53 protein-coding genes (1 of these 53 running past the window's edge) are annotated in these 56,702 nt (G+C 63.8%); 32 read left to right on the plus strand and 21 right to left on the minus strand.

Annotation, left to right across the window (positions count from 1 at the left end):
* A partial coding sequence (locus G3N95_RS19800; protein ID WP_205971758.1) for a dihydroxy-acid dehydratase occupies window positions 1-1,031 on the plus strand: 1,031 nt, incomplete at its 5' end.
* 74 nt (window positions 1,032-1,105) lie between these two features.
* Here the strand turns inward: G3N95_RS19800 and G3N95_RS19805 are convergent.
* Together G3N95_RS19805 and G3N95_RS19810 are read right to left on the minus strand one after the other, a co-directional pair.
* A complete protein-coding gene (locus tag G3N95_RS19805; protein ID WP_205971759.1) occupies window positions 1,106-1,711 on the minus strand; it encodes a short chain dehydrogenase in 606 nt (201 codons plus the stop codon).
* Window positions 1,712-1,890: 179 nt separating this feature from the next.
* On the minus strand, window positions 1,891-2,340 hold the full coding sequence (locus G3N95_RS19810; RefSeq protein ID WP_205971760.1) for a DUF3005 domain-containing protein: 450 nt from the start codon (window positions 2,338-2,340) through the stop codon (window positions 1,891-1,893).
* A gap of 288 nt (window positions 2,341-2,628) precedes the next feature.
* Here G3N95_RS19810 and G3N95_RS19815 point away from each other — a divergent pair, with 288 nt between their 5' ends.
* The 4 genes from G3N95_RS19815 to G3N95_RS19830 all read left to right on the plus strand — a co-directional run bounded on the left by G3N95_RS19815 (window position 2,629) and on the right by G3N95_RS19830 (window position 5,796).
* Window positions 2,629-2,862 (plus strand): hypothetical protein, encoded by a 234-nt coding sequence (locus G3N95_RS19815; protein WP_205971761.1) that lies wholly within the window; start codon window positions 2,629-2,631, stop codon window positions 2,860-2,862.
* 160 nt (window positions 2,863-3,022) lie between these two features.
* Window positions 3,023-3,955, plus strand: a complete 933-nt coding sequence (gene epsC, locus G3N95_RS19820) for a serine O-acetyltransferase EpsC (protein ID WP_205971762.1) — start codon at window positions 3,023-3,025, stop codon at window positions 3,953-3,955.
* A 37-nt stretch (window positions 3,956-3,992) separates the two neighbouring features.
* Window positions 3,993-4,820, plus strand: a complete 828-nt coding sequence (locus G3N95_RS19825; RefSeq protein WP_205971763.1) for an AraC family transcriptional regulator — start codon at window positions 3,993-3,995, stop codon at window positions 4,818-4,820.
* A gap of 94 nt (window positions 4,821-4,914) precedes the next feature.
* Window positions 4,915-5,796, plus strand: coding sequence for a DMT family transporter (locus tag G3N95_RS19830; RefSeq protein WP_205971764.1), 882 nt, complete (start codon window positions 4,915-4,917; stop codon window positions 5,794-5,796).
* Window positions 5,797-6,540: 744 nt separating this feature from the next.
* On the opposite strand, the gene folE is transcribed toward G3N95_RS19830, so the two are convergent.
* Window positions 6,541-7,170 (minus strand): GTP cyclohydrolase I FolE, encoded by a 630-nt coding sequence (gene folE / locus G3N95_RS19835; protein WP_205971765.1) that lies wholly within the window; start codon window positions 7,168-7,170, stop codon window positions 6,541-6,543.
* Window positions 7,171-7,275: 105 nt separating this feature from the next.
* Complete coding sequence (locus tag G3N95_RS19840) at window positions 7,276-8,199, minus strand: LysR family transcriptional regulator (protein WP_205971766.1); 924 nt, start codon at window positions 8,197-8,199, stop codon at window positions 7,276-7,278.
* Window positions 8,200-8,350: 151 nt separating this feature from the next.
* Between G3N95_RS19840 and G3N95_RS19845 the strand changes: the two genes are divergently transcribed.
* From G3N95_RS19845 to G3N95_RS19890, 10 genes are all read left to right on the plus strand, one after another.
* Window positions 8,351-9,550 carry a 4-hydroxybenzoate 3-monooxygenase gene (locus G3N95_RS19845; RefSeq protein ID WP_205971767.1) on the plus strand — a complete coding sequence of 400 codons (1,200 nt, stop codon included), beginning with the start codon at window positions 8,351-8,353 and terminating at the stop codon, window positions 9,548-9,550.
* Between the two features lie 281 nt (window positions 9,551-9,831).
* Window positions 9,832-10,533: a 3-oxoacid CoA-transferase subunit A gene (locus G3N95_RS19850; RefSeq protein WP_205971768.1), complete on the plus strand. Its 702-nt coding sequence runs from the start codon at window positions 9,832-9,834 to the stop codon at window positions 10,531-10,533.
* An 11-nt stretch (window positions 10,534-10,544) separates the two neighbouring features.
* Window positions 10,545-11,204: a 3-oxoacid CoA-transferase subunit B gene (locus tag G3N95_RS19855; protein WP_205971769.1), complete on the plus strand. Its 660-nt coding sequence runs from the start codon at window positions 10,545-10,547 to the stop codon at window positions 11,202-11,204.
* Window positions 11,205-11,341: 137 nt separating this feature from the next.
* Complete coding sequence (locus tag G3N95_RS19860; RefSeq protein ID WP_205971770.1) at window positions 11,342-12,706, plus strand: 3-carboxy-cis,cis-muconate cycloisomerase; 1,365 nt, start codon at window positions 11,342-11,344, stop codon at window positions 12,704-12,706.
* Window positions 12,707-12,727: 21 nt separating this feature from the next.
* Window positions 12,728-13,519: a 3-oxoadipate enol-lactonase gene (gene pcaD, locus G3N95_RS19865; RefSeq protein ID WP_205971771.1), complete on the plus strand. Its 792-nt coding sequence runs from the start codon at window positions 12,728-12,730 to the stop codon at window positions 13,517-13,519.
* Window positions 13,516-13,908 carry a 4-carboxymuconolactone decarboxylase gene (pcaC, locus tag G3N95_RS19870; protein WP_205971772.1) on the plus strand — a complete coding sequence of 131 codons (393 nt, stop codon included), beginning with the start codon at window positions 13,516-13,518 and terminating at the stop codon, window positions 13,906-13,908. The genes pcaD and pcaC overlap by 4 nt, the downstream gene beginning before the upstream one ends.
* A gap of 772 nt (window positions 13,909-14,680) precedes the next feature.
* Window positions 14,681-16,582: an ABC transporter permease gene (locus G3N95_RS19875; RefSeq protein ID WP_205971773.1), complete on the plus strand. Its 1,902-nt coding sequence runs from the start codon at window positions 14,681-14,683 to the stop codon at window positions 16,580-16,582.
* Window positions 16,579-17,376 (plus strand): ABC transporter ATP-binding protein, encoded by a 798-nt coding sequence (locus G3N95_RS19880; RefSeq protein ID WP_205971774.1) that lies wholly within the window; start codon window positions 16,579-16,581, stop codon window positions 17,374-17,376. The genes G3N95_RS19875 and G3N95_RS19880 overlap by 4 nt, the downstream gene beginning before the upstream one ends.
* Entirely contained in the window at window positions 17,373-18,086 is a 714-nt protein-coding gene (locus G3N95_RS19885; RefSeq protein WP_205971775.1) for an ABC transporter ATP-binding protein, read from the plus strand. Before G3N95_RS19880 ends, G3N95_RS19885 begins: the two co-directional genes overlap by 4 nt.
* 124 nt (window positions 18,087-18,210) lie before the next feature.
* Complete coding sequence (locus G3N95_RS19890; RefSeq protein WP_205971776.1) at window positions 18,211-19,431, plus strand: ABC transporter substrate-binding protein; 1,221 nt, start codon at window positions 18,211-18,213, stop codon at window positions 19,429-19,431.
* Window positions 19,432-19,500: 69 nt separating this feature from the next.
* Here the strand turns inward: G3N95_RS19890 and G3N95_RS19895 are convergent, their stop codons facing one another.
* On the minus strand, window positions 19,501-19,752 hold the full coding sequence (locus G3N95_RS19895; RefSeq protein ID WP_205971777.1) for a hypothetical protein: 252 nt from the start codon (window positions 19,750-19,752) through the stop codon (window positions 19,501-19,503).
* Window positions 19,753-19,922: 170 nt separating this feature from the next.
* Between G3N95_RS19895 and G3N95_RS19900 the strand changes: the two genes are divergently transcribed.
* A complete protein-coding gene (locus tag G3N95_RS19900) occupies window positions 19,923-20,504 on the plus strand; it encodes a DUF6496 domain-containing protein (RefSeq protein WP_205971778.1) in 582 nt (193 codons plus the stop codon).
* A gap of 87 nt (window positions 20,505-20,591) precedes the next feature.
* Here G3N95_RS19900 and G3N95_RS19905 read toward each other — a convergent pair whose 3' ends face one another.
* Window positions 20,592-21,920: an aspartate aminotransferase family protein gene (locus G3N95_RS19905; RefSeq protein WP_205971779.1), complete on the minus strand. Its 1,329-nt coding sequence runs from the start codon at window positions 21,918-21,920 to the stop codon at window positions 20,592-20,594.
* A 155-nt stretch (window positions 21,921-22,075) separates the two neighbouring features.
* On the opposite strand from G3N95_RS19905, the gene G3N95_RS19910 reads away from it, so the two are divergent.
* Entirely contained in the window at window positions 22,076-23,485 is a 1,410-nt protein-coding gene (locus G3N95_RS19910) for a PLP-dependent aminotransferase family protein (RefSeq protein WP_205971780.1), read from the plus strand.
* Between the two features lie 21 nt (window positions 23,486-23,506).
* Here G3N95_RS19910 and G3N95_RS19915 read toward each other — a convergent pair whose 3' ends face one another.
* The 5 genes from G3N95_RS19915 to G3N95_RS19935 form a co-directional block, all read right to left on the minus strand.
* Entirely contained in the window at window positions 23,507-23,698 is a 192-nt protein-coding gene (locus tag G3N95_RS19915; RefSeq protein ID WP_205971781.1) for a hypothetical protein, read from the minus strand.
* A gap of 127 nt (window positions 23,699-23,825) precedes the next feature.
* Window positions 23,826-25,283: a diguanylate cyclase gene (locus G3N95_RS19920; RefSeq protein ID WP_241018737.1), complete on the minus strand. Its 1,458-nt coding sequence runs from the start codon at window positions 25,281-25,283 to the stop codon at window positions 23,826-23,828.
* A gap of 278 nt (window positions 25,284-25,561) precedes the next feature.
* Window positions 25,562-26,692, minus strand: coding sequence for a GGDEF domain-containing protein (locus G3N95_RS19925; protein WP_205971783.1), 1,131 nt, complete (start codon window positions 26,690-26,692; stop codon window positions 25,562-25,564).
* A gap of 10 nt (window positions 26,693-26,702) precedes the next feature.
* Window positions 26,703-27,335 (minus strand): hypothetical protein, encoded by a 633-nt coding sequence (locus tag G3N95_RS19930; protein WP_205971784.1) that lies wholly within the window; start codon window positions 27,333-27,335, stop codon window positions 26,703-26,705.
* 316 nt (window positions 27,336-27,651) lie between these two features.
* Complete coding sequence (locus G3N95_RS19935; RefSeq protein ID WP_205971785.1) at window positions 27,652-28,272, minus strand: LysE family translocator; 621 nt, start codon at window positions 28,270-28,272, stop codon at window positions 27,652-27,654.
* Window positions 28,273-28,444: 172 nt separating this feature from the next.
* Between G3N95_RS19935 and G3N95_RS19940 the strand changes: the two genes are divergently transcribed.
* The 5 genes from G3N95_RS19940 (at window position 28,445) to G3N95_RS19960 (ending at window position 33,489) form a co-directional block, all read left to right on the plus strand.
* Window positions 28,445-30,160, plus strand: a complete 1,716-nt coding sequence (locus G3N95_RS19940; RefSeq protein ID WP_205971786.1) for a SulP family inorganic anion transporter — start codon at window positions 28,445-28,447, stop codon at window positions 30,158-30,160.
* Window positions 30,161-30,410: 250 nt separating this feature from the next.
* Complete coding sequence (locus tag G3N95_RS19945) at window positions 30,411-30,809, plus strand: VOC family protein (RefSeq protein ID WP_205971787.1); 399 nt, start codon at window positions 30,411-30,413, stop codon at window positions 30,807-30,809.
* Between the two features lie 55 nt (window positions 30,810-30,864).
* The gene (locus G3N95_RS19950; protein ID WP_205971788.1) at window positions 30,865-31,485 is read left to right on the plus strand and encodes a tat (twin-arginine translocation) pathway signal sequence; all 621 of its coding nucleotides are present in this window, start codon (window positions 30,865-30,867) and stop codon (window positions 31,483-31,485) included.
* Between the two features lie 16 nt (window positions 31,486-31,501).
* Window positions 31,502-33,085, plus strand: coding sequence for a GMC family oxidoreductase (locus tag G3N95_RS19955; RefSeq protein WP_205971789.1), 1,584 nt, complete (start codon window positions 31,502-31,504; stop codon window positions 33,083-33,085).
* Window positions 33,086-33,153: 68 nt separating this feature from the next.
* The gene (locus G3N95_RS19960; protein WP_205971790.1) at window positions 33,154-33,489 is read left to right on the plus strand and encodes a ribbon-helix-helix domain-containing protein; all 336 of its coding nucleotides are present in this window, start codon (window positions 33,154-33,156) and stop codon (window positions 33,487-33,489) included.
* Window positions 33,490-33,497: 8 nt separating this feature from the next.
* Here G3N95_RS19960 and G3N95_RS19965 read toward each other — a convergent pair whose 3' ends face one another.
* The gene (locus tag G3N95_RS19965; protein WP_205971791.1) at window positions 33,498-34,550 is read right to left on the minus strand and encodes a sensor domain-containing diguanylate cyclase; all 1,053 of its coding nucleotides are present in this window, start codon (window positions 34,548-34,550) and stop codon (window positions 33,498-33,500) included.
* A gap of 124 nt (window positions 34,551-34,674) precedes the next feature.
* Window positions 34,675-35,583 carry a LysR family transcriptional regulator gene (locus tag G3N95_RS19970; RefSeq protein WP_205971792.1) on the minus strand — a complete coding sequence of 303 codons (909 nt, stop codon included), beginning with the start codon at window positions 35,581-35,583 and terminating at the stop codon, window positions 34,675-34,677.
* Window positions 35,584-35,703: 120 nt separating this feature from the next.
* Here G3N95_RS19970 and G3N95_RS19975 point away from each other — a divergent pair, with 120 nt between their 5' ends.
* Window positions 35,704-36,345, plus strand: a complete 642-nt coding sequence (locus G3N95_RS19975; RefSeq protein ID WP_205971793.1) for a glutathione S-transferase — start codon at window positions 35,704-35,706, stop codon at window positions 36,343-36,345.
* A 57-nt stretch (window positions 36,346-36,402) separates the two neighbouring features.
* Window positions 36,403-38,451, plus strand: coding sequence for a pyridoxamine 5'-phosphate oxidase family protein (locus tag G3N95_RS19980; protein WP_205971794.1), 2,049 nt, complete (start codon window positions 36,403-36,405; stop codon window positions 38,449-38,451).
* A gap of 20 nt (window positions 38,452-38,471) precedes the next feature.
* On the opposite strand, the gene G3N95_RS19985 is transcribed toward G3N95_RS19980, so the two are convergent.
* The 7 genes from G3N95_RS19985 to G3N95_RS20015 form a co-directional block, all read right to left on the minus strand.
* On the minus strand, window positions 38,472-38,834 hold the full coding sequence (locus G3N95_RS19985) for a hypothetical protein (protein WP_205971795.1): 363 nt from the start codon (window positions 38,832-38,834) through the stop codon (window positions 38,472-38,474).
* Window positions 38,835-38,847: 13 nt separating this feature from the next.
* Window positions 38,848-39,552, minus strand: coding sequence for an RNA polymerase sigma factor (locus tag G3N95_RS19990; RefSeq protein ID WP_241018740.1), 705 nt, complete (start codon window positions 39,550-39,552; stop codon window positions 38,848-38,850).
* Window positions 39,553-39,587: 35 nt separating this feature from the next.
* Window positions 39,588-39,899: a cupredoxin family copper-binding protein gene (locus tag G3N95_RS19995; RefSeq protein ID WP_205971797.1), complete on the minus strand. Its 312-nt coding sequence runs from the start codon at window positions 39,897-39,899 to the stop codon at window positions 39,588-39,590.
* A complete protein-coding gene (locus G3N95_RS20000; RefSeq protein WP_205971798.1) occupies window positions 39,896-40,426 on the minus strand; it encodes a DUF4142 domain-containing protein in 531 nt (176 codons plus the stop codon). Before G3N95_RS20000 ends, G3N95_RS19995 begins: the two co-directional genes overlap by 4 nt.
* 140 nt (window positions 40,427-40,566) lie before the next feature.
* Complete coding sequence (locus G3N95_RS20005) at window positions 40,567-42,384, minus strand: chloride channel protein (RefSeq protein ID WP_205971799.1); 1,818 nt, start codon at window positions 42,382-42,384, stop codon at window positions 40,567-40,569.
* A gap of 38 nt (window positions 42,385-42,422) precedes the next feature.
* Window positions 42,423-42,836 (minus strand): helix-turn-helix domain-containing protein, encoded by a 414-nt coding sequence (locus G3N95_RS20010; protein ID WP_041764548.1) that lies wholly within the window; start codon window positions 42,834-42,836, stop codon window positions 42,423-42,425.
* A gap of 129 nt (window positions 42,837-42,965) precedes the next feature.
* Window positions 42,966-44,087 (minus strand): HPP family protein, encoded by a 1,122-nt coding sequence (locus G3N95_RS20015; RefSeq protein ID WP_205971885.1) that lies wholly within the window; start codon window positions 44,085-44,087, stop codon window positions 42,966-42,968.
* A gap of 395 nt (window positions 44,088-44,482) precedes the next feature.
* Between G3N95_RS20015 and G3N95_RS20020 the strand changes: the two genes are divergently transcribed.
* On the plus strand, window positions 44,483-44,902 hold the full coding sequence (locus G3N95_RS20020; RefSeq protein WP_205971800.1) for a phasin family protein: 420 nt from the start codon (window positions 44,483-44,485) through the stop codon (window positions 44,900-44,902).
* Between the two features lie 51 nt (window positions 44,903-44,953).
* Here the strand turns inward: G3N95_RS20020 and G3N95_RS20025 are convergent, their stop codons facing one another.
* Window positions 44,954-46,018 (minus strand): putative zinc-binding metallopeptidase, encoded by a 1,065-nt coding sequence (locus G3N95_RS20025; protein ID WP_205971801.1) that lies wholly within the window; start codon window positions 46,016-46,018, stop codon window positions 44,954-44,956.
* Window positions 46,019-46,364: 346 nt separating this feature from the next.
* Here G3N95_RS20025 and G3N95_RS20030 point away from each other — a divergent pair, with 346 nt between their 5' ends.
* The 7 genes from G3N95_RS20030 to G3N95_RS20060 form a co-directional block, all read left to right on the plus strand.
* Window positions 46,365-49,793 (plus strand): transglutaminase family protein, encoded by a 3,429-nt coding sequence (locus G3N95_RS20030; protein ID WP_205971802.1) that lies wholly within the window; start codon window positions 46,365-46,367, stop codon window positions 49,791-49,793.
* 49 nt (window positions 49,794-49,842) lie between these two features.
* Window positions 49,843-52,455, plus strand: a complete 2,613-nt coding sequence (locus G3N95_RS20035) for a circularly permuted type 2 ATP-grasp protein (RefSeq protein WP_205971803.1) — start codon at window positions 49,843-49,845, stop codon at window positions 52,453-52,455.
* Window positions 52,452-53,342, plus strand: a complete 891-nt coding sequence (locus G3N95_RS20040; protein WP_205971804.1) for a transglutaminase family protein — start codon at window positions 52,452-52,454, stop codon at window positions 53,340-53,342. Before G3N95_RS20035 ends, G3N95_RS20040 begins: the two co-directional genes overlap by 4 nt.
* A 73-nt stretch (window positions 53,343-53,415) precedes the next feature.
* Window positions 53,416-53,841, plus strand: a complete 426-nt coding sequence (locus tag G3N95_RS20045; protein ID WP_205971805.1) for a MarR family transcriptional regulator — start codon at window positions 53,416-53,418, stop codon at window positions 53,839-53,841.
* Between the two features lie 60 nt (window positions 53,842-53,901).
* Complete coding sequence (locus G3N95_RS20050; protein ID WP_205971806.1) at window positions 53,902-54,345, plus strand: MarR family winged helix-turn-helix transcriptional regulator; 444 nt, start codon at window positions 53,902-53,904, stop codon at window positions 54,343-54,345.
* A gap of 85 nt (window positions 54,346-54,430) precedes the next feature.
* A complete protein-coding gene (locus G3N95_RS20055) occupies window positions 54,431-55,558 on the plus strand; it encodes an HlyD family secretion protein (RefSeq protein WP_205971808.1) in 1,128 nt (375 codons plus the stop codon).
* Window positions 55,559-55,579: 21 nt separating this feature from the next.
* Window positions 55,580-56,702: the 5' portion of a DHA2 family efflux MFS transporter permease subunit gene (locus G3N95_RS20060; RefSeq protein ID WP_205971810.1), read on the plus strand. Its footprint extends 458 nt past the window's final position; 1,123 of the gene's 1,581 nt are visible here — the first part of the coding sequence; the start codon lies at window positions 55,580-55,582; its stop codon lies off the right edge, out of view.

The raw sequence follows: 56,702 nt of genomic DNA on the forward strand, positions 1-56,702 counted from the left end.
CGGGCATGCGCATCGTCGAGATGGTGTGGGAAGACTTGAAGCCGTCGGACATCCTCACGGAGAAATCGATCGATAACGCCGTGACGACCTGCCTCGCGCTGTCGGGATCGACGAATGCGATCGTGCATATGATCGCGTTGGCGCGTCGCGCGGGCATCCAGTTGACGCTCGATCGCTACGATTCGATTTCGCGCCGCACGCCGGTCCTCGCGAATATCCGGCCGACGGGCACGTTTCTGATGGAAGACTTCTATTACGCGGGCGGCCTGCCGGCGATGCTCGCGGAACTGGGCGATCTGATCGACCGCTCGCAGAAGACCGTGAATGGCAAGACCCTCGGCGAGAACCTCGAAGGCGCGCAGATTTTCAACGACGACGTGATTCGCCGCCGCAGCAATCCGCTGATGCCGGACAACGGTCTTGCCGTGCTACGCGGCAACATCGCGCCCGATGGCGCAGTGATCAAGCCGGGCGCCGCCGAACCGCATCTGCTGGTGCACACCGGCCGCGCGGTGGTGTTCAGCGACTACAACGACATGGCCGCGCGCATCGACAGCGACGACCTCGACATCGACGAAACCTGCGTGATCGTGCTGCAGCATGCGGGGCCCGTCGGCGCGCCGGGCATGCCCGAATGGGGCCAGTTGCCGATCCCGCAAAAGCTGCTGAAAAAGGGCGTGCGCGACATGCTGCGTATTTCCGATGCGCGCATGAGCGGCACGAGCTACGGCGCATGCGTGTTGCACGTGGCGCCGGAATCGTTCATCGGCGGGCCGTTTGCGCTGGTGCGCGACGGCGACATGATCGAGCTCGATGTGCCGCAGCGCAGGCTGAACGTGCTGGTATCGGATGAAGAACTCGCGCGGCGCAAAGCCGAGTGGGTCGCGCCCGCGCCGCGATTCACGCGCGGCTACGGCGCGATGCATCAGGTGCATGTGCTGCAGGCCGACAAGGGCTGTGACTTCGATTTCCTGCAACGCGACGGCGCGAGCGGTGCGAGCGCTTCGACAGGCGAGCCGGAAATCCACTGATAGAGATGAAAGCTAGCAGCGAGCGCATCCGCAATGTGCGCTCGCCAACCGACATCAAGCATAGCGTCGACTAGTCAGCTTCCGACGCGATACACACGCCCCGTCTGCGCGCCCTCGACGCTGCGCAAATAGGCCTGCGCTGCCTTCTTCGCATCGACGGGCTCGAAGCCGCGGAAGAACGGCGCATAGCTTTCCATCGATTCCGTCAGCACAGTCGGACTGATGACGTTGATGCGGATGCCGCGCGGCAGTTCGATCGCCGCGCCGCGCACGAAACCTTCGAGCGCCAGATTCACGGTGGTCGCGCTGACGCCCAGGCGGATCGGCTCGTCGGCGAGAATGCCGCTCGTCAGCGTGAACGAGCCGCCGTCGTTCACGTACTTCTGCGCGGCGAGTACGACATTGATCTGTCCCATCAGCTTGTCGCGCAGGCCGACCCAGAACTGCTCGACGGTCATCTCGGGCAACGGTCCGAAGTGAACCTTGCCTGTGGTGGTGACGACGCCGTCCACCTTGCCGATCGCTTCAAACAGCCGTTCGACACTCGCGGGATCCTTGCTGTCGACTTGATGCGCACCGCGCGTCGCGCCGACTTCGATCACTTCATGCCGCGCCTTCAGTTCGGCGGCGACTGCCTTACCGAGCGTGCCTGTTGCACCGATCACGACGATTCTGCTCATCTTCCGCTCCGTGGATGAAATTGCGCCGATTGTGCCGATCGTTTCAATCGGGAAAAAGATGTGCGCGCGACGAACTCATCAAACCGGCAGTTTCGAATCGCATGCACGTTCGCGCGATCGGGGGCAGGCTGACACGGCATGTGACGCGCCCTGAAAATGACGCGTCACATGACAAACACTCACTTCACACGTTCGAGTTCGATGATGCGCGTCGGGCGCTGATGGTTGAGCGCGTAATGCATACGGCCGCGCATCCGGTCGCCCGCTTCCGTACGCGGCTCGTGAAAGCGATCGTCGAAGTGCTCGACGACTTCGGGCGGAATCATGCCCTTATCGATCACGCGATAGCCGGGTTCCAGCGCAAGCAGCAGATGGTTTCCGCCGATGCGGCTGTCGAATCCCGCCAGTTCCGCATACGGATCGTCGGGAACGCTGTTGACCAGCGACGCGTTGCTCGTGGTGATTTCATCGGGGCCGATCGGCGCATGGCCCGCGATGCGCGCTGCTTCGTGGTTCTTGCTGTCGGTATCGACCGTGCTGTCGTGAGTGCGGTCGTTGTGCATTTCGGCACTGCGCGCGACGTCGGTTCCCGATTGCGTCGCCGGTACCTTGCGGGTGTTGAGGCTCATTTTGACGCCCTCCTTTGGCTCGTGCGTTAAAGCATAAGATAGGAGCAAAAGTTGTTCCGCGTGAGCGCCCGATCACCTTGCGAAGCGTGCGTGACGGCGCTTCGCGCTACCGGAAAATTTTTACGATTTTTTTTGGTGGACGCTCTTTTCCTACAGAGTATGATTCTGGTTCGAGTGCAGCAAGACCACATAACAGCATGACCACGGCGGTCTCGTCGGTTGCTTCGATACACGGCATCCCACTCGCAAAAAAGGACCATCTATGAGGCAGTCAGGGGCGGGTGACTCATGCACGTTGATGCTGCATTCACACATCGTGGCTACTTGCTGAACTGCGCGCCGGCGCGTTCAGGCGATGGAACTTGGCAACCGTATGTCGTCGTCTCGCGCTCCAGCGACGGCGAACTGGTCGCCAACCGCTTCTTCCCCACTGATCTCCGCTTCACCGACGAAGCCGCTGCTATCGCGCATGCTCGCGACTGGGCAGTCCGCTGGATCGACGCAAGCAGTATGACCGTGTAGCACGTCGTTTGCTACGCACTGCCGCGCATGCGGCGGCCTCGTCTGCATGAGCCATTCCTTATGCAAATCGCACAGAGGCGCGGCGGCGCGCGGCGAAACGCGGTAATCTCTGGGGACAATTCACTATCGTTGCGCTTCAGGCGCGATCGCCGTCCTCGCCATGTCAAACGTTTCTTCCCACAACTGGGGCCTCGAACAGATCGTCGCCGAATTGCGCGCATCGCGTGAAGAGCTCCATCGCACGCGTCATCCGCGCGGCATTCGCGAACTGCCTTCGCGCGACGGCGTGATCAACATCGTCGCCGGACTGCGCGCCGCGCTTTTCCCGACGCACTACGGCGCGCCCGATCTGACCGACGAGAGCGTCGACTACTACGTGGGCCACACGCTCGAAAGCACGCTGCGTCTGCTCGCTGAACAGATTCGCCGCGCGCTGCGCTTCTTGCCCGAGCATGCGGAGACGTCGGAAGCGGAATTGAGCACGCGCGCATTCGACGTCGCGCGCGAGTTCGGCAAGCAGTTGCCGGGCATACGCGCCATGCTGGTCAGCGACATTCAGGCCGCGTATGTCGGCGATCCGGCTGCGCAGCACATTACGGAGATCCTGCTCTGCTATCCGGGTGTGTGGGCGATGACGCATCATCGGCTCGCGCATGCGCTGCATCGGCTCGGCGTACCGCTGCTCGCGCGCTTCATCAACGAGATCGCGCATTCGGCGACGGGCATCGACATTCACCCTGGCGCGCAGATCGGCCCGAGCTTCTTCATCGATCACGGTACGGGCGTGGTGATCGGCGAGACGGCCATCATCGGCGAACGCGTGCGCGTCTATCAGGCGGTGACGCTCGGCGCGAAGAGCTTTGCCGCGGACGACGACGGCACCCTCGTGAAGGGCAACGCGCGTCACCCGATCGTCGAGGACGACGTGGTGATCTACGCGGGTGCCACGATTCTGGGCCGCGTGACGATCGGGCGCGGCTCGGTGATCGGCGGCAACGTGTGGCTCACGCATAGCGTGCCGCCCGGCAGCAGCGTGTCGCAGGGCAAGATCCGCGAAGGCGAGCGCGGCCGTAACGACGACGGGCGGCGCTGATATGCGCGCGTCGCTTCTTCTGCGCTGACTGCGGGCGATGAAGCCGCGCGGACGCGTCCAGATGCTGCGCTGTGCGCTCGACGGCGTCGAAGCGACGCTCGCGCACACGACTCACACGTTCGCGCGTCATTCTCACGATCGTTTCGGCATCGGTGTGGTCATTGCAGGCGGGCAGCGCTCGGCGAGTGGGCGCGGTCCCGTCGAAGCGCGCGCGACCGACGTCATCACCGTCAATCCCGGCGAAGTGCACGACGGCAGTCCGCTCGACGAACGAGGACGCGCGTGGCGGATGCTGTATTTCGAGCCGTCGCTGGTTACGGCGACGCTCGCCGAATGCGCGCGTGCGCCGCTGCGGCAAGTGGAATTAACGCGTCCGGTGCTGAACGATCCGCAATTGTCGATGTGTTTGACGCGGCTCTTCTCGATGGCTGTGCACGAGATCGACGAGCACGTGTCTCCTGACAATCTCGCTTGCGAAGAAGCGCTGCTTGCGCTGTTTGCGCACGTTGGACGGCATTACGCGACGTTGGCGCAGCCCGGACGCGAGCGCAATGGTTCTGTTGCGCGCGCAAGGAGGCGCATCGACGACGATCCCGCGTCGGCATCGACGCTGGCCGATCTCGCTGCCGAAGCCGGCATGAGTCGCTTCCAGTTGTTGCGCAGCTTTGCGCATGAAGTCGGTTTGCCGCCGCATGCGTACCGGATGCAGCGCCGGGTCGCGCTGGCGCGCCAGTTGATCGCGCGCGGCACGCCGCTGGTGGACGCTGCGGTGTCGGCGGGTTTCTCCGATCAAAGCCATATGACGCGCGCGTTCGTGCGGCTTTTGGGCGTGACGCCTGCGGGGTATGCGGTGGCTGTCCGCTGATCCATTCAGTTCGTCTCTCTGCAATAACGTTCAAGACCACGCATCGGCGCGAACCGTACGCTTGCCGCATCGTTCGAGATGAGGAGGCGGCGGAATGAACGCGCGTTACACCGGTTATGTTTTCTGCGCGCTGGCGATGATCGGCGTGGGCAGTACTGTGGTGGTCAGCAAGGGGATCGCAGGTGGCTTGCCGCCGTTCTCGGCGACCGCGTTGCGCTTTGCGATTGCGTTTCCGATATTTCTCGCGATGATGCGGGTGCTGAAGGTTCGGTGGCCGAAGCTCGACGCGCGCGATACGTTGTTGTTGATCGCGCAGGCGGGCGCGGGAAGCGTTGGCTATACGGTTTTTCTGATCGGCGGGATGCGGCTCGCGTCGGCGGCCGATGCGGGCGTGATTGCGGGAACGTTGCCGGCGGTGTCGGCTGTCTTTGCGATGCTCGCGCTTGGGGAGCGGCCGTCGGTGGCCGTCGTTGGTGCGATTGCGCTCGCGACGCTGGGTGTGGTTGTTTGTACCGTGCGGGTAGATGCACCTTTCGGTGCGCATTCTTTTGTCGGAAACGCGCTCGTGTTTGCGGCGATTGTCTGCGAGGCGCTGTTTATTCTGCTGAATCGCAAGCTGCGTACGCCCGTTGCGGCGTTGCCGTTGTCGGCGCTGATGAGCGGGATCGGGTTGCTTGTTGCTGTTTTGCCTGCCTGTTTTTTCGAGCAGCCCTGGCGGTTGGCTGTGGATTCTGGGCTTGCTGGCGCAGTCGCCGGAGTCGTGTATTACGCGCTCGTGCCGACTGTGCTTGGATTCGTGCTGTGGTATGCGGGTTCGTCTCGCCTGAGCGGCGCGGAGGCCGGTGTTGTCACTGCTCTCGTGCCTGTGTCCGCTCTTGTGCTTGCTGTTGGCGTGTTGCGGGAGAATGTTAGCGGTGCGCAGATTTTCGGGGTCGCTTGTGTGTTGGGTGGGGTTTTTTTGTCTGCGACGCGGTGATGCTTTTTTTTGCTGGCAAGCGCCTGTTTTTCGCTGGCATCCGCGATTTGCCTTCGTGCTTCATGCGTTGCCCCTGTGCGGGGCGGCACTTACTTTCTTTGCCGCCGCAAAGAAAGTAAGCAAAGAAAGCGGGCTAACCCCGCCAGTGCTAGTGATTGCCTGCGGGCCCCCAACAGTTCCTACGCTTCAAACGGCAACGCGTTTGTTTGTGCCCGTTGCCAGCGTGCTAACTGCACGCATCACCCGCTTCACACTCCCGCGCCACGGACCGCGTTACCTGAAGTCCACTGCCGCCCAGGTGGCAAACGGTGTGTAGGCCATCGCGACGGAAGTGCACCACTCCGGACTGAAAAGCGGGATCGGTGTCGTAAGAACGCTAACGCGTATGGTGCGACAACCTACACACAGTTTGCCACCTGGGCGGCGCAGACGATTCGCTGCGGCTGGCTGCGCTACGGGAGGTTGGAGTGGGTGATGCGTGCAGTTAGCACGCTGGCAACGGGCGGGAAATATGGCGTTGCCGTTCGAAGTGCGGGACCCGTTGGGGGCCCGCAGGCAGTCACAAGAATTGGCGGTGTTAGCCCGCTTTCTTTGCTTACTTTCTTTGCGGCGGCAAAGAAAGTAAGTGCCGCCCCGCACAGGGGCAACGCCTGAACACCGACATGAAATCGCGGATGCCAGCGAAAAAAAAACCGCCAGCAAAAAAACCAGAATGGCGACTAGCGTCGCAGACAAAAAAAACGACTAAGTATTAGCCACACTAACCGCCGTAGGACTATTCACGATGGACAAAAACTCCCTGCGAGTAGAAGGATCCGACCTGAAAGTCCCGAGCATCCGGGAAGTCACCATCTCAACGCCCGCCTTATGCACGCCCCGCGTGGACATACACTGATGCGAAGCTTCGAGAATCACGCCAACGCCCTTGGGCTGCAATACTTCGTTGAGCGTATCGGCGATCTGCACGGTCATCTTCTCCTGAATCTGCAGCCGCTTGGCAAACGCATCAACAAGGCGAGCCAGCTTGGATATCCCCACCACCCGATGCTCGGGCAAATAAGCAACATGAGCCCGCCCAATGATCGGCACCATGTGATGCTCGCAGTAACTTTCGAAGCGAATATCCTTCAGCACGATCATTTCATCGTAACCATCCACCTCCGAAAACGTGCGCGCAAGAATGTCGCGCGGCTCCACGTTGTAGCCCGCGAAAAATTCTTCATACGCTCGCACAACACGCGCCGGCGTGTCGAGCAGCCCCTCGCGCTGAGGATTGTCGCCCGCCCAGCGCAGTAACGTGCGCACGGCTTCTTCGGCTTCCTCGCGGGATGGCCTGCCGGGTGCGTCGGTGGGTGTTGTTTTCTTCGTCGTCATCCTTCGCTCCAGTTCCAGTAACACGCGCTTCGCATGTTGGGGCATTGTTCCATGTTTCCCGGCCCTACGCCCAACATGGATTTGCATCACATCCTGATGCAAGCGCTACTTCGGCCACTCATCCTTCGCGTCGTTGAACAGCTCGGCAACCACGCTACGAAGCCAGCCGGCACGCGGATCGTTATGAAACTTGCGATGCCAATGCTGCCTCAAGTCGAAGCGCGGCAACGGCAAAGGCGGTTCGACCAGCGTGATCGATGCATGTTCCGACACGTACGCAAAGCCGATCGCATGCGGCACGGTCGCGATCAGATCGGTGCGCGCAAGGATGAACGGCAGGCTCATGAAGTGCGGCGTCTCGAGCACCGCGCGGCGCCGGATGCGTTTTTTCTCCAGATACTGTTCGAGCACTTCCTGGCTGCGTCCTTCGGCACGCACCACGGCATGCCCGAGTGCGATGAACTGTTCGAGCGTCAGCGGCGCGCCCGCAAGCGGATGGTCGCTGCGCATCAGGCAGATGAAGCGGTGCGTGAACAGACGCTGCTGAAAGAAGTTGTTGCCGGAAAGATCGGGAAAGTAACCGACGGCGAGATCGATATCGCCCGATTCCAGTCCACGCTCGACATGCGCAGGCGGCAACGACACCGAACGCAGGTTCGCATGCGGCGCGCGCTCGGCAAACAGCTGCAACAGACGCGGCAGAAAGACGATTTCGCCGACATCGGATAGCGCAAGTGAAAAGGTCTGCGTCGTGGTCGCGGGATCGAAGTCCTGCGATTCGAGCATGCCTTTCTCGATACGCGCGAGTGCTTCTCGCGCCGCGGGAATCAGCGCCAGCGCGCGCGGCGTCGGCTCCATGCCGCGCGACGTGCGCACGAACAGCGGGTCGTTGAAGTATTCGCGCAGACGGCCAAGCGCCGTGCTCACGCGCGGCTGGCTCACGCCGAGACGTTCGGCGGCGCGGCTCACGTTGCGCATGTCTTCGAGCGCGACAAGGTAGGGAATCAGGTTGAGATCGAGTTCGGCCATGCTGGGGCGCGGCATTCAAGATGAACCGCACATTATCGACAAATCGTATATAACCTAACTTAAAAATGGCGATTTCGCATAGTCGGGAAAGCGCCGAGGGTCGCGTTTATAGAGGCGAACACTCGAACAAAAACGTTGGAGGCGACAAGCGATGCGCACCCAAGTGTTGATCATCGGCGCCGGCCCCGCCGGCCTGCTGTTGTCGCATCTGCTGCGGCTCGCGGGCGTCGAATCGGTGGTGCTGGAGAGCCGCTCGCGCGAACACTGCGAGCACCGGATACGCGCAGGCGTGCTAGAGCAGGGCACCGTCGATACACTCAACGAAGCCGGCCTCGGCGCGCGAATGCAACGCGAAGGACTCGTGCATCACGGTATCGAACTGCTGTTCGACGGCAAGCGTCATCGAATCGATCTGACGACGTTGACGGGCGGGCGCGCCATCACCGTGTACGGCCAGCATGAAGTGGTGCGCGACATGATCGCGTCCGCCGTCGAGCACCAACAGGCGCTGCATTTCGATGTAGCCAATGTCGCACTGCACGATCTCGCGACGCACAGTCCGTGGGTCCAGTTCACGCACGATGGCGCAGTGCGGCGGATCCAATGCGACTACGTGGCGGGCTGCGACGGCTTCCACGGCATCGCACGCGAGTCGATCCCGCCCGACGCGCTGCAAACCTTCGAGCGCGTCTATCCCTACGCATGGCTCGGCATTCTGACGGACGCCGCGCCGAACTGCGACGAACTCGTCTACGCGCATCACACGCGCGGCTTCGCGCTCTTCAGCATGCGCTCCGCCGACGTGACGCGTCTCTATCTGCAATGCCGTCCCGACGAAGATCTCTCGCAATGGCCCGACGAGCGCATCTGGACCGAGCTTCACGCGCGTTTCGAGAACGACGACGGCTGGCTGCCCGCAATCGGCGACATCACGCAGAAAGGCGTGACGCCGATGCGCAGCTTCGTGTGCGAGCCGATGCAATACGGCCGCCTCTTCCTGGCCGGCGACGCCGCGCACATCGTGCCGCCGACAGGCGCGAAAGGCATGAATCTGGCCGTCGCCGACGTGCGCGTGCTGTCGCAGGCGCTCGCCGCGCACTACCGCGAAGGCCGCGACGATCAGCTCGACACGTATTCGGCGACTTGCCTCGAGCGCGTCTGGCGCGCCGAGCATTTCTCGTACTTCATGACGAACATGCTGCATCCGTCGCTCGACGATTCGCCTTTCGTCGAACGTCTGAAGCTCTCGGAACTGCGCTACGTGACGAGTTCGGATGCAGCGTCGCGAATGCTGGCAGAGAATTACGTGGGGCTGCCGTTTCGCGATCGAGCCGAAAGCGCGGCGCAGTAGGGCAAACCACGAATCCGTTGCCTTGACAAGAGATGCGGACGCAAACCATAATGCGCCGGTACGTTCGCTAAACGAAACTGTGTTCGCATTAAGAACTTTTCGGAGTTCAACGACGGCACGGAAGCGGGCGGCGAACCCAACACATGCGGCCTGCGGCAGGTCTGCATGCCGTCAGCAGGACCATGAAGGAACAAGCGGACGTGGAGACCGTCCGGTGCGCATCCGCCGTTGAAGCGGCGGGTCGTGCGGCGCGGAACGACGCGTTCCAGAGGATATTCGACATGATCAACAAGATTTTCGAGTCACTCCAGTCGGCAGTCGCCGACGTGCATGACGGCGCGACCGTCATGATCGGCGGCTTCGGCACGGCGGGCATGCCGTCCGAACTGATCGACGCGCTCATCGAGCAGGGCGCCAAAGAACTGACCATCGTCAACAACAACGCCGGCAACGGCGACGTGGGCCTCGCGGCGCTGCTGAAGGCGAAGCGCGTGCGCAAGATCATCTGCTCGTTCCCGCGCCAGACGGACTCGTACGTGTTCGACGCGCTCTATCGCGCCGGCGAAATCGAACTGGAACTTGTGCCGCAGGGCAATCTGGCCGAGCGCATCCGCGCGGCGGGCGCCGGTATCGGCGGCTTCTTCACGCCGACGGGTTACGGCACGAAGCTCGCGGAAGGCAAGGAAACGCGCGAGATCGACGGCAAGCATTACGTGCTGGAAGCGCCGCTGCACGCCGATTTCGCGCTCATCAAGGCGTACAAGGGCGACCGCTGGGGCAACCTGGTGTATCGCAAGACGGCGCGCAATTTCGGCCCGATCATGGCGAGCGCCGCGAAGACGGCCATCGTGCAGGTGTCGGAAGTGGTGCCGCTCGGCGCGCTCGACCCCGAAGTGATCGTGACGCCGGGCATTTTCGTGCAGCGCGTCGTCGAAGTGCCGCAAGCGGCGCATCAAACGCAACGCCCCGAACAAGCCGCCTGAAGGAGACCGACATGAAACGACTGACCCGCGATGAAATGGCGAAGCGCGTCGCGCAGGACATTCCTGAAGGCGCCTATGTGAACCTCGGCATCGGCGTGCCGACGCTGGTGGCGAATCACCTCGACGCGAACAAGGAAATCTTCCTGCACAGCGAGAATGGTTTGCTCGGCATGGGCCCGGCGCCCGCGAAAGGCGAGGAAGACGACGAACTGATCAATGCCGGCAAGCAGCACGTCACGCTGCTGACGGGCGGCGCGTTCTTCCATCACTCGGATTCGTTCGCGATGATGCGCGGCGGCCACCTCGACTACTGCGTGCTCGGCGCATTTCAGGTGTCGGCGACGGGCGACCTGGCGAACTGGCACACGGGCGCACCGGACGCGATTCCTGCTGTCGGCGGCGCGATGGATCTGGCCATCGGCGCGAAGCAGGTGTTCGTGATGATGGAGCATCTGACGAAGCAGGGCGAAAGCAAGATCGTCTCCGCGTGCTCGTATCCGGTGACGGGGGTCGGCTGCGTGGACCGCATCTATACGGACCTCGCGATGATCGACGTGACGAAGGACGGCCTCGTCGTGCGCGAGATCTTCTCGGATATCGACTTCGCGGAACTGGAAAAGCTGACGGGCGTCGCGCTGATCGACGGCACGCAGCAGGCTCGCGCAGCCTGAGGCTTGCACGGGCTTGAATCGCGATGCGCGCGCAAATGCGCGCGTGACCTCGCCGCGGCGTTCGGCGACAATGAAACCGAACGCCGCGCGCTTTCTGGCGCGAACTTAACGCGCATTCATCCAACGCACTGAACATCATGCTAGAAGCTAGCGCCCGCTTGACTGGCCTGATCTGCGGCACGCAGCCCATGAACGACATCTGGTCGCCGCGCGCGACGCTGCAACGGATGCTCGACGTCGAAGCGGCGCTCGCCCGGGCCTCGGCGGCACATGGCGTGATTCCGCAGTCGGCCGTCGCCGCGATCGAAGCGACCTGCCACGCGGACAAACTCGACGCCGACGCACTCGCACGCGACGCCGCGCTCGGCGGCAATCTCGCGATTCCCCTCGTCAAACAGCTGACTGCGCGCGTCAAGGACGCCGATGCGCAAGCGTCGAAGTTCGTCCATTGGGGCGCGACGAGTCAGGACATCATCGATACCGCGACCGTGCTGCAACTGCGCGACACGTTCGATCTGCTCGACGGCGCACTGGCGTCGACGTGCGATGCCATCGCCGCGCTCGCGCAACGGCATCGTGCAACGCCGATGATCGGCCGCACGTGGCTGCAGCAGGCGCTGCCCATCACGCTCGGTCTGAAGTTCGCGCAATGGCTCGATGCGTTGCTGCGTCATCGCGAGCGGTTAGACGCGCTGCGCGAACGCGCGCTCGTGCTGCAATTCGGCGGCGCGGCGGGCACGCTCGCGAGCCTGCGCGACAAGGGCGGCGTGGTGGCCGAAGCGCTCGCGCAGGAACTGAAGCTGCAATTGCCCGCTGTGCCGTGGCACACGCAGCGTGACCGCATCGCCGAAGCGGCCTCGTTTTTCGGCATGCTGATCGGCACGCTCGGCAAGATCGCGCGCGATATCTCGCTGCAAATGCAGACCGAACTTGGCGAACTTGGCGAACCGGTTGCCGCAGGCAAGGGCGGTTCGTCGACGATGCCGCACAAACGCAACCCGGTCGGCTGCGCGGCCGTGCTGACGGCGGCGACGCGCGCACCCGGTCTCGTCGCGACGGTGTTCGCGGGGATGGTGCAGGAGCACGAACGCGCGCTCGGCGGATGGCAGGCCGAGTGGGATTCGCTGCCCGATCTCGCGCGTCTCGCGGGCGGCGCGCTCGCGAATATCGAGCAGATCGCGAAGGGCCTCGAAGTGAATGTCGAGCGGCTCGCTGCGAATCTCGACGTCACGCATGGTCTGATTCTCGGCGAAGCGGTGATGCTCGCGCTTGGCGACAAGATCGGGCGGATGGACGCGCATCATCTCGTCGAGCATGCGTCGAAAGAGGCCGTGAAAAGTGGCAAGACACTATTCGACGTGCTGGCCGCCGATGCATCCGTCACTCAACATCTGCCTGTCGAGCAACTGAAGCGGCTGCTCGATCCGGCCCATTATGTCGGCAGCGCGCATGCCTTCGTGGATGCCGTGCTGGCTCTTCATACCGCGCGCAAGAACGCGTGAACCAACATCAGGAGTAAAGGAATGCCTTACGCCGCAGTCAATGGCATCGAGCTTCACTACCGGATCGACGGCGACCGTCATGGCAATGCGCCGTGGCTCGTGCTGTCGAATTCGCTCGGCACGGATCTGTCGATGTGGACGCCGCAAGTCGCGGAATTCGCGAAGCATTTCCGCGTGCTGCGTTACGACACGCGTGGCCACGGTCATTCGGAAGCGCCGAAGGGACCGTATTCGATCGAACAGCTGACGGGCGACGTGATCGGTCTGCTCGACACGTTGAAGATTTCGCGCGCGAATTTTTGCGGCATCTCGATGGGCGGGCTGACGGGCATCGGGCTCGCGGCGCGCTACGCGGACCGTATCGATCGCGTCGTGCTGTGCAATACGGCGGCGCGCATCGGCTCGCCGGAAGTGTGGGTGCCGCGCGCGGCGCGGGCGCGTACGGAAGGCATGCTGACGTTGTCGGATGCTGTGCTGCCGCGCTGGTTCACGGCGGAGTTCATCGCACGCGAGCCGCTCGTGTTCAACTATGTGCGCGATGTTTTCGTGCACACCGACAAGGAAGGTTACGCGCTGAACTGTGAAGCGATCAACGCGACGGATCTGCGGCCGGAGGCGCCTGGTATCAAGGCGCAGGCGCTGGTGATCTCCGGCACGCACGATCTTGCTGCGACGCCTGCGCAAGGGCGCGAACTGGCCGCCGCGATTCCGGGCGCGCGTTATGTCGAACTGGATGCATCGCATATCTCGAACATCGAGGTGGCGGATACGTTCACGAAGACGGTGGTCGATTTCCTGAAGGGGCAGCGATGAACGACGATCAACGATATGAAGCGGGCATGAAGGTGCGCCGCGCGGTGCTGGGCGATGCGCATGTGGATCGTTCGCTGGAGAACCGCACCGAGGTTACCGAGGAGTTTCAGAATTTCATCACGCGGTATGCGTGGGGCGAGATCTGGACGCGAGAAGGGTTGCCGCGGCATACGCGGAGTCTTTTGACCATTGCGATGATGGTCGCGCTCAATCGCGGCGAGGAGCTTGCGCTGCATCTCCGCGCTGCGCGGAATAATGGGGTTACTCGCGAGCAGGTTAAAGAGGTTTTGCTGCAGACTGCTGTTTATTGCGGTGTGCCCGCGGCTAATTCTGCTTTTCATCTCGCTGATAAGATTTTTAAAGAGCAAGACGAGGCTGCGGGCGCCTGAGGGTTTGCGCTGTTTTAGCGCTGGCATCCGCGCTGTGTCTCTGGTTTGCTAGCGTTGCCCCTGTGCGGGGCGGCACCTACTTTTCTTTGCAGCGGCAAAGAAAAGTAGGCAAAAGAAAGCCGCTCACACCGCCAATTCTTGTTCCTGCCTGCGGGCCCCCGACGGGTCCCGCACTCCACGCGGCATCGAGCTAATCCATCCTCGTTGCCAGCGTTCTTCGATTCGCATCCCCCACTTCACATTCCTGCGTCACGGCCTGCGTTACCAGACGTTCACCGCCGCCCAGGTGGCAAACTATGTATTGGCTGTCGCGACGTCAACGCACCACTCCGGACTGACAAACGGGATCGGTGTCGTAGGATCGCAAACGCATGCGGCGCGACAACCTACACACAGTTTGCCACCTGGGCGGCGCAAACCATTCGCTGTCGCTGGCTGCGCTACGGATGAATGGAGTGGGTGATGCGCCTGTTCACGGCGTTGGCAACGGGCGGAAAAAAGCGTGTTGCCGTTTGGAGTGCGGGACCGGCTGGGGGCCCGCAGGCAATGACTAGCACTGGCGGTGTTAGCCCGCTTTCTTTGCTTACTTTCTTTGCGGCGGCAAAGAAAGTGAGTGCCGCCCCGCACAGGGGCAACGCCTGAACCACGAAGGCATAACGCGGATGCCGGCGCAGCAGAACCCGCAGACCAAAAAAACCACCTGCACACCACCAACATTTCGGGTATACCTGCACCCCATCAACAACCAACCCCAAGCGCCGCAGGCAAAAAAATGCTCCCCAACCTGCTAGTCCAACTGCTCAACGGACTCGCCGACGCCTCGGCGCTTTTCCTCGTCGCGGCGGGGCTGTCGCTGATCTTCGGCGTCACCCGCATCGTCAACTTCGGGCACGGTTCGTTCTACATGCTAGGCGTCTATGTCGCCTACACCATCACGAGCCGCTTCGGCGCAACGACAACGGGCTTCTGGCTCTCGGTGATAGCCTCCGCGCTGACGATAGGAGCCCTCGGCGCACTCGTCGAATTCATCGTGCTACGCCGCATCTACAAGGCGCCCGAACTCTTCCACCTGCTGGCAACCTTCGCCCTCGTACTCATCTTCCGCGACGCCACACTCGCGATCTGGGGCCCGCAAGACCTGTTCGGCCCGCGCGCCCCGCACCTCGCAGGTGCAATCGAACTGCTCGGCCATCAACTTCCGACCTACGACATCGCCCTCATCATCATCGGCCCGCTCGTGCTGCTCGCGCTCTGGTACGCACTGACACAAACCCGCTGGGGCACGCTGGTCCGCGCAGCGACACAGGACCGTGAGATGCTCGGCGCCCTCGGCATCAATCAGGCGTGGCTCTTCACGGGCGTGTTCTTCGTCGGCGCGTTTCTCGCGGGATTGGGCGGCGCGCTGCAAGGGCCGCGCATGTCAGCGAATCTTTCGCTCGATCTCGAGACCATCGGTAACGCGTTCGTCGTCGTCGTGGTCGGCGGGATGGGCTCGATTCCCGGCGCATTCATCGCGGCGCTGCTGATCGCGGAGATCAAGGCGCTGTGCATCGGCATCGGACACGTGTCGCTGTTCGGCATCGACCTGTCGCTGAGCCGCTTCACGCTCGTCGCGGAGTTCGTCGTGATGGCTATCGTGCTCGTCGTGCGGCCGTGGGGTCTGCTCGGACGTCCCACATCGGCCGTGCGCGCGGCCACCGCGCCCGAAGCACCATTGAAGCCCGCAGGCAAACCGCTCAAAGTGCTTGCCGCCTGCGTGCTCGCCATGCTCATCGCCGCGCCGCTTGCGGCGAACGCGTTTCCCTATATGCCCGTGCTGTTCGTCGAAATCCTGATCGCCGTTCTGTTTGCCGCGAGCCTGCACTTCATCATGGGACCGGGCGGCATGCACTCCTTCGGTCACGCCGCGTACTTTGGCCTCGGCGCATACGGCGCAGCGCTCTTTCTGAAAGTGCTCGATCTGCCGATGGAAGCAGCGCTCGTGCTCGGCCCTCTGCTCGCCGTGCTTGGCGCGCTGGTGTTCGGCTCGTTCTGCGTGCGGCTGTCAGGCGTGTACCTGGCGATGCTGACGCTCGCGTTCGCACAGATCGTGTGGTCGGTCGTGTATCAGTGGGACGACGTGACGGGCGGCAGCAACGGCATTCTCGGTTTGTGGCCGTCGAACTGGCTGTCGTCGCCCATTGCGTACTACTACCTGACGTTGGCGTGCGCGGTGCTCGGCGTGTGGCTGTTGCGTCGCATGCTGTTCTCGCCGCTCGGCTACGCGATGCGCGCGTCGCGCGATTCGGCGTTGCGCGCGGAAGCAATCGGCATCGATACGAAGCGCGTGCAGTGGGCCGCATTCGTGATCGCGTCGCTGTTCTGCGGACTCGCAGGCTCGCTGTACGCGTTCTCGAAAGGCACGATCTCGCCGGAAGTGATCAGCGTGAGCCGTTCCGTCGACGGTCTCGTGATGGTGCTGCTCGGCGGCATCCAGACCTTGACGGGGCCCGTCGCGGGCGCAGCGCTGTTCACGTGGCTGCAGGACGCCGTCGCGCGGCAGACGGACTACTGGCAGGCGCTGCTCGGCGCCGCGATCCTGCTACTGGTGATCGCGTTTCCGCAGGGTATCGTCGGCTTCGTGCGCGAGCGTTTCGAGCGTGATGACACCCGCGCAGAACGAGGCCTGCAATGAGCCTGCTGCGCGTATCGAATCTGTCGATGTCGTTCGGCGGCGTCAAAGCCGTCGACGACGTGTCGTTCGACGTGAACCCCGGCGAACTCCTCGCGCTGATCGGCCCGAACGGCGCCGGCAAATCGACGTGCTTCAACATCGTCAACGGACAACTGCGTCCCACGCGCGGCTCCGTGATGCTCGACGGACACGAACTCGTCGGCATGCGTCCGCGCGATATCTGGCGGCGCGGCGTCGGCCGCACGTTTCAGGTCGCGGCGACTTTCAACTCGATGACCGTGCTGGAGAACGTGCAGATGGCGCTCGTCTCGCGCGAAAAGCGGCTGTACGGTTTGTGGAAACGTGCCGCATCGCACTTCGAGGATGAAGCGTTCGCGCTGCTCGATCAGGTCGGCATGGCGACGCACGCGCAGCGCGCTTGCAGTGTGCTCGCGTATGGCGATGTGAAGCGGGTCGAAATGGCCGTCGCGCTCGCGAACCGTCCGAAGCTGCTGTTGATGGACGAGCCGACGGCGGGTATGGCGCCGCAGGAGCGCAGCAACCTGATGGCGCTGACGAAGCGCCTTGCCGTCGAACGCCACATCGGCGTGTTGTTCACCGAGCACAGCATGGACGTCGTGTTCGCGAGTGCGGACCGGATGATCGTGCTCGCGCGCGGCAAGCTGATCGCGCAAGGCGACGCGGACACGATACGCAACGATGCGAACGTGCAAGCCGTCTACTTCGGCACGGGCAAGACATTCCAGCCGCACGCGACGTTATCGCGTGAAAGCCGCGCGGGGTCACTCGAATGAACGCACCGATGCTGCAACTCGAACGCCTGAACGCGTACTACGGGCGCGCCCACATCCTCTTCGACGTGAGTCTCGAAGTAAGGCGCGGCGAAGTGGTCGCGCTGATGGGCCGCAATGGCGCGGGCAAATCGACGACGATGAAGTCGATCATGGGCCTTATGCCGCGCCGCGAAGGCGCGATCCATTTCAATGGCGCGGACATCTCCATGCTGCCGCCGCATCGCATCGCGCGCATGGGTTTGGGCTACGTGCCCGAAGACCGCCGCGTGTTTGCGGGACTCACGGTGATGGAAAATCTCCACACCGGCCGCCAGCCGCCGCGTGCAGGCGCGCCGTCGTGGACGCCGGAGAAACTCTTCAAACTGTTCCCGAATCTCGGCGAAATGCCGAAGCGTCCCGGCGGCCAGATGAGCGGCGGCGAGCAGCAGATGCTCACCGTGTCGCGCACGCTGATGGGCAATCCATATCTGGTGCTGCTCGACGAGCCGTCCGAAGGCGTCGCGCCCGTGATCGTCGAACAGATGGCGAACATGATTCTCGAACTGAAGCGCGAGGGTCTGTCCATTCTGCTGTCCGAGCAGAACCTGCATTTCGCCGAACTGGTCAGTGACCGCGCGTACGTGCTCGAAAAAGGCCAGATCCGTTTCAGCGGCACGATGCGCGAACTCGCGCAAGACGATGTCGTCCGGCGCGCGCACCTGGGCGTTTAATGGTCTGCGGCAGCACGAGCGCATGCCACGCTTCCAGGTGCACGCGCAAAACTCCGGTACGATGCAGCACCGTCCGGCGGCCCGCGCCGCTGCACCAATCAACCGACAATAAACGGAGTGACGCATGACCTCGCGCGCAGCATGGACTTCCCGCATCGCCGCTACGCTGGCGGTTTCCCTCGGTGTGTCGCTCGCGGCGCCCGGCGCATCCGCGCAGCAGACCATCAAGATCGGCGAAATCAACAGCTACAAGGCACAGCCCGCTTTTCTCGTGCCTTACAAGAACGGCTGGAATCTCGCGCTCGATCAGGTGAACGGGGCGGGCGGCGTGCTCGGCAAGAAGCTCGAAGTGGTGTCGCGCGACGATAACGCGAACCCCGGCGACACGATCCGCGTCGCGCAGGAGCTGATCGCGCGTGAGCAGGTGCAGTTGCTGTTCGGTGGCTATCTGTCGAATACGGGACTCGCGCTGACGGACTTCGCGAAGCAGAAGCGCATGTTCTTCCTCGCCGCGGAGCCGCTTACCGACAAGATCGTCTGGGCCGACGGCAACAAGTACACGTACCGTTTGCGTCCTTCCACCTACATGCAGGTGGCGATGCTCGTGCCCGAAGCGGCGAAGCTGAAGAAGAAGCGCTGGGCGCTCGTGTATCCGAACTATGAATACGGCCAGTCGGCGGTTGCGACGTTCAAGAGACTGCTGAAGGCTGCGCAGCCCGACGTCGAGTTCGTTACCGAACAGGCGACGCCGCTCGGCAACCTCGACGCGGGCGCGACCGTGCAGGCGCTCGCCGACGCGAAGCCCGACGCGATCTTCAACGTGCTGTTCAGCGCGGACCTCGGCAAGTTCGTCCGCGAAGGGAATACGCGCGGCCTCTTCAAGGACCGCAGCGTGGTTTCGCTGCTCACGGGCGAGCCCGATTATCTCGACACGCTCGGCGCGGAAGCGCCCGTCGGCTGGATCGTGACGGGCTACCCGTGGTATTCCGTCGATACGCCCGCGAACAAGAAGTTCGTCGCGGACTATCAGGCGAAGTATCACGACTATCCGCGTCTCGGATCGGTGGTCGGCTATTCGGCGCTGATGTCGATTGCGAACGGCATCAAGAAGGCCGGTTCGACCGATCCCGACAAGCTGGCGGCCGCGTTCAAGGGCCTGAATGTCGATACGCCGTTCGGGCCGATCACCTATCGCCCGCAGGACAACCAGTCGACGATGGGTGCATTCGTCGGCGTCACCGCGTTGAAAGACGGCAAGGGCGTGATGACGTCGTATCGCTATATCGACGGTGCAAGCGTGCAGCCGTCCGACGCCGAAGTGAAGAAGCTGCGTCCCGCAGAGTAAGCGGCGCGCGCCGCAGTCGAACGAAAGGCCAGCCAGCGCGGCTGGCCTTTTTTCATCGCGTGTGCCGCGTCATTCCTCGGCGTCGTGTTCGGCCACGAAGTGCCGCAGATAGGCGAGCACGGCTGCCTCCGCTGCGCGATGGTCGGCGCAGCTTTTCGAGCCGGCGTTTTCTTCGTCGCCGAAGAGCGTCGATGGCGCGTCATGCACGTCCACTTCCTGACCTTCGCGGAAGATGCGGATCTCGTGTATCGCTTCCGCGTACTCCGCGACCCAGTGTATGCCTTCGATATGCGCGCCTGCCCTGACTGTCGGTGTGTTCATGAAGCGTCTCCCTTTCCATGCAAGGTCGCTGGATGGTGGCCTGATCGCTCGCCCTTCCCGTAAACCATAGACGCTATGCGCGCATCGCGCAGCCTCTGTTGCGTCAGGCGCGGGACGCGGCACGGCCGTTGCTGCGCTACGGAGGCCAACAGTCATACGGGAGCACTGTCATGCCGGATAAAGCAACGATGAAGCGTGCCGCCGCCGATAAGCGTGCCGGCAAGTCGCCGGGCACCCAGGCCGGCGAGTTCGTGAAGGAAGAGATCGATCACGTGCGCGAAGGCAAGCACGGCGTCAGATCCGCGAAGCAGGCGATTGCGATCGGTCTGTCGAAGGCGCGCCGTGCGGGGGTCGCGTTGAAGCAGCCGAAGGCAGGGACGACGAGCGCCGGCACGCGCAAGAAGGCCGCTGCCGATTCGGCTGCGGGCCAGCATAAGTCGCCTGCCGCGAAGCGCACGGCGGCGAAGAAGGCTGTCGCGAAGACGACGGGCAAGAAGACAGCGGCGCGCAAGCCGAGCAGCGAAACGACGGCGAAGCGCTCGCGTGTTTCCGAGGCCGTGCTGAAACGCGAAAGCGGACGCGGCGCATCGAAGGAAGCGCTGTCGAAGCAGACGAAGACGGCCGCCGCGAAGCGTCCGGCTGCAAGCCGCTCGGCGGCAGCGAAAAAGGCGGCTGCGACGAAGGGCGCGGCGGCCCGCTCGACTGCTGCGAAGAAGGCTGCGCATACGCGGGCTGCGCGCACGCATCACTAGCCATCAGCAGGAACAGGCGGAAACGAGCAGGCAAAAAAACGCCGCTGCGCACGGTATCGCGCGCAGCGGCGTGTGATGCGAACTGCTTTACTGAATCGAAGCCAGCGCGTTGCGCACCGTCTGGAAGACGTGTTCGATCTGCGCTTCGTCGATGATCAGCGGCGGCGAGAACGCCAGGATGTCGCCCGTGAAGCGGATCAGCACGCCTGCCTCGAAGCACTTGACGAACGCCTCGTACGCGCGTGCGCCGGGCGCGCCGTCACGCGGCTCCAGTTCGACGCCCGCGACCATGCCGAGATTGCGGACGTCCTTCACGTGCTTCGCATCGCGCAGCGCGTGAGCGGCGGCCTCGAACTTCGGCGCGAGTTGTGCCGCGCGTTCGAACAGACCTTCGCTGCGATACAGGTCGAGCGTCGCGACGCACGCGGCAGCCGCGAGCGGGTGTGCCGAGTATGTGTAGCCGTGGAACAGCTCGATCGCGCCCTGTGCGCCCGCGTTGACGATCGTGTCGTGCACCGTGCGGCTCGCGGCGACAGCGCCCATCGGCACAGCGGCGTTGTTGATCGCCTTCGCCATCGTCAGCAGATCGGGCTTCACGCCGAAGTATTCGCTGGCCGTGGCTGCGCCGAGTCGGCCGAAACCCGTGATCACTTCGTCGAAAATCAGCAGGATGCCGTGCTTCGTGCAGATGTCACGCAGCTTCTGCAGGTAGCCTTGCGGCGGAATCAGCACGCCCGTCGAGCCTGCGACGGGTTCGACGATCACGGCCGCGATCGTCGATGCGTCGTGCAGCGTGACGATGCGCTCGAGTTCGTCGGCGAGATGCGCGCCCCAGGCCGGTTGGCCCTTCGAGAACGCGTTCTGTTCGAGATTGTGCGTGTGCGGCAGATGATCGACGGCGGGCAGCAGGCCGCCCGAGAACGTCTTGCGGTTCGGCGCGATGCCGCCGACCGAAATGCCGCCGAAGCCGACGCCGTGATAGCCGCGCTCGCGGCCGATCAGACGCGTGCGTTGACCTTCGCCGCGCGCACGGTGATAGGCGAGCGCGATCTTCAGCGCGGTGTCGACCGATTCCGAACCCGAATTGGTGAAGAACACTCGGTCGAGCCCTTCAGGCATCAACTCCGCGACCTTCGCCGCCGCTTCGAACGCGAGCGGGTGGCCCATCTGGAACGTCGGCGCGAAGTCGAGCGTCGCGGCCTGCTTCTGGATCGCGGCGACGATCTCGTCGCGGCCGTGGCCCGCGTTCACGCACCACAGGCCCGCACACGCGTCGAGCACGTCGCGCCCGTCGGTCGAGCGGTAGTACATGCCTTTCGCCGATTCCAGCAGGCGCGGTGCGGCCTTGAACTGACGGTTGGCGGTGAACGGCATCCAGAAGTTCGACAGATCGTCGATCACGGGGCGCGAAGTCATGGGTTTCTCCTCGATTGGGTAGCGAAACTGTAGCGTCCGAGGTTAAATGACGGACATAAACAGTTGCGTCACTGCGCTGCTAACTGTGCTGGTCGAATTGCATCAACTGTGCTGGCATTGGCCGGGCATCGCCAGCTTCCTCCGGATGAACCCGCATGATCGAACTCGAACTGGACCGTGACCGCCGTGCCGCACCGACGCTCGTCGAGCAGGTCGTGCAAGGCTTCGCGCATGCAATCGACCGCCAGACGCTGCGCGCCGGCGCATTGTTGCCGTCCGTCCGGCAGCTGGCGCAGTCGCACTCGCTGAGCACGTTCACTGTGACGGAGGCGTACAGCCGGCTTGTATCGATGGGACTCGTGACCGCGCGGCGCGGTTCCGGCTATCGCGTTGCGCCGCGTGCGCGGACCTCGAATGCGAGCATCGTTGACTGGCAACCGCCCAGTCTCACCGCGACGTGGCTGCTGTCCGACGTGTTCGCCGACCACTCCGTGCCGATCAAGGCGGGCGGCGGCTGGCTGCCGAGCGAGTGGATCAACGAAACGGGCATGCAGCACGCGTTTCGCGCGATGAGCCGGGTGCCAGCCGTGCGTCTCGGCGACTATGGACATCCGTATGGCTTCGCGCCGCTGCGCGCGAAGATCGCCGAGCAGATGGACGGGCGCGGTTTGCCCGTCGATGTGTCGAACGTGCTGTTGACGCAGGGCGCGACTCAGGCGCTCGACCTGATCGTGCGCACGCTGCTGCGCGCGGGCGATACGGTAGTCGTCGAAGATCCGGGCTACTGCAATCTGCTGCAGATCCTCAAGCTCGCGGGCCTGACCGTGATCGGCGTGCCGCGCACGCCGGCGGGCATGGATACCGACGTGCTCGAGAAAATCGTCGATGAGCATCGGCCCAAGGCCATTTTCGTCAACACGACGTTGCAGAACCCGACGGGCGCGACCTACGCGATGGCGTCGGCGTTCCGGCTGCTGCAGATTGCCGAGCGCAACCGCATGTGGGTGATCGAGGACGACGTGAGCCGCGAACTCGCGTTGCCCGGCGCGCCGATGTTCGCGGCGATGGAGGGCTTGCGGCGCGTGCTGTACATCAGCGGTTTCTCGAAAACGGTGACGCCCGCGTTGCGCTGCGGCTATGTGGTCGCTGAACGTGACGTGTTGCGCGAACTGGCGCGTACGAAGATGGCGGTGGGGCTGACTTCGTCGGAGGCGATCGAGCGGATCGTCGACAAGGTGCTGCACGAAGGGCGCTATGCGCGGCACGTCGAGCAGGTCAACGACTGGCTGCGCGCCGCGCATGCCGTCGTCGAGGAGCGGCTGGATGCGCTCGGGCTCGAAGCGTTTCACCGGCCGCGCGCCGGCTTGTTCCTGCTTGCACGTTTGCCCATTGCGCCCGAGCGCGCGGGCGAGATCGCGACGGCGGCGCTGGCGGACGGCATCTGGCTCGCGCCGGGCTCCTATTTCCGTCCCGACGATGCGCCGAGCGCATGGTTCCGCTTCAATGTCCCGCATTCGACGGACGATGCGCTGTGGCGCTTCATCGAACGGGTGGGACGCGGCTGAGCGTGTGCGATGCCGCGGGTCTCACGGCCTCGCGAGCGCGTCGATCAGTTCGGAGATGTTTTCCGCACCGACGTTGTCCTCCAGCAGCCCGATGAAGACGCGGCTGTACAGCTGATCCCGCTGGAGTTCGGGAAGGTCGGTGCGGGCGTTGGCAATCGCTTCCGCCGCGCGATGCGCGGAGCTGACGATGCGTTGTGCAAGTTTCTTTTCCATACGATTCGCTAACGACCGCAAGCCGAAAAGCTTGAGCCGTTCTCCCTGAATTCGAGCATTCGTTCGTTCCGCTTCGGATTTCGATCGAAGCGGGGCGCCGAATGCCTTTTGTCGTGTTATGTCCGCATCACGCGACCAGCGCCTTCGTTACCGACGGCGCACGGCTCGCGCGGCTGCGTTCTTTCGCGTCGTACATCACGCGATCGGCGGCTTTCACCAGATCGGCCGCGCGCTCGCCCGGTTGCAGCACCGCAATGCCGAGACTCGCGCAGACGCGGTACGCATGGCCGTGCACGGTGACGGGCGATTCGAGCGCCGCCGTGATCGCTTCTGCGATGATCCGCGCCGACGCCTCGCCATCCGCGCTGACGACCAGAAACTCGTCGCCGCCCAGCCGTCCCGTCTGCGCGCGCCCCTGCGCGACATCCCTCAGGCGCCGGGCGATCTCGGCAAGAATCGTGTCGCCGAGGTGGTGGCCGAACGTATCGTTGAGTTCCTTGAAGCGGTCGAGGTCGACGAAGATCGCCGCGACTCGGCCGACGGCATCCGGCGCGGCGACGGCTTCGTCGAGCAGATCCATGATGCAGCCGCGATTCGACAGGCCCGTGAGCCGGTCCGTATGCGCGAGCCGATGCAACTGTTCCCTGCCTTTGAGCAGCTTCAGGATCAGCGCGGCGATCCACGTCGACAGCCCGACGAGAATCAGCGAAATCACGCTCGCCATCGTCACGTAGACGCGGCGCATCTTGTAGTAATCGTCCAGCGCTTCGGCGAGCGACAGGCCGGCCATCACCGTGAGCCCGTAGCGCTTGACCTCGCGGGTCGCGACGATGCGCTCCACATGATCGATCGGATCGACGAACAGTTCGTCGTTCATGTGCGGATCGATGTAGCGCGTGGGCAAGGTGTCGCCCGTGCGGCTCGGCGCATCGCCCGCGCGGCGCGACAGCATCGAGCCGCGGCCCGACAGCACCGCAATCATCCCGTGATCGCCGAGCGCGGCGCTCGTGTAGAAGCCATCCGTGAGCCACGCGGGATTCTCCGACACGATTACGACGCCGCCGAAGCTGCCGTCCGGGCGGTTGATGCGCCGTGTCACCTGGATCGACCACTGCCGCGAAATCCGCCCGACCAGCGGGTCGCTGACGAAGAGACCCACGTCGGCGCGCTCGCGATGCACGCGGAAGTGCTTGCGGTCGCTGAGATCGATCGAGCCGGTAAACGGAATCGTCGACGCGATCACGTGACCGTCCGCGCCCGCGAGCGTCACTTGCAGCGCTGTGTCCGCCGTAATGAGGCCGTATGCCTGGTATTTCTTGAGATCGAACGTATCGGGCGAAGTCTCGTAGCCGTATTTGACGAGCAGCGCGATCGCGTCGACGTCGTGAATCGTTTTCAGCGTGTGGGTGTCGAGTGCGCTCGCCACCGTGCGGGCCGCGACGTGCGCGTCGTGCAGGACGGATGCTTTCTCGATGCGCAGACGCATCAGGATCGTGACCCACAGCACGGCGAGAATCAGCACCGTCAGCGCCGGCAGCAGAATGAATGCGCGGTGCGGCGCATTGCCGGGGCCGCGCGGCTGCAAGCGCTTGAGAAATGCGCGAAGTCTGCCTGTTTGCGATCTTGCTGCGGGCGCGGTGTTCATCACTGGCTGTTGGCTGTCGCCTGATGCACTTCAACTCGACCGTTCATAAAAGACAGCGCGCATGCTGCCGCCGCCGTCACCTTGCTGCACCCTTATAACGGCAGCGCAGGCCGGAAGTTGATTGCCATTTTCAGTTTCAAACGAAAGAGCACAGACGTGCTGCTGCAGCGCGATTTAGCGCCTGAGTCGACCGGGTGGAAACGGTTTTTGCGTGCGAATCATGCGGGCGGGATCGGCGGAGATTGTGAAACGGGCGGGATGGCGAATGCATAGCCGTTTTTGCCGTGGCGCTTCACTTCGTACATTGCGCCGTCGGCGGCGGCGACCAGCAGCCGGTGATCGGGGACGCGGTCGGGATACGTGGCAATGCCGACGCTCGCGCGTACCAGTCCGAGGCCCATTCGCGCATCGGTGTCGCCGACGCAGTTCATCAGCCGCGTGGCGATGCCCACGAGTTCCGCGTCGCCGCCGTATCCCGACACGAGCGCCGCGAATTCGTCGCCGCCCATCCGCGCGACCAGATCGCTGGGGCGCAACGACTGACGGAAGCGCTGGGCGAGCGCGACCAGGAACTCGTCGCCGACGCCGTGGCCCAGCGTGTCGTTGACCTGCTTGAAGCCGTCGAGGTCGATATAGAGCAGCGCGCAAGGCTCGGGCGCCGGCCCGACAGCGATCCCGTCGAGCCGCGCGAGCAGTTGCTGCCGATTCGGCAGGCCCGTCATCGCGTCATGCTGTGCCGCGTGCTGGAACCGATGCGTGAGCCCGGTGAGCTGCCGATGCCGCCGCGCGAACACGACGAGCGCCGCGAGCAGCGCGCCCGTCACCACGACGGTCAGCACCGCCAGCACGCTTGCGACGCGCAGCGTACGGCGGTGTACATCGGTGCTGATCGCGTCGCGGCGGGTGCGCCAGTAGTCGGCTGTGGCGTCGAGCGACTGCTGCAGTTCGTCGAGGCTCTTCGCCGTGGCATCGGCCTGCGGCAGACGCGGCGCGGGAACAGGACTCGAGCCGATCAGCGCATCGAGTTCGGTAATGCGCGTGTCGAGTTCGTCGAGCGCCTGGCGATACCGTTTGTCGATGCCGCTCGACGCTGTATCCGAAGGCCGTTTCGACAGCGGGATGCGCTTCAGCAGGCTCGCGGAATCGAGCGCGTTATCGGCGCGCGCGACGGCCTCCAGCACGAGCGATGCGTACTGCTGCTGAAAGTGATCGGAGTAGAGCGCGCGCACCTGCACCGCGATATACAGCAGGCCGGCGACGAGACACGCCAGGGCGATCGCGCCGACCGCGATCGGCTGCGGGCGCCATCGCGGGCTGGCTGGGCGGATCGGCGTGACGGTTCGCTTCACGCCGAGAGGTTTAGGGATGCGAATACGGATCGGCGTTGGGATCGCGGGGACGGCCGTGATAGCCGACTTTGCGGAACATCGCGGTCAGCCGCGATACGAACGTTTCCTTCGGCTTCGTGCGTTGCGCGTGGTGGTTCGCGCTGCCCGGCTGCTTGCCCTTGTCGGCGCGGGCGGCTGCGGAATTGGGCCCTGGCGCGGCGCGCGCGCCTTGCGGCGAGTCGTCGGCAACGTCGGCGTCGGTGTCGTCGTCGGCTGCCTGTGCTGCGGCGAGCAGGCTGCTGTCAGTCGATGACGTGGGCTTCTGCGCAGGATCGGCTGGTATCACGCGGCCCGACACGGCACTCGTCGGCACGGCGGCATGATTGGGAATGTTCAGGTCGGCGGCGGCGCTGGTGGCCATGGTCGGCAGCGGGCGCCGGGCCGACTGCATGGCCTCGGCATACGCCACCTGATCGCGGCTGAACCAGATCACATAGGCGGCCGTGCCCATCACGCCGACGGCCAGACCCATCGCCGAGATAAGGCAAATCTGCACCCAGTTGTAATGACGTGCCTGCTGATCGTCGCTTTCGGGTAGAAACGCGCTGTCGTAATGCTGCTGCCGGCGGCCGCGCGCGCGCTCCGGCGAATCCTGTGCGTCCATGTGTGCAACGCCTCCGACCCTTGCGGTCTGCGCTTGTCAATGGCGGGACCGGCGCGACGCGTGCGCACCGGTGAAATCTGCTCGGGGATAACCGTGGTCTTGGAGCAATTATCAAGCCCGGGAGGCGTCGAGAGCCGGCCGATATGCCGGTTGGGGACAGCGCGGAGCCCGCTCGCGAGGACAGGGTTATATCGTCCTCATTCTACTGGTAAAACCCGAAACGGGCGGTGGCGGAAAACAGACGTTCGAAGCGTTTGGCGCGTGCGGAAGGTGGTTAAAAAACGGGGCCTGGAGAGAAAAACTCCAGGCCGCCGCATCATGCGAACAGACGCAACACGATCGGATAAAGCGTCGCGACGAGCATCAGCGCCATCGCGATGTTGAACGTGCGCAACCACAGGGGGTTCGACAATGCGCGGCGCATCGCCGTGCCGAACGCGGCCCACAGACAGATGCACGGCAAGCCGATCACATAGAACACCAGCGCCATAAACAACGCATTGGTGCCGTAGTCGGCGCTCAGATGAATGGTCGTCGCGGCCGTCAGCACCATCATCCAGGCCTTCGGGTTGATCCATTGGAACGCGATGGCTTCGTGAAAGCGCATCGGCCGGCGCTCGCCGCTTTTCACCTGCATTTCGCCCGACGTGCCGATCTTCCACGCGAGATACAGCAGATACGCGACGCTCAGCACTTCGAGCACCGTGTACAGCACTTCGAAACGGCGGAACGCTTCGCCGAGTCCGAAACCCACCGACAGCATCAGCAGCACGACGCCCGCGCTGATCCCGAGAATATGCGGCAGCGTGCGGCGAAAGCCGAAGTTGACGCCCGATGCGAGCAGCATCGTGTTGTTCGGTCCGGGTGTGATGGTCGTGACGAGTGCGAACAGGATGCCGGCGGGCAGGGCGCTGGCGCTCAGGGTGTCGAGGGTCATGGACGGCTCCGCAAAGTGATTCGAGATTTGCGATAGTGTAACGAGCGAAGCCAGTACAGTACCTGTACAGATGGTTTGATGATTTCCGGTACGGAGTGGAGCGGCGGGATGCCTTGCCAGAGCGTGGAGATTCAGGGCAGGATGCACGCACAGACCTTCACCGCACCCGAGCATGCAACATTCAAACGAAAAGTCCGCCCCACGCCTGAGCCTGTTGAAGGGCGTCCTTCCGATCAATCGCGCGACGGCCTGGCGGGACGTGTTCTCCGGCGTCTCGCTCGCATCGATGGACATACCGCAGGTGCTGGGCTATGCACGCATTGCCGGCATGCCTGCCGTGACGGGCCTATACACCGTCTTTCTGCCGCTCATAGCGTTCGCGTTCTTCGGTGCGTCGCGGCACCTCGTGGTCGCGGCCGACTCGGCCACGGCGACGATCTTCGCCAGCCGCGCTTCGCAGATCGCGCCGATGGGCAGCGCCGAGTACGTCGCGCTGGCGGGCATGGTCGCGTTGCTGACGGCTGCGCTGCTGCTGCTCGCGCGCGTCTTCAAGCTGGGCTTCCTCGCCGATTTTCTGTCGCGCACGGTGCTGGTCGGCTTCCTGACGGGGGTGGGCATCCAGGTGTCGATCGCGATGCTCGGCGACATGTTCGGCATGACCGTGCCGTATCCGTCGTCGCGCAGTCTCGCGCAACTGGCGTATGTCGTCAGTCACGTCTCGCATGCGCATCTGCCGACGCTCGCCATCACCGCGCTCGTGGTCGGCGCGATTCTCGTCAGCAAACGCTTTCTGCCGCGCGTGCCGACACCGCTCGTCGCGGTGGCGGGCAGCATCGCCGCGAGCAAGGCATTCGACTTCGCCACGCACGGCATCACCGTGCTCGGGCCGATCAGCGGCGGTCTGCCGCCGCTGGCTTTGCCGGCTGTCACGTGGCAGCAGTTTCTCGATCTCGTGCCCGTGGCGGCATCGTGCTTCGTGATGATCATCGCGCAAAGCGCCGCCGCCGCGCGCGTGTTCGCGCAGCAGTACCACGAGGAAGTCGACACCAACGCCGACATCCTCGGGCTGGCAGCGGCCAATGCTGCCGCGGCGTTCAGCGGCACGTTCGTCGTCAACGGCAGTCCGACGCAGACTGCGATGGCCGAGCGCGCCGGCACGCGCAGCCAGCTCGGACAACTCGCGTTCGCTGTGGTCGTGGTGGTGGTGCTGCTGTTTCTGAGTTCGTATCTGCAATACCTGCCGCATTGCGTGCTCGCTGCGATCGTCTTCACGATCGCAATCGGGCTGATCAACGTGCCGAGCCTCGCGGCGATCCGCGCCGAAAGTCCCGGCGAGTTCATACTGGCGCTCATCACGGCGGCGGCCGTCGTGATGGTGGGCGTCGAGCACGGCATCCTGCTTGCCGTCGCGCTGTCGCTGCTGCGGCACGTGCGTCACAGCTACCGTCCGCATACGATGGTGCTGGAGCCGTCGTCGGCCAGCGGCAAATGGCAGCCGGTACCCGCGATTCCGGGCATCATGACCGCGCCGGGCCTCATCGTGTATCGCTTCGGTTCCGACCTGTTCTTCGCCAACGATCATTTCTTCTGCGGGGAAATCATCGAGCTGGTCGATGCGGCTTCCGGCGATTTGCATTCGCTCGTCGTCGATGCAGGCGCGATCACCGCGCTCGACTATTCGGCGGCGCGCACGTTGAGCGATCTGATTTCGGATCTGCAGGCGCGCAAGGTCGCCGTCATTTTCGGGCGAGTGAATCCTTATCTGCGCGCCGACATGGACCGTCATGGCATCACGCAGGTCATCGGCGCCGAGAACATCTTCGAGACGCTGCATGAAGCGCTCGCGGCGGCGGGCATCAGTCCGCCGCACGAGGTCAACGCGATTTAGACATCCACCTGGCTTATCGCTTACCCTGGATTGCTGTCGACGTTCAGCATGACGAGCCCTGCGCATGCTGCGCCGCACGCCTGGCACATCGCGTGGTGCCGGCGCTTCGCGGCGCCTCCCAATCCCCTTCCACATACGCATCCGCAGCATAGGGCAAGTCCCTAAGCGCATTTGACCCGCGCATTTAGCCCTGCATTACCACGTCGCAAGTCGCGCTCCTACACTCAGCATCACACGGAGGAGGGACGACATGGCCAAGCTGATACACACGATGATCCGCATTCAGGATCTGGACCGTTCGCTGAAGTTCTATCGGAACGCGTTCGGACTCGAGCCTTCGCATCGGCTCGACTTCCCTGACTTCTCGCTCGTCTACCTGCGCAACGACGAGTCCGACAACGAGATCGAACTCACCTGGAACAAGGGACGCGAAGACGCGTACTCGCATGGCGACGGCTACGGTCACGTTGCGTTTGTCGTCGACGACGTGAAGCGCGAGCGTGAGCGTCTCACCGAGCTAGGCATGACGCCGAACGACGTGCGCGAATTCCACAACGACGACGGCGCGCTGCTCGCGCGTTACTTCTTCATTCTCGATCCCGACGGCTACAAGATCGAAGTGCTCGAACGCCACGGACATTATCAATAGAAAGCCGCGCAAGACGTGGTTTCACCCCACAACACAATCATGCAAGGAGACAGGCATGAGTCACAGAGTGATTCACATCGAAGCGGAGTCTGCCGCACATGCCCATGAGCATCATGCACCCGCACCCCGATCGCTGAGCCGCCGCGAGTGGCTGAAGGGCACCGGCGTGTTGATCGGCACGCTTGCGTTTCCGTCGATACTCGCGTCGCTCGCGCCGAGCCGCGTATGGGCGGTCGAGATGCAAGCGCTCGATACGCACCAGGGTGCCGTGCTGCTGGCGTTCGTCAAACAGCAGTATCCGCACAAGACACTCGACGATGCCGTCTACGCACTCGTCGTCAAGGATCTCGATGCGAAGGCGCAAAAAGATCCCGCCGTGCGCCAGCAACTCGCGGACGGCGTGAAGCAACTGGATGCAAAGGGCGGCTCCGACTGGACCAAACGCTCGTCCGCCGATCAGGCGCGCGATGTCGCCGCGATGGACGGCACGCCGTTCTTCAAGACCGTGCGCACGACGGCCATCGTCTCGCTATACAGCAACGACATGGCGTACGCGCACTTCGGCTACGGCGCGGCGCAAGGCGACGGCGGCTATCTGAACAAAGGCTTCAACGACCTCGTCTGGCTGCCGAATCCGCCCGCCGTCGCAAGCGGCCCGATCCCCACCGACAGCTGAGCCACGGAGACCTGACATGGACGACAACAACAAGGTGCACTTCTCGCACAACGATGCGCGCGCCGTGGTGATCATCGGATCGGGCGCGGGCGGCGGCACATTGGCGAACGAACTCGCGCAAAAGGGCATCGACGTGATCGTGCTCGAGGCGGGCAAGCTGCATACGCAAGGCGATTTCACCACCGACGAGTGGGGTTCGTTCTCGATGCTCTCCTGGCTCGACAAGCGCACGACGTCAGGCACGTGGCGCATCGCCACCGACTTCCCGAATCTGCCGGCATGGATCTGCAAGACGGTCGGCGGCACGACGACGCACTGGGCTGGCGCGAGCCTGCGTTTTCAGCCGCATGAGTTCAAGGCGAAAACGCATTACGGCGAGATCAAGGATGCGAACCTGCTCGACTGGCCCGTCACGAGCGACGAAATGGCGCCGTGGTACGACCGCGCCGAAAAGAAAATGGGCGTCACGCGCACGAATGGTTTGCCCGGCCTGCCCGGCAACAACAACTTCAAGGTGATGTACAACGGCGCGACGAAGGTCGGCTACAAGGAATGCAACACCGGGCACATGGCGACCAACAGCATCGTGCGCGACGACCGCGCGCATTGCTTCCAGCGTGGCTTTTGCTTCCAGGGCTGCCGCACGGGCGCGAAATGGTCGACGCTGTACACCGAGATTCCGCGCGCGCAGGCCACGGGTCACATGGAGCTTCGCACGCAGGCGCAGGTCGTGAAAATCGAAACGGATGCGAAGGGCAAGGCGAGCGCCGTGGTCTACTACGACGCCGACGGCAAGCTGCAACGCCAGAAGGCGCGCATCGTCGCAGTGGCGGGCAATGCGATCGAAACGCCGCGCCTGCTGCTCAATTCACATTCGAGCCGCTTCCCCGATGGACTCGCCAATTCGTCGGGACAGGTAGGGCGCAACTACATGCGTCACACCACGGGTTCCGTCTACGCCGTGTTCAACGACAAGGTCGACATGTACAAGGGCACGACGATGGCGGGCATCATCGAAGACGAAGCGCGTTTCGATACGTCGCGTGGTTTCGCGGGCGGCTATCACATGGAGACGGTGTCGCTCGGCCTGCCTTTCTATGCGGCGTTCCTGAATCCCGGCGCATGGGGCTCCGACTTCACGCAGGCAATGGATTCCTATCCGTACACGGCGGGCATGTGGATCGTCGGCGAGGACATGCCGCGCGAGACGAACCGCATCACGCTGAATACGGACGTGAAGGATCAGTACGGCTTGCCCGTGCCCAACGTGCATTTCGACGATCACCCGAACGACGAAGCGATGCGCGAACACGGCTTCAAGCAGGGCAGTGCGGTGTATCAGGCGGCGGGCGCGAAGACCGTGTATCGCGTGCCGCCCTATCCGTCGACGCACAACCTCGGCACCGCGCGCATGAGCGCGCGAGCGCAGGACGGCGTGTGCAACAAGTTCGGCCAGACGCATGACGTGCCGAACCTGTTCATCTCCGACGGCAGCCAGTTCACGACGGGCGCGGCGGAAAACCCGACGCTGACCATCGTGACGCTCGCGATCCGTCAGGCCGACTACATCGCAAACCAGATGAACAGGCGCACAATCTGATCCAAACGCGTGAATGAGTGCGGCGCGCGCCATGCGCGCCACACTCATATGACAAATGGAGACAAGCCATGTGCAACGTGTACGTCAACGCGGACCCGATCCTGTATGAATCGCGCACGCGCTCGCTACGCATCCACGGCGTGATCACGACCGTGCGGCTGGAGAATCTCTTCTGGGACGTGCTGCATGAAATCGCGTCGCGCGAGAACATGACGACCACGCAATTCGCCGTGAAGCTCTACGACGAACTCATCACACTGCGCGGCGAAGTGCCCAGCAATTTCGCGTCGTTCCTGCGCGTGTGCTGCTTGCGTTATCTGTCGATCGTCGCGGGCAAAAGCGAGTTAGCCAGCGCGCCTGTGCCCGTGCCCGAACCGAAACCGCGCGTGTTGAAGACAGTCTGACGACGGCTTTATCGCGAGTGCGTGCGGAACGACTCGCCGCCCAGGCCCGCGCGATCGACGGCAACGATACGGTTGCGGCCGTTGTCTTTGGCCTGATAAAGCTGCGCGTCGATCAGATTGATGAACGCAGTCGTGTCCATCTTGCCGTCCGGCACGATCGTGCCGACACCGTAGCTCGCCGTCACGCGCTGATGATGCGGCGAACGCACATGCGCGATCGCCTCGGCGTCGATCAGATCGCGGCAGCGCTCGGCCATTTTGACAGCGGAGTCCGCATCCGTATCGGGCAGCACGAGCACGAACTCTTCGCCGCCGAAGCGCCCGAGAAAGTCGTCGGCGCGCGCGGCTTTCGCGAGTACGCCCGCCACGCGCTTCAGGCATTCGTCGCCCTGAACGTGGCCGTAGTAATCGTTGTAGGCCTTGAAGAAGTCGATGTCGATCATGATCAGCGACAGCGGCTTGCCGCGCGTTTCACCAGCCGCCCACTCGCGCTGCATCACGGCGTCGAACATGCGGCGGTTGCCCGTGCCCGTCAGCCCGTCCTTGAACGACAGTTCTTCGAGTTCTTTCTGGAGACGCGCGAGCTTTTCTTCCGTGCGCTTGCGTTCGCTGATGTCGAACATGAAGCCGATCAGCGAATCGACACCGCCATCCGGTTTGCGCACCACATGCACCACGTCGCGCAGCCAGACGTAGCCGCCGTCCTTCGTCAGCGCGCGATAGTCGGCTTCGTGATCGGTGCCCGCCTGCGATTGCGCGACGCAAAATTCGACCACCTTCTGACGATCGTCGGGATGCATACGTTCGGCCCAGTCGTTGACCGTCTTCCATGACGAGGGCGCCCAGCCGAGCAGTGCTTCGATCTGCGGGCCGATGTAGGTGAACGCCATCGTCGCCCAGTCGATCTTCCACGGAATCGCCTTCGTCGATTCGAGCAGCGTGCGATAGACCGCGCTGTCGTGTTCGAGGCGCTCGCCTTCGGCTCGCATGGCGGCGTTCGAGTCGTCGTGCCGCAGGAACGCGGCGCCGAGCATGTCTTGCGTGTCGTCGATGTTCTTCATGTTCGCTTTGTGTTGATCTCGTACCCGCTTCGTATCACGTCGGCACAACGGCACGGCAACGCGCGCGCTTGATCGGCTGAAACCCGGACGGTCAATTCTACCGATGCGCCGCGGCCGCCAATTTTCACGCGTCGCGCGCGAGCCAGGCCTTGAACGTGTCGATCAGCGCGCGGACTTTGGGCGGCGTGTGCTGCGTCGGCGGAAATACGGCCTGGATGCCCGCCGGTTCCGTCGACCATTCAGGCAACAGGCGCACGAGGCGCCCGGCGGCGATATCGGCGCGAATTGAAAAATCAGTCAGCAGGCCGAGGCCGCCGCCCGCGAGCGTCGCCGCCCGCGCGGCTTCCGCCGTGTTCACGAGAAATGCGTTCTCGCAGCGCACGCTGTCGGCGCTGCCGTCTGTGTGGCGCAGATCGAGTGTCTGCGGGCGCGGCAGGACCGTCAGGGCGACAAAAGGCATCGCGGGCAGATCGGCGGGTGTGTGTAGCTCACCCCAGGTCTCGACGAAGCCGGGGCTCGCGACGACCCATTTCTCGAAGCTGCCGAGCTTCACCGCGCGATAGTTCGAATCGGCGAGACGCCCGAGCCGGATCGCGACGTCGATGCCGTCCGCGATCAGATCGACGAGATGATCGCTGCACAGCAGTTCGATATCGAGCCGCGGATGCGCGCGGCGCAATTCGACCAGCACGGGCGCGACGACGAGCGTGCCGTAGTCGATCGGGCAACTGACGCGCAGCGTGCCGCGCACGGGCGCTTCCTCGCCGCCGATTTCCGCGAGCGCTTCCTCCGCGGCGCGCAGGATCTTCACGCTCGCGTCGTAGAACGCGCGGCCCGCTTCCGTCACGCCGAGGCGCCGCGTCGTGCGCACCAGCAGGCTCGCGCCGACTTCCGCTTCGAGGCGCTGCATGTGCGTGCTGACCATCGTCTTCGCGAGCCCGAGCTTCGCTGCCGCCGCCGTCAGCGAGCCGGCTTCGACCACGGCGACGAAGACGGACAGCCGGTTCAGGTTCACGTCGCGCACGTCGGCCATGTCGATTGTCCACTTTCAGATGATTGTGTTTTCAAGGTTATCAGTCTTCTGCGGCGGAGCGGTGCGCTTTAACCTGATGTCAATCCCCATTGTCCAACTTGACCGAACACGGAGCACCGAATGCCCGCAACCAAGCCTGCTCAGCCGATCCGCCTGTACACGACCCTGCTGTCGGGGCATGGGCATCGCGTGAAGCTGTTTCTGACCTTGCTCGATCTGCCGTTCGAAGTGGTCGAACTCGACATGCGCGCCGGCGACAACCGCAAGCCCGAGTATCTGGCGCTGAATCCGTTCGGCCAGGTGCCGACGATCCAGGACGGCGACGTGACGCTGTTCGATTCGAACGCGATTCTGGTGTACCTCGCGAGCCGCTATGGCGACGCGTCGTGGCTGCCCTCCGATCCGCCCGGTGCAGCGGCCGTGCAACGCTGGCTGTCGTTGGCGGCGGGGCAGATCGCGTACGGTCCGTGCGCGGCGCGGCTGGTCACGGTATTCGGCGCGCCGCTGCATCACGAAACGGCGAAGGGCATCGCTGTGAAGCTGTTCGACGTGATCGAGCGGGAACTCGCGACGAAGCCGTTCGCGGCGGGCGATCACGTCACGATCGCCGACATCGCCGCTCACACGTATATCGCGCACGCGCCGGAAGGCGGCGTGTCGCTGGAGCCTTACCCGAACATTCGCGCGTGGCTGCGCCGCGTGGAAGCACTGCCGCGTTTCATCGCGATGCCGTCGACGAAAGCGGGGTTGCTCGCTGGATAAGCGACGCGCGGTACTTGTCGGCGCGGCGCGCCGGCGTTTTGCCAGCAGGAGCGTGACATGTCCGATTTCATCCCTCTGAACAGTTGGGGTCTCGACACCTCGCCGTTTCACGCCGACGAACTCGCCGCGCAGCGGCTGGCAGGCGTGGACCGTCAGGCGGATTCGGCGGGCCGGCGCGGCATCCGGCGCTACATGCCGGATCAGCATCGCGAGTTCTACGCGCAGCAGCCGTTCATGGTGTTCGGCGGCGTCGATGCGAGCGGACAGCCGTGGGCGACGATCCGCACGGGCAAGCCGGGCTTCGTATCGTCGCCGGATGCGCGCACGCTGCGCATTCAAGGCGGCGCGCTGCCCGGCGATCCTCTTGGCGGACGTTGGCAGACGGGCGCGATGATCGGCGGCCTCGGAATCCAGCCGCATACGCGGCGGCGCAACCGCATCAACGGCGTCGTGACGGCAGTGGACGGCGATGCCGTCATGCTCGAAGTGAACCAGAGCTTCGGCAACTGCGCAAAGTACATTCAGGGCCGCGTGCCGACTTTCATCGAACGCACCGAAAGCGGCACGCCTTACGTGCAAGACATCTCGACGCAACTGAGCGATGCGGACCGTGCGCTGCTCGCACACGCCGATACGTTCTACATTGCCAGCGCAAACACGACGGACGACGCGGGCCTGGCGCGCGGCGTCGACGTGTCGCATCGCGGCGGCGCGCCCGGCTTCGTGCGCGTCGACGATGCAGCCACGTTCACCACGCCCGACTTCAGCGGCAACAAGTTCTTCAATACGATCGGCAATCTGCTGCACGATCCGCGCGCGGGCTTGCTGTTCATCGACTTTGTCAGCGGCGATCTGCTCTATCTCGCGGTGCGCGCGGAGATCGTCTGGCAAGGTCCGGAACTGGCCGCGTTCGAAGGCGCCGAACGGCTGATGCGCTTTCATGTGCAGGAAGTGCGGCGCAGCAAGGGTGTGCTGCCGTTTCGCTGGTCCGATGTCGACTATGCGCCGCAATTCGCGGCGGTTATGCGTGAGAAAGCGCGTGAGACCGCGGCCGTATCGCCGTGGCGCAAGCTGAAGGTCGCGGCCGTCGTCGAGGAAACGCCGTCGGTTCGTTCGTTCTATTTCGAATCCGTAGATAGCGCGCCGTTGCCCGCGTATCAGCCAGGTCAGTATCTGCCCATTCGTGTGCCCGTCGAAGGGCGCGATGCACCGTTGACGCGCACGTACACGCTTTCCGCTGCGCACGATCCGCATCATTACCGGATCAGCGTGAAGCGCGAGGGTATCGCGTCGAACTGGCTGCACGACCATCTGGCAGCGGGGATGGAGATCGACGCGATGGCGCCGCGCGGCGCATTCGTGTACGACGCGGATAGCACGCGTCCCGCCGTGTTCATTTCCGCAGGAATCGGCATCACGCCGATGATCGCAATGCTGGATCACGCGCTGAATGCGCGAGCGGGCAGCGAGGCTCAGGCGAAGCATCTGCATTTTTTCCACGGCGCGCGCAGCGATCGCGAGCGGCCGTTCAGCGCGCATCTGAAGGACGTGGCGGCGCGTGAGGCGTCGGTATCGGTGCATCTGTTCGATAGCGCGGCGGGCGAACCAGTCGACGGCATCGAAAAAGGACGCGTGGACCTCGCCGTGCTGAAGCGCACTTTGCCATTCGACGACTACGACTTCTATCTGTGCGGCCCCGAGCAGTTCATGCGCGACCTGTACGAAGGACTGAGGGCACTGAATGTCGCCGACGAACGCATCCGCTTCGAGGCGTTCGGGCCGGCCAGTGTGAAGCGCGCAGCACGACCGGCCGTTGAAGAAAAAGCCGAAGCGGGCGGCGCGCAGGTGACGTTCGCGCGATCGCAACGCACGGTGCAATGGCTGCCGAAGCATGGCAGTCTGCTCGAACTCGCCGAGAAGAACGGCATCGACGCGCAATCGAGCTGCCGCTCAGGCATGTGCGGCACCTGCTCGACGAAGGTGCTGTCGGGTCAGGTCGCGTACGACGGCGAAGTGGAAGCAGAAGTCGAACGGGGTTGCGCGCTGATCTGCATGGCGCGTCCCGTCGTCGAAGGAGAGACGACGGCGTTGACGCTGGATCTGTGAATACGCGCCTTCACTTCACATCACTTGCCCGCGCCTGTCGAAGGCATGCACGTGAGTACGAGGGAACTGCCGTTGCCCGCTTCGCCGCTCAGCATCGCGCGATGCGTGTCGCGGTGATCGCACGACCATTCCGCTGTGAAGTCGCGTGCGCACGATGCGCGTTGCGTTCGATCGAGGCTCGCCTTCACGATATAGCGGCAGGTCGCGCGGTCGTTGCAGTGTGCGGCGAGGTCGCGTGTGGAATTACCCGATGCCGCGCCGCAATTGGCGCCGTACGTGGCTGATTCGATCCGTATGCGCTGCGTTTGTCCGGCCGTGCCGGCGATGGGAGCGAGTGCACTGCCAATCGCAATGCACGTGAGCAGGCCGAGTCCTCGTTTCATGATGTTTCTCCCACTATGTGCCGCGCAATCGTGCGAGCACTGCTGCGACGATGCGATCGCACCGCGCGCCGCCGAATTCGAACAACTCCGGACCCAGCTTGTCGACTTCATCGGCCAGCGCGTCGCGCAACAACAGTTTCGCTCTGAAATGACGGCTGCGCACAGTGGCTTCGGGAATATCGAGGCATTGCGCGGTTTCTTCGACACTCATTTCTTCGACGGAGCGCAGCACGAACACTGTGCGAAAACCCGTCGGCAATGCGTCGAGTTTTCGTTCGAGCAGTGCGCGAATTTCCGCGCGCGCTGCCGCCTGATCGGGCGCGTTGTCGTCGTGGGCGTGCGTCGCGTGCATGTGGGAAGACATCTGCTCGTCGTCCGGACAATCGTGCAGCATGGGAATCACATTCTGGCGCCGCGCTTCGCGACGCATCCTCGCGAAACATTCGTTCAACACGAGCCGCGATAGCCACGTGAACAACTTTGCATCGCCGCGAAACTGCGAGATGGATTTGAACGCGTTCAGATACGCGTCCTGCAACGCGTCTTCCGCTTCGGCGTCGTTGCGCAGTGTGGCGCGCGCGAGGCGATAGAGACGCCGGTTGTGGCGGCGCATCAGCAGTTCGAATGCCGTTCGATCGCCTGTTGCGATGCGCTGTGCGATCTCCAGATCGTCAACGGCGCAGGGTGTCGTCGATACGTCGGCCAGCGTGCCGGTCATCGTCTCCCTCTTCATGTCACCTTGCGCGCTTGCCATCAGCGCGCCGGTTGTACGGTCAGTGTGCCATGCATCGTCGGATGAAAGATGCAGCGATAGGTATAGCGGCCAGGCGTGCCCGCGCGATAACGCCATGATGCGCCGGCCGCGATGCTCCGCGAGTCGAAGCCCTGGGTGTCGCTGCTGGCCGTATGCGCGACGAGATCTTTGTTGACCCACACGATCTCGTCACCGCGATGCACGGTCAGTGTGGGCGGATCGAAGCGCATCTGTTCGATCGTCACGACATAAGTGTTCGCAAACGCAGGCGACGCGACGGCGCACAAGGCCAATGCGCACACGCGCTTCATTGCGCGTGCGGCAACGAGGCCTGCACCATCTTCGCGTGTTCCAGATGCGCGACGAACGCGGGGCGCACCTTGACCAGCAGCGCTTTCAGGTCGGCATTTTGCGCGGCTGGAATCAGCGTTTTGTCGAGCGCGTCGATCACATTCTGGTGATAGGTCACTTCATGATCGATATAGGCGCGGTCGAACTTCGCCCCTTGCATCGGCTTCAGGTTCGCGATGTTCGCTTCGCCGCCCTGTTTGAGGCTGTCGCTGGTCGGATTCGGTTCGGGCTTCACGCCGAGCTTGTTCACGAGATCGACAGCCGCCTTGTTGACGCCCGTGTGGTCCTTGACCATCTGTTGCGCGAACGCCTTCACATCCTTCGAATGCGTTTTCGATTCGGCGAGCTTGCCCGCGTCGATATCGGCCTGATTGGCGGCGACGACGATGGCCGCGATCTGTGGGTCCGTGGGGCCCGAGCCTTGTGCCCAGGCAGGTGCGCCCGCAAATGCGAGCGCGGCAAGCAACAACCAGAGTGCGGATTTCATCTGAGCCTCCTCGACGGGCGATGCGCCTGCCGGTCTTTACGAAGGGCAGGCTTGCGACGTTTCGAGGAGTTAGATGTCACGAGCCGGAAGGCTGTTCCGGCTCGCGTTCGACGGTGTTTTTCGTCGAGAGATAAGAGGTATCAGCCGTGCGTGCGCGTCGGCGTCTTGCGCACGGGCTCGAACTGTTTCTTGTCCGCCGCAAAGCTCAGGCGCCGAAAGCGCTCGCGCTTGTGCTCTTCCTCGAAGTGCGCGACGGAAGTCTTCACGAGATCGCTGCGCGAGACGACGCCGAGCAGTTGCATCGAATCGCGATCGACCACCACGGGCAGACGTTCGAGATCATGCACGGCAAGACGCGTCGCGATGAGACGGCAGGTTTCGTCAGGCAGCGCGACGACCAGCGGATGATCTTTCATCACATCGGCGAGCGATGTGTCGAGCGTATGCTGCGTTGCGCCGTCGCGCACGGCGTCGAGCGTCGCGCGGTCGACGAGGCCGAGCACCGCGCCGTTCTCTCGCACGACGGGATACGCGCGGCGCTTCTGCGTGGCGCCGAAGTACGACACGAGCGCATCGCGCACGCTGAGCGCGCCGTCGATCGAATCGACCTTTTGCGTCATCACTTCATCCACGTAATGACGTTCGAGCGGATCGACACCGTACTCGCGATAGATGTGATAACCGCGCCGTGCGATCTTCTCCGTCATGATCGAGCGTTTCATCACGACGGTGGCGAAGCCGTGTGCGACGAGCGTCGCGGCGAGCAGCGGCAATAGCGCGTTGGCGTCGTGCGTGAGGCCGAAGGCGAACACGATGGCCGTGAGCGGTGCGCCAAGCGTCGCGCCGAGCGTCGCGGCCATGCATACGAGCGGCCACAGCGCGGGTTCGTTGCCGGGCAGCACGTGGCCGAGCACGGTGCCGAGACCTGCGCCGAGCATCAGTAGCGGCGCGAGCACACCGCCCGACGTGCCGGAGCCGAGCGCGATCACCCAGATCACCGCTTTTACGACCAGAATCGCCACGGCCACCTGCAACGCGATGTGCTGATGCAGCAGATCTCCGATCACGTCATAGCCGACGCCGAGCGCGCGCGGCTCGATGAATCCGCCGATGCCCACGGCGAGACCGCCGATAGCGGGCCACCACATCCAGTGCAGCGGCAGCTTGTGAAACAGGTCTTCCGTCTTGTAGAGGGCCGCCGACAAGCCGGACGCGAGCGCGCCCGACAACAGCCCCGCGATCACGCACGAGACCAGCGAAATGGCCGTGGGCGCCGCGGTTTGCAGCGGAAACAGCGCTTCCGTGCCGAAGAAGATCGCGCGTGCGAAACCGGCGACGGCACATGCGAGCGCGACGGGCAGGAAGCTGCGCGGCCGCCATTCGAACAGCAGCAGTTCGACGGCGAGCAGCACGGCCGCGACGGGTGTGCCGAACACGGCCGTCATGCCCGCAGCGGCGCCCGCGACGAGCAGCGTCTTGCGTTCCGCCGACGTCACGTGCACGCACTGCGCGATCAGCGAGCCGAGCGCGCCGCCCGTCATGATGATCGGGCCTTCCGCGCCGAACGGGCCGCCGCTGCCGATCACGATGCCCGACGACAACGGCTTGAGCACGGCGACCTTCGGCGACATGCGGCTCTTACCGAAAAGAATCGCTTCGATGGCTTCAGGAATGCCGTGTCCGCGGATCTTTTCCGAGCCGAAGCGCGCCATCATCCCCACGATCAACCCGCCGATCACGGGAATCACGATCACCCACACGCCGAGCGTATTCCCCGCAGGCGAGCGGTCGGCGAACGAAAAGCTGCCGAAGAAAAACAGGTTCGTGAACAGATGAATCAGGCTCAACAGCACGAATGCCGCGATCGTGCTGAGAAAGCCGATGCCTGCCGCCAGCGCGGAAATGCCTGGCAAGCGCGAGTTGCTGGAAAAGTCCCGCTTGTGAGAGTTGTCGCTCATGGATGCTGTGCTGCCTTGAAGCCGGAATGAATGGTGGATCAGAGGTCGATCTGCGGAATGGTGAACGCGCCCTTGAGCGAGCGCAGTTCCGCGCGATGCAGTTCCGCGAGCCGCGCGAGCACTTTTTCTCCGGCCTTCAACAGATGCACCTCCACCTGGCGTCGATCGGTCTCGCTGACCTTGCGCTTGACCAGTTCGAGCGCTTCGCAACGCGACACCAGCGCAACCACGCCGTGATGCTGCGCCTGCAGGCGTTCCGCCAGTTCGCCGATGGTTGCCCACTCGCGATCCGGATAGCCCTTGATATGCAGCAGCAACAGATATTGCAGCGGCGTGATGCCTTCGCCCTGTGCAGCCTGTTCGGAGAAGCGTTCGAAGCGCCGCATCTGATAGCGAAACTCCGATAGCTGTTCGTAGTCCGCTTTATTCAATGAGCGTGTGAGAACTTTCATGTCGATTGGGCGCATGAGAAGGGAAGCAAAAAATATATCACAAAATGATACATTCGGCGATGCGAGTGCATCGCCGTCGAAAAATTCGGTACTGTCGAGTCAGCGCCGCTGCGCGTCGCTTTGCATCTGTCAGGCGGCAGCGGGGCGCTGCTGCGCCTGGGCCTGCATCTGGCTTTGCCGGTAGAGGCCCTCGATCAGATCGGACTGCGTGATGATGCCGACCAGCCGGTCGTGCGTGTCGATCACGGGGATGTGATGGTGACCGTCGTCGGCGAAGAACGGCACCAGTTCGACGATCGGCGTGCCCGTCGCGACAGTGCGCACGTGCGTCGTCATCACGCCGCTGACGAGCCGGCCGCGATTTTCGTCGCGCTTGAAGAGACGCGCCGACAGCGCTTCCATCAGACGAAGGTCGGCGCTTTTCGGCTTGCTGGTCAGATCGGCGCGCGTCAGGATGCCCACCACGTGCTGACGCTTGTCGACGACGGGCAGCGCCTTGATCGAGTGGCGCTGCAGCAGGTCGGCGGCGGCGCGCAAGGTCGTTTCGGGCGCGACACTGACGACGGGCGTCGACATCACGTCGCGGCACGCCAGTTCGCTGAACGTGCGTGCGTAGGCCTGCATCTGCGTTTCGCGGAACAGGGTTTCGAGGTCTTCGGGATCGATGTCGAGCAGTTCGCCACGGCGGTTCAGCACGGCTTCGAGGTCGGCGCGCGTGACACTGTTGCCCGATGCGGGCACTTGCGGCGCGGACGGTGCAGCGCGGGTCGCGTGCGGATAACGGTGACCCGTCACCGCGTGATAGACGAGCGCCGCGCCCAGCAGCGCCGCCGACTGGATCAGGATCGGCTCCAGCACGAAACGAAAGCCGAGCGCATGGATGGCCGGGCCGCCGAGCACGGCCGTCAGCGCGACGGCGCCTGACGGCGGGTGCACGCAGCGCAGCGCGAACATCGCGGCGATCGCCACGCCCACGGCGAGAGCCGCAGCGGCGACCGGGTCGGAGATCAGCATCGCACAGGCCACGCCGACCGTCGCCGACACCAGATTTCCTCCGATGATCGACCACGGCTGCGCCAGCGGACTCGCGGGCACGCCGAACAGCAGCACGGCCGACGCGCCCATCGGCGCGACCAGCATCGGAATGTTCGCGGCCGGCCCGAGCAGCAGGTGCATGCTGCCGCCCGTGAAGGCAATGCCGATCAGCGCGCCGAGTGCGGAGCGCATGCGCTCGGGCCATTTGACGTTCATCGCGGCAGGATAAAAACGCGCCAGCCACTGGAAAAAGGGGGAGCGGGTCAAGATGTCGTTCTGTAATAGGAATAGGAAACGGGCAGGCGTACGTTAAGGGAAAAGCTGTCAGAAAGGAAACAACTTGTCGTCATGGATATATGCCAACGTGATATAAATCCGCCGCGATGACCGGCTGGCGAGGCTTGGCGCAGCCCTGAAAATGCAGGGAAAACCCGTACTAACCGTAAGGTTGCACTGCATCACGACGTGATATGAATTGGGGCGGAAAGAGGGTTCTCCGGCTTTTTCTGCTCGCTGGCGCATTGCCGCATTAACGGGCATGATCGTGAGGTGTGCCTGCTCCAAACCCTTAGCGGCACATACCCCCTCACCGACGCGCCAGGAGATCAAGCATGGAACCCTTTGACGCCGCCAACCCGTTCGCCGAATTCAACAAGCTGTTCGAACAGTTCAAACTGCCCGGATTCGACGTGCCGGCCGTGATGGAAGCGCGTCGCAAGGACGTCGAAGCGCTGATCGCCGCCAATCAGACAGCCGTGCAGGGCATGCAGGCACTTGCGCAAAAACAGGCCGACATGCTGCGCGCGACGCTCGGCGAACTACAGGAAGCCGTGCAGAAGCAGGCGGCGTCGGGCGGCATGCCGTCGGCGCAAACGGCCGAACTCGTCCAGCAGACGCTGCACAAGGCACTCGCGGACATGCAGCAGCTCACGCAGGCCGCTTATCGCACGCAGGCCGATTCGTATGCGGTCATTGCAAAGCGCGTCGAAGAGAACGTCGAAGAGCTGAAGACGCTGCTGCAGAAGAAGTAACGCGTTTTCGCATAAGGTCAGTTACGGCGGGCCGCGCGCGGCCCGTGTCGCTCACGTGCGCGTCGATGCCTGCGCGATCACGCGATGCACGAAGCGCAGCTTGTCGACAACGGGCGGCGCGAGCGTGAACGGATAGCCATCGGGCATGCCGAGACTGCGGTTCAGGCTGTTCAGCGCATCCGTGAGCGGATACCAGCGTTTCATCAGATTATCGAAGCTCGCCTCCTCGACGGGCGTCTGGTCCGTCAGACGCGGCTCGTTCGGTGCGGGCGGCAAGAGCGCGAGCCCGTATGCCGTCGACGTATCGAGTACGTCGACGATCAGCAGATAGTGCGCCCAGGTTTCGGACCAGTCTTCCCACGGATGCATCGTCGCGTACGCGCTGATGCAGCGTGTGTCCCAGTCGCCGGGCGCGCCGTCGCGGTAGTAGGCGTCGAGCGCTTCGCCATAGTCGGCCTGTTCGTCGCCGAAGCGCTCGCGAAACGGCTTCAGCCAGTGCGTGCCCGCAATCAGTTTTTCGAAGTAGTAGTGCCCGGACTCGTGACGAAAGTGCCCTAGCAGCGTTCGATACGGCTCGCGCATGTCGGTGCGTACTTTCTCGCGGTGGGCGTCATCGGCTTCGGCGACGTTCAGCGTGATGCGGCCGTTGTCGTGGCCCGTCATCACCGGGGCGGCGGGGTCGACGTTTTCGAGGAAATCGAATTCGAGGCCGTTGTCAGGATCGGCGTGGCGCGACTCGATGGTGAGGCCGAGCGCATCGAGCGTGTAGAGCAGCCGCCGCTTTGCCGTCTCTAGCCGGTACCAGTACAGCCGGTTGTTCGGATCGGTCAGGTTCGGAATGGTGTGCGTGAGACGGCACGAGCGGCATAGCGTCTCGGTGTCGTCGGCGGGCAGCATCCAGTTGCAGACGTTTTCGACCGCGTAGTTGTGGCATTGACGGTACAGCTTGCCTTCGGCGGCGGGATGCAGGCTGCGCCACTGGCCTTCGTCCGCCGCTTCGAACGCACTGATCTCGCGCAGCTCCGGCACATAGCCGAGCAGCGCTTCACAGCGCTCGCACAACACGTTCTCGAAGAACACACGCTGGTCGCATCGGTTGCAATGGAAGGCTTTCATCGCTCGAACCTGTTTGTGTCGTGCCGTTGAAGGAGGTGCAAAGCGCTCGCGTTCCCGCAATCTTCATGCCGCTCCGCTATAACGTCGCTGGTCGTGCTCACCTATCGTGCTCATATTCGTGCGCGATCGGAGCCGCGCATGCGCTGCTGATGCGCTGTTTTGGTGCGTGCGGGCCGTCGAGCGACAACGCTGATCGAATTGAAGCAGCATGCCGTCCCGACATGACAACGCGATAGATGCACATGCCGCACCAGCAGTACTTTCAGCCTCAACGGCATAAAGCTTGCTTTTCGCGGCTGCCCCCGCGGTTAATCCGTTATCGGCCTTTTCTGTCCAGGAGTCCGGAGTGTCCATACGCGTCGCGCTGAACCATGTCACGCATTACCGGTATGACCGTCTCGTCGGATTGTCGCCGCAGGTCGTGCGGCTTCGCCCGGCGCCGCATTGCCGCACGCCGATCCTGTCGTACTCGATGCGCGTCGAGCCGGAGCAGCACTTCATCAACTGGCAGCAGGACGCGTTCGCGAACTATCAGGCGCGGCTCGTGTTTCCCGAGCGCACGCCGGAGTTCAAGATCACGGTCGATCTCGTCGCGGAGATGGCCGTCTACAACCCGTTCGACTTCTTTCTCGAACCGTCCGCCGAGCAGTTCCCGTTCGAATACGCGCCCGAACTTGCGGCGGAACTCGCGCCGTATCTCGTCAGGCGCGCGATGACGCCGCGTTTCGCGGAGTTTGTCGCGAGCATCGACCGCTCGCCGCGCCGCACGACCGATTTCCTCGTCGATCTGAACCAGCGGCTGCAACACGAAATCCGCTATCTGATCCGCATGGAGCCGGGCGTGCAGACGCCGGAGGAAACGCTCGTCAACGCGTCGGGCTCGTGCCGCGATTCGGGCTGGCTGCTGGTCGAAACGCTGCGCCAGCTCGGACTGGCGGCGCGCTTCGTGTCCGGTTACCTGCTGCAGCTGGCGCCCGACACGAAGTCGCTCGATGGCCCCAGTGGCACCGAATACGATTTCACCGATCTGCACGCGTGGTGCGAAGTGTTTCTTCCGGGCGCGGGCTGGATCGGCTTCGACCCGACTTCGGGTCTGCTCGCGGGCGAAGGTCATATTCCCGTCGCGTGTTCGCCGGAGCCGGGCAGCGCCGCGCCGATCTCGGGCGCCGTCGACGAATCCGAAGTCGAGTTCGCACACGCGATGTCGATCACGCGCGTGCTCGAATCGCCGCGTGTCACCAAGCCCTATACGGAAGCCGCGTGGGACCGCGTGCTGACGATGGGCGCGCAGGTGGACAGCCAGCTCGACGCGCTGGACGTGCGCCTGACGATGGGCGGCGAGCCGACGTTCGTCTCCGTGCGCGACCGCGACGCCGCCGAATGGAACACCGACGCGCTCGGCCCGACCAAGCGCGGTTATGCCGTCGCGCTGATGGACAAGCTGCGCGCGTACTACGGCGCGAACGGTTTTCTGCATATCGGCCAGGGCAAGTGGTATCCGGGCGAGCAATTGCCGCGCTGGGCGCTGTCGCTGTATTGGCGCGCGGACGGCGAGCCGTGCTGGCGCGATCCCACGCTGTTCGCGGACGAGCGCACGCCCGGCAGCTATACATCCGACGATGCGCGCCGCTTCCTCAGCGCGCTCGCGGGCAAGCTGTCCGTCGACAGCCAGTATGTGCAGGCGGGCTTCGAGGACACGTGGTACTACCTGTGGCGCGAGCGGCGTCTGCCCGTCAACGTCGATCCTTTCGATTCCCGCCTCGACGACGAAATGGAGCGCGTGCGCCTGCGCCGCGTGTTCGACGCGGGGCTATCGGGCGCGACAGGTTACGTGCTGCCGATTGCGCGTTCGGATAGCGGCCCCGGCTGGACGAGCAGCGCGTGGTTCTTCCGCGACGAACGCATGTATCTGATTCCCGGCGACTCGCCGATGGGCTATCGCCTGCCGCTTGATTCGCTGCCGTGGGTCTCGAAGGCCGATTATCCGTATCAGCACGCGCACGATCCGTTCGCGGAATCCGTGCCGCTGCGTACGGCGGCGCAATTGCGGATGCAATACGACGGCGCTTCATATGACACGCGCGCCGGTGACGGCGTCGGCGGCGCACGCGGAACGGGTGCAGGCATTGGCAAAGGCTTGGGCACTCAGCCGCAAGACCGCGTCCCCGAGCGCGGCGAATCGGCGGCGTCGGTGATCCGCACCGCGTTGTGCGTCGAAGCGCGCAATCCGGCGCGCGCCGCGGGCCCGAAGGTCGAAGCGGATGCGATCGGCGATGGCCGCGCGCTGCTGCACGTCTTCATGCCGCCGCTGACCGAACTCGACGATTATCTCGACCTGCTGGCCGCCGTCGAAGCCACAGCTGCCGAATTGAACATGCAAGTCGTGATCGAAGGCTATCCGCCGCCGCGCGATCCGCGCCTGAATATGCTGCAGGTGACGCCGGATCCGGGCGTGATCGAAGTGAACATTCATCCGGCGAAGAACTGGAACCAGCTCGTCGATCACACCGAGTTCCTGTACAACGCCGCACACGAGTCGTATCTGAGCACCGAGAAGTTCATGCTCGACGGCCGTCACGCGGGCACGGGCGGCGGCAATCACTTCGTGCTCGGCGGCGCGACGCCTGCCGACAGTCCGTTCCTGCGCCGTCCCGATCTGCTCGCGAGTCTGGTTGCGTACTGGCACAACCATCCGTCGCTGTCGTATCTGTTTTCGGGGCTGTTCATCGGACCGACGAGTCAGGCGCCGCGCGTCGACGAAGCGCGCAACGACCAGGTCTACGAACTCGAACTCGCGTTCGCGGAATTGCAACGTCAAGTCGATCTGCTCGGCGGCCAGAACGGTGCGCAGGTGCCGCCGTGGATGATCGACCGTGCGCTGCGTAACATCCTGATCGACGTGACGGGCAACACGCACCGCGCCGAGTTCTGTATCGACAAGCTCTATTCGCCCGATGGCCCGACAGGACGTCTAGGCCTGCTCGAACTGCGCGGCTTCGAAATGCCGCCGCACGCGCGCATGAGTCTCGTGCAGCAGCTGCTGCTGCGTGCGCTCGTCGCGGCCTTCTGGAAGGCGCCATACACGACGCGCCTCACGCGCTGGGGCACGGAGTTGCACGACCGCTTCCTGCTCGGCACGTTCGTGCAGATGGATTTCGACGACGTACTGGCCGATCTGCGCGATGCGGGCTTCGCGTTCGAGACCGAATGGTTCGCGCCGCATTTCGCGTTCCGCTTCCCGGCCATCGGCGAGATGCACGCGAACGGGCTGTCGCTCGCGATCACCGGCGCGCTCGAACCGTGGCACGTGATGGGCGAGGAGGGTTCGGCGGGCGGCACGGTGCGTTATGTGGATTCGTCGGTGGAGCGGCTCGAAGTGAAGGTGCTGGGGCTGAACGACAACCGCCATCGCGTGAGCGTCAACGGCGTCACCTTGCCGCTGCAGCCGACGGGCCGCGTCAGCGAGTTCGTCGCGGGCGTGCGCTTCCGCGCATGGGCGCAGTCGTCGTCGCTGCATCCTACGATAGGTGTGCATGCGCCGCTGACGTTCGATGTCGTCGATATGTGGACGGGCCGCTCGATCGGCGGATGCCAGTATCATGTCGCTCATCCGGGCGGACGGAACTACCAGACGTTCCCGGTGAATGCGTACGAAGCGGAAAGCCGGCGTCGCGCGCGCTTCTTCACGACGGGCCACACACCGGGCCAGTTGGCGGTGGAAGCGGCGCCGCGCAGTCAGGAGTTTCCGTTCACGCTGGATTTGCGGCACTGGTGAGCCGCTGCTGCAAACGCAAAACCCATAACGACAGATTCGCGACGACATCTTGGCCTTTCAATCGACCTTTCCGTTCGAAGCGGCAGCAGGCCATCCGGACGCGCTGGCGCTGCTGCGCACGCTGCCCATGCTGGACGTGCGCGAAGGCCACTGGGACGAACTGCGCGATGCATCGGGCCTGCTGCGCGAGCCGTGGCGGCGCTTTTTCGAACTGCTCGGCGAGGACGGCATCGCGGCTCTGGAGGCGGGGCGGGCGTCCATCGCGCAGCAGGTGCGCGACAACGACATCACGTACAACGTCTACGCGGACAAGGGCGAACCGCGTCCGTGGGCGCTCGACCTGCTGCCGTTCATCATCGATGAAGAGGAATGGGCGCAGATCGAGCGCGGCGTGAAGCAGCGCGCGAAGCTGCTGAATGCGATCGTCGCCGATGTATACGGGCCGCAGAAGCTGCTGCTGCACAGCAAGCTGCCGCCTGCGCTGGTGTTCGGGCATCCCGGTTATCTGCGCGCGGTAAACGGCTTCGTGCCGCAGGGCGGCCAGTTCCTGCAGGTAGTCGGCGTGGATCTCGCACGCGCACCGGACGGCGCATGGACGGTCGTGTCGCATCGCACCGAAGTGCCGTCGGGGCTTGGTTACGCGCTCGAAAACCGCATGATCGTATCGAACGTATTCGCCGATGCGTTTCGCGAGATGCGCGTGAGCCGGCTCGCGCCGACCTTCTCTACGCTGATCGCGACGCTCGCGGAATGGGCGCGCGCGACGATGCGCGACGGCAACACCGACAGTGCGCCGCATATCGCGCTGCTCACGCCGGGCCCGTTCGCGGAGACCTATTTCGAGCATGCATTTCTCGCGCGCTATCTGGGCGTGACGCTCGTCGAAGGCAAAGACCTGACGGTGCGCAATGACATGCTGTATCTGAAGACGCTCACGGGGCTGGAGCGCGTGCACGTCGTGCTGCGGCGTCTCGACGACGCGTTTTGCGATCCCGTCGAATTGCGCGCCGATTCGACGATCGGCGTGCCCGGCCTGTTGCAGGTGATGCGCGCGGGCAATGTGATCGTATCGAACGTGCCCGGGTCGGGCTTTCTCGAATCGCCCGCGATGCACGGCTTTTTGCCGGGTATCGCGCAAACGCTGCTGAACGAGCCGCTGCTGCTGAACGGCGTGTCGACATGGTGGTGCGGCGAAGATGCCGCGCGCGAGCATGCGTTCGCGAACATGGAAGAAGCGTTTCTGCAACCGACGTGGCCTGCGCGCACGCCCGACGGGCCGCCCGGCATCGCGCACGGCGCGCAGCGGCTCGACGGGTGGCAGAGCCGCATCGAGCGCGCGCCCGACGCGTTCACGATCCAGCAGCCGTTGCCGTATTCGTGCACGCCGCGCTATGAAGACGGCACGCTCGGCAACCGGCCGTCCGTGCTGCGCGTGATCGCCGTCGCCGATGCGAACGGCGACTGGCACGTGCTGCCAGGCGCCTTCACGCGTCTCGCGGGGGAACGGCAGTCGTCGGTATCGATGCAGTTCGGCGGCAGCAGCGTCGACACGTGGGTGCTGTCGAGCCATCCGAATTCGACGTTCACGCTGTTGCCGTCGCCGCTCGAACCCGCCGATCTCGCGCGCAAGCACCGCACGGTGTCGAGCCGCGCCGCGGAGAACCTGTTCTGGAGCGGCCGCTACGGCGAGCGCGCGGAAAACAACGTGCGGCTGTTGCGGCTGATACTCGGATCGCTGGAAAGCAACGGCGCGGACACGATGTTCGCGACGCTCGCTGAACTCGCGCTGCAATTCGGTCTCGTGCAGCCGGGCGATATCGTCGCCGGGCAATCGCTGCAGGCATTTGAACGCACGCTGGTCGCGAATCTGCACGAAAACACGGGTGCTTACAGCATCGGGCAGAATCTCGCGAGCCAGGCGCGCGCGAGCGGCGAGATACGCGGGCGGCTTTCGAACGATCACTGGCGCATCACGCTCGCGGCGCGCAACGACTTCCGCGATGCCCTGCACGACCTGACACCGGCTGCGGCCGTTTCGTCGAAGGCGTCGTCGCGCGGTAAGGCGCGCTATAACCGCGTGTCGTTGATGAACGCGCTCGAACATCTCGCCACGCAACTGGCGGCGATCAGCGGCGCGCAAGGCGACCGCATGACGCGCGACGAAGCGTGGCGCCTGATGTTCGCGGGCCGCCATATCGAGCGCGTGTGGGCGATGACGTCGATACTGCGCGTCGTCGCGATGCAGCGTCAGCTCGCAACGCCCGCTGCATTCGATCTGCTGCTGCAACTGTTCGACAGCACGCTGACGTATCGGTCGCTGTATCCGGGACGTCTCGAAGTGCCTGCGCTGATCGATCTGCTCGTCATCGAACCGACCAATCCGCGCGGGCTATACGGCGTGTACATGCGGCTACGCGCGAAGCTCGACGACATTTCGCGGGCGGCGGGCGGCACGCGGCATCGTCCGTTCAGCGACATGTTGCCTTCCGCGGCCATGCTGCCGTCGCTCGAACAGCTATGTACGACGGATGGCGAAGGCATGTATGCGGAACTGATCTCGCTGTGCGACCGCCTCGCGATGAGCGTGACGGCGGCCGCCAACGAAATCAGCGCGCGCTATTTCAGCCATGCGAAGACGCTCGCGGCGCAGGTGTCGTCATGAAGGACGCGCAGACGCTGCTGTCCGTGTCGCATCGCACGACCTATCACTATTCGACACTCGTCGAAACCGCGCAGCATCTCGCGACCATTCGACCGCTGGCGTGTGCGTGGCAGCGCGTGGTCGCGCATACCGAGCGCATCGAGCCGTCGCCTTCGTATCTGCACAGCCGCATCGATGCATTCGGCAACGACGTGCTGTATTTCGCGCTCGACGCGCCGCACGAGCGTCTGCAAATGGTCAGCGAAACGACGGTGCAACTCACGCCGCGCTGGACCGATCTCGATCCCGATGCGACGCCCGCATGGGAAGAGGTCGCGGATTCGCTGCGGTTTCGCGCGGGCGGCGCGTGTCATCCGCAGGTCGAGTTCTGTTTTGCGTCGCCGAATATCGCGCTCAAGCCTGCATTGCGCGATTACGCGCTGCGCAGCTTTCGGCCGGGCATGCCGATCGTCGCGGGCGCGATTGATCTGATGCACCGCATTCACGCGGATTTCGACTACAAGCCGTCCGCGACGATGTTCGATACGCCCGCCGAACGCGCGTTCGATATGAAGAGCGGCGTCTGCCAGGACTTCGCGCAGGTGATGATCGGCTGTCTGCGCGCACTCGGCTTGCCTGCGCGCTACGTCAGTGGCTACCTGCGCAACGATCCGCCGCCGGGCCAGCCGCGTCTGATCGGCGCGGACGCGTCGCATGCGTGGGTATCGGTGCATTGCCCGCAAAGCGGCTGGATCGACCTGGATCCTACTAACGACGTCCTCGCCGACATGGATCACGTGACGCTGGCAATCGGCCGCGACTACAGCGACGTCTCGCTGCTGCGCGGCATGATTCTTGGCGGCGGCGCGCATCGCGTCGACGTTGCCGTCAGTGTGTTGGCGCTATGAGCAACAATGAATTTCACGTGGCGTGCCGCAGTGCGATTTGACAGCGTGCATACGCACATATAGACTTCCTTCCATGAGCAAGCCCATTTCCCACGACGATTGCAACTGCTTCGCGCTGCGCCAGGCGGCGCGGTACGTGACGCAGATCTACGAGCGCCATCTGGGCGAGGTCGGCCTGACGGCAGCCCAGTTCACCATCGTCGCCAAGCTCGCGCGCAAGCCGGGTCTGACCATGGTAGAACTGGCGGACTCGATGGTGATGGAGCGCACCACGCTCGTGCGTGCGCTCAAGCCGTTGCAGCGGGATGGTCTTGTCATCAGCGAATCGTCTGAGCACGACGGGCGTACTTATCAGTTCAGCCTGTCGAAGGCGGGCAAGCAAACGTTCGAGCAGGCTGCGCTTGCGTGGCGCGCCGCACAGGAAGAATTCGAAAGCAAGTTCGGACGCAGTCGCGCAAAAGCATTGCGCGCCGAACTGTTCAATCTGACGTCGTCGTAAATCACGAGTGTTGTGTGCGCTGCAAATCAAGCGCGCTAAACCCGATTCAATGGTGTGCATATGCACGTAGAGACCGGAACGAAAGAGATACAGGTGTCGCCCGAAGACGATTGCTTTGCGATCCGACAGGCGGCGCGCTATGTGACTCAGGTTTACGACCGTCACCTTGGCCAAGTGGGCCTCAAGACCACGCAGTTTTCGATCATGTGCCGGCTGCTTCGCCGCAAGTGGATGACGATGAAGGAACTCGCGGACTCGATGGTGATGGAACGCACCACGCTGGTCCGCGCGATCCAGCCATTGCAGCGCGACGGCCTGGTTTTCACCGAAGCATCGCGCAGCAATCGCCGTGTGTTGACCGTGATGCTGACGACAGCGGGCGAAGAGCGCTTGAAAACGGCACGCGAGCATTGGTACGCGGCGCAGAGTGAATTCGAGGAGCGTTTCGGATCGCAGCGTGCAGCCCGGCTGCGCGACGAACTGTTCGACATGACCAGGCGGTAACGAGAGATTTCGAGGCACCAAGGCGGGCGCATTCGAGCGCTTTTTTTCAACGTTTCCAAGTGCATACGCACACGCAATCACAGCCATGTCTACTACTCCTTCCATCGCTCCGCCGGCCGTCGCCGGCGCCGCGAAACAGACGCGCAGAACTCCGTGGATGCTTCTGGCGGTGATCTCGGTGGTCGTCGTGATCGCAGCCGCCACGTCGTACTGGTTTTTCGTAGGGCGCTTTGTCGAGACTACCGACGACGCCTACGTCGGCGGCGATGTCACCGTGCTGGCGCCGAAAGTGAATGGCTTCGTCAGCGATGTGCTGGTGCAGGACAACCAGTACGTGAAAGCGGGCCAGGTGCTGATCCGTCTCGATGCACGCGATTACGATGCGCGTCTCGCGCAGGCGAACGCGGAAGTTGCGAGCGCGGAAGCGGCCGTGACCGAACTCGAAGCGAAGAAGTCGCTGCAACTCGCGACGATCAACGAGCAGGGCGCCGAAGTGCGCGCGTCGAATGCGGAGCTTACGCGCAGCGCGTCGGATTCGGTGCGTTATCGCCAGCTGGTGAAGGACGATGCCGTGTCGAACCAGGTCGTCGAGCGCGCCGACGCCGATCTCGCGAAAGCGCATGCCTCGGTGGATCGCAGCAGCGCCGCATTGACGGCCGCGCAGCGTCAACTCGCCGTGCTTGATGCACAGATCAACGATTCGCACGCCCGCGTCGCAACGGCTGTGGCGGCCCAGCGTGTCGCCGCGCTGAACGTCGAGTACACGACGATCCGCGCGCCGATCGATGGTTATGTCGGCAATCGCACGGCGCGTGTCGGCGTGCTCGCGAACGTCGGCGTGTCGCTGCTGACGGTCGTGCCCGCGAGCGGTCTGTGGATCGACGCGAACTTCAAGGAAGATCAGCTGAAGAAGATGAAAGTCGGCGACACCGTCGACATCGATCTGGACGCATCGAGCCGCCGCATCGAAGGCGTGGTCGAGAGCCTCGCGCCGGCGACGGGCGCGACCTTCAGCTTGCTGCCCGCCGAGAACGCCACCGGCAACTTCACGAAGATCGTCCAGCGTGTGCCCGTCCGCGTACGTCTTGCCGTGCCGCAGGACATGCAGGGCGTGCTGCGTCCGGGTTTGTCGGCGACCGTGAAAGTCCATCTGCGCGGCGAGCATGACGCACCTTCCGAGGCGGCCCGCGACACGGCCCGCTCGGCTTCGTAATCGAAGGACGCCGCGAACATCATGAGCAAGACGACTTCCGCTCCCATGAATCCGGCCGATCTGCCGACCGGCACCAAAGTCTTCGCGTTCTCGTTGCTGTGCCTCGGCTTCTTCATGGCGACGCTCGATATCCAGATCGTGGCGTCGTCACTGAAGGATATCGGCGGCGGCCTGTCGGCGAGTCAGGACGAACTCTCCTGGGTGCAGACCGCGTATCTGATTGCCGAGATCATGGTGATCCCGATGTCGGGCTGGCTCACGCGCGTATTCTCGACGCGCTGGGTGTTCGCAGCCTCCGCGCTCGGCTTCACGGTGACCAGCATGCTGTGCGGGCTCGCGTGGGACATCAACTCGATGATCCTGTTTCGCGGCCTGCAAGGCGCCGCCGGCGCTGCGATGATCCCCACCGTGTTCACGACGGCGTTCATGCTGTTCCCCGGCAAGCAGCGCATTCTCGCGGCTACGACGATCGGCGCGCTCGCGTCGCTCGCGCCGACCATCGGCCCCGTGATCGGCGGCTGGATCACCGATCAATGGTCGTGGCACTGGTTGTTCTATCTGAATCTCGTGCCGGGCGTGCTGGTGACGGTGCTGGTGCCGCGCTACGTCAACGTCGACCATGCCGATATTTCGCTGCTCAAGACGGGCGACTATCTCGGCATTCTGCTGATGTCGGGCTTTCTCGGCTGCCTCGAATATGTGCTCGAAGAAGGCCCGCGCAAGAACTGGTTCGGCGACGAAGTCATCCTGTTCTGTGCATGGATTTGCGGCATCTGCGGCTTCCTGTTTCTCGTGCATGCATTCACCGCGAAAGAGCCGATCGTCGATCTGCGCGCGCTCGCGATCCGTAACTTCGGCATCGGCAGTCTGTTGTCGTTCATCACGGGCATTGGCCTGTTCTGCACGGTGTTTCTGACGCCCGTGTTCCTGTCGCGTGTGCGTGGTTTCGATTCGCTGCAGATCGGTATCGCGCTGCTGTCGGTGGGCTGTGCGCAACTCGTCGCGCTGACTGCGTATTCGTTCCTCGCACGCCGGGTCGATATGCGTCTGCTGATGGTGTTCGGCCTGATCTGCTTCGGCGTCGGCTGCTATCTGTATGTGCCGCTGACCAACCAATGGGGCTGGCACGAACTGCTGATTCCGC

This window comes from Paraburkholderia sp. Tr-20389 (genome assembly GCF_017104565.1).
Lineage (GTDB): Bacteria > Pseudomonadota > Gammaproteobacteria > Burkholderiales > Burkholderiaceae > Paraburkholderia.

Excerpts from the sequence above, each read along its gene's own strand:
- G3N95_RS20020 (WP_205971800.1), top strand. The coding sequence starts at position 44,483 with ATGGAACCCTTTGACGCCGCCAACCCGTTCGCCGAATTCAACAAGCTG.
- G3N95_RS19825 (WP_205971763.1), top strand. The coding sequence starts at position 3,993 with ATGAAGCCGCGCGGACGCGTCCAGATGCTGCGCTGTGCGCTCGACGGC.
- G3N95_RS19845 (WP_205971767.1), top strand. The coding sequence starts at position 8,351 with ATGCGCACCCAAGTGTTGATCATCGGCGCCGGCCCCGCCGGCCTGCTG.
- G3N95_RS20040 (WP_205971804.1), top strand. The coding sequence starts at position 52,452 with ATGAAGGACGCGCAGACGCTGCTGTCCGTGTCGCATCGCACGACCTAT.
- G3N95_RS19935 (WP_205971785.1), bottom strand. The coding sequence starts at position 28,272 with ATGACCCTCGACACCCTGAGCGCCAGCGCCCTGCCCGCCGGCATCCTG.
- G3N95_RS19965 (WP_205971791.1), bottom strand. The coding sequence starts at position 34,550 with ATGAAGAACATCGACGACACGCAAGACATGCTCGGCGCCGCGTTCCTG.
- G3N95_RS20015 (WP_205971885.1), bottom strand. The coding sequence starts at position 44,087 with ATGAACGTCAAATGGCCCGAGCGCATGCGCTCCGCACTCGGCGCGCTG.
- G3N95_RS19945 (WP_205971787.1), top strand. The coding sequence starts at position 30,411 with ATGGCCAAGCTGATACACACGATGATCCGCATTCAGGATCTGGACCGT.
- G3N95_RS19975 (WP_205971793.1), top strand. The coding sequence starts at position 35,704 with ATGCCCGCAACCAAGCCTGCTCAGCCGATCCGCCTGTACACGACCCTG.
- G3N95_RS19960 (WP_205971790.1), top strand. The coding sequence starts at position 33,154 with ATGTGCAACGTGTACGTCAACGCGGACCCGATCCTGTATGAATCGCGC.
- G3N95_RS19910 (WP_205971780.1), top strand. The coding sequence starts at position 22,076 with ATGATCGAACTCGAACTGGACCGTGACCGCCGTGCCGCACCGACGCTC.
- G3N95_RS19805 (WP_205971759.1), bottom strand. The coding sequence starts at position 1,711 with ATGAGCAGAATCGTCGTGATCGGTGCAACAGGCACGCTCGGTAAGGCA.
- G3N95_RS19950 (WP_205971788.1), top strand. The coding sequence starts at position 30,865 with ATGAGTCACAGAGTGATTCACATCGAAGCGGAGTCTGCCGCACATGCC.
- pcaC (WP_205971772.1), top strand. The coding sequence starts at position 13,516 with ATGAACGACGATCAACGATATGAAGCGGGCATGAAGGTGCGCCGCGCG.
- G3N95_RS19895 (WP_205971777.1), bottom strand. The coding sequence starts at position 19,752 with ATGAACACACCGACAGTCAGGGCAGGCGCGCATATCGAAGGCATACAC.
- G3N95_RS19830 (WP_205971764.1), top strand. The coding sequence starts at position 4,915 with ATGAACGCGCGTTACACCGGTTATGTTTTCTGCGCGCTGGCGATGATC.
- G3N95_RS19885 (WP_205971775.1), top strand. The coding sequence starts at position 17,373 with ATGAACGCACCGATGCTGCAACTCGAACGCCTGAACGCGTACTACGGG.
- pcaD (WP_205971771.1), top strand. The coding sequence starts at position 12,728 with ATGCCTTACGCCGCAGTCAATGGCATCGAGCTTCACTACCGGATCGAC.
- G3N95_RS19840 (WP_205971766.1), bottom strand. The coding sequence starts at position 8,199 with ATGGCCGAACTCGATCTCAACCTGATTCCCTACCTTGTCGCGCTCGAA.
- G3N95_RS19875 (WP_205971773.1), top strand. The coding sequence starts at position 14,681 with ATGCTCCCCAACCTGCTAGTCCAACTGCTCAACGGACTCGCCGACGCC.
- G3N95_RS19850 (WP_205971768.1), top strand. The coding sequence starts at position 9,832 with ATGATCAACAAGATTTTCGAGTCACTCCAGTCGGCAGTCGCCGACGTG.
- G3N95_RS19940 (WP_205971786.1), top strand. The coding sequence starts at position 28,445 with ATGCAACATTCAAACGAAAAGTCCGCCCCACGCCTGAGCCTGTTGAAG.
- G3N95_RS19970 (WP_205971792.1), bottom strand. The coding sequence starts at position 35,583 with ATGGCCGACGTGCGCGACGTGAACCTGAACCGGCTGTCCGTCTTCGTC.
- G3N95_RS19985 (WP_205971795.1), bottom strand. The coding sequence starts at position 38,834 with ATGAAACGAGGACTCGGCCTGCTCACGTGCATTGCGATTGGCAGTGCA.
- G3N95_RS20000 (WP_205971798.1), bottom strand. The coding sequence starts at position 40,426 with ATGAAATCCGCACTCTGGTTGTTGCTTGCCGCGCTCGCATTTGCGGGC.
- G3N95_RS19980 (WP_205971794.1), top strand. The coding sequence starts at position 36,403 with ATGTCCGATTTCATCCCTCTGAACAGTTGGGGTCTCGACACCTCGCCG.
- G3N95_RS19900 (WP_205971778.1), top strand. The coding sequence starts at position 19,923 with ATGCCGGATAAAGCAACGATGAAGCGTGCCGCCGCCGATAAGCGTGCC.
- G3N95_RS19915 (WP_205971781.1), bottom strand. The coding sequence starts at position 23,698 with ATGGAAAAGAAACTTGCACAACGCATCGTCAGCTCCGCGCATCGCGCG.
- G3N95_RS19955 (WP_205971789.1), top strand. The coding sequence starts at position 31,502 with ATGGACGACAACAACAAGGTGCACTTCTCGCACAACGATGCGCGCGCC.
- G3N95_RS20055 (WP_205971808.1), top strand. The coding sequence starts at position 54,431 with ATGTCTACTACTCCTTCCATCGCTCCGCCGGCCGTCGCCGGCGCCGCG.
- G3N95_RS19880 (WP_205971774.1), top strand. The coding sequence starts at position 16,579 with ATGAGCCTGCTGCGCGTATCGAATCTGTCGATGTCGTTCGGCGGCGTC.
- G3N95_RS19995 (WP_205971797.1), bottom strand. The coding sequence starts at position 39,899 with ATGAAGCGCGTGTGCGCATTGGCCTTGTGCGCCGTCGCGTCGCCTGCG.
- G3N95_RS20050 (WP_205971806.1), top strand. The coding sequence starts at position 53,902 with ATGCACGTAGAGACCGGAACGAAAGAGATACAGGTGTCGCCCGAAGAC.
- G3N95_RS19855 (WP_205971769.1), top strand. The coding sequence starts at position 10,545 with ATGAAACGACTGACCCGCGATGAAATGGCGAAGCGCGTCGCGCAGGAC.
- G3N95_RS19905 (WP_205971779.1), bottom strand. The coding sequence starts at position 21,920 with ATGACTTCGCGCCCCGTGATCGACGATCTGTCGAACTTCTGGATGCCG.
- G3N95_RS20005 (WP_205971799.1), bottom strand. The coding sequence starts at position 42,384 with ATGAGCGACAACTCTCACAAGCGGGACTTTTCCAGCAACTCGCGCTTG.
- G3N95_RS19930 (WP_205971784.1), bottom strand. The coding sequence starts at position 27,335 with ATGGACGCACAGGATTCGCCGGAGCGCGCGCGCGGCCGCCGGCAGCAG.
- G3N95_RS20010 (WP_041764548.1), bottom strand. The coding sequence starts at position 42,836 with ATGAAAGTTCTCACACGCTCATTGAATAAAGCGGACTACGAACAGCTA.
- G3N95_RS19990 (WP_241018740.1), bottom strand. The coding sequence starts at position 39,552 with ATGACCGGCACGCTGGCCGACGTATCGACGACACCCTGCGCCGTTGAC.
- G3N95_RS19860 (WP_205971770.1), top strand. The coding sequence starts at position 11,342 with ATGCTAGAAGCTAGCGCCCGCTTGACTGGCCTGATCTGCGGCACGCAG.
- G3N95_RS19810 (WP_205971760.1), bottom strand. The coding sequence starts at position 2,340 with ATGAGCCTCAACACCCGCAAGGTACCGGCGACGCAATCGGGAACCGAC.
- G3N95_RS20045 (WP_205971805.1), top strand. The coding sequence starts at position 53,416 with ATGAGCAAGCCCATTTCCCACGACGATTGCAACTGCTTCGCGCTGCGC.
- G3N95_RS19815 (WP_205971761.1), top strand. The coding sequence starts at position 2,629 with ATGCACGTTGATGCTGCATTCACACATCGTGGCTACTTGCTGAACTGC.
- G3N95_RS19890 (WP_205971776.1), top strand. The coding sequence starts at position 18,211 with ATGACCTCGCGCGCAGCATGGACTTCCCGCATCGCCGCTACGCTGGCG.
- G3N95_RS20025 (WP_205971801.1), bottom strand. The coding sequence starts at position 46,018 with ATGAAAGCCTTCCATTGCAACCGATGCGACCAGCGTGTGTTCTTCGAG.
- folE (WP_205971765.1), bottom strand. The coding sequence starts at position 7,170 with ATGACGACGAAGAAAACAACACCCACCGACGCACCCGGCAGGCCATCC.
- epsC (WP_205971762.1), top strand. The coding sequence starts at position 3,023 with ATGTCAAACGTTTCTTCCCACAACTGGGGCCTCGAACAGATCGTCGCC.